Raw genomic sequence first — 55,317 nt, forward strand, 5'->3', positions numbered from 1 at the left:
CGTCATTCCGGGCGCCAAGCTCATCATCCTGCCCAACGCCAGTCATTTCGCCATGCTGCAGGCGCCGGACGAATATAGCCAGGCGGCGCTGGACTTCATCGACGCCAAATAGCGCCCCCAGCTAGAGCACCCCAGCGCAGCAACGGGTGCATTCCGATTGTTGAACAATGGGTTCCGTTTTGCGGCGAATAGGATTACCTTCCGGCAAGGCGCCTTCTGAACCGCCTTTTCGGAGAACTCGATGCGGTGTCTGACGATTGCCAGTGCCGGATTTCTGATCGCTCTGGCCGCGCCGGCATTCGCCGCCGACCCGATGGCGGTGCCGATGACCGAACCAGGCTTCGACTGGACCGGCTACTATGCCGGCCTGCAGGCCGGCTACGGCTGGGGCCAGTCCGACATATCAGTGACGGAAGGCGCGCCGTTTTCCATCTCGCCCGACATTGACGGCGGTTTCGTCGGCGGCCATGTCGCCGGCCTGTGGCAGTTCGATCAGGCGGTGCTCGGCGCCGAGGCGGAGCTCAATTATTCCGCCGTCGACGGTACGGCGGTATCAGGCCTTGGAAGCACATTCCGCACGGACATCAAGTGGTTCGGATCTGTAAACGCCAAAGCGGGCTTCGCCATGGACCGCGTGCTGGTCTACGGCGTCGGCGGCGTCGCCTTTGCCGGCATCGAAACTTCGCAAGTCGCGGGCGCGTCGTTCGCCGGCACACGCACGAATATCGGCTGGACCTTGGGCGCCGGCGTTGACTATGCGCTGACCGACAAATTCATCGTCGGCGCGCAATATCGCTATTACGATTTCGGCTCCGAGCACTATGACGTGGCGGAACCCTTCAACGATCGCGATCAGGATGTGAAGATGAACGCGGTCGGTATCAATCTCAGCTACAAATTCTGAGCCTTCTCGGCGACTGAGATTTTGGCAACAACCAACTGTTTTGCCATCACGAACCACCTTTCATGAGTCCGACACTCGGCAAAAGATGGCTTGACGGGTTTTCGCTGGCGTCTGAAAAGGGCTGGCCTGCGGACGTGGCGGAATTGGTAGACGCAAGGGACTTAAAAAGGGATTTGTCACGTCCCGAGCATTTTCAAAGGCTTAGCAGTACGCAGGAAACGCCGACATGCGTTCCGATTGTGTTCAAGAGTTTCAACCGTTTAAGTTGAATAAACTAAGTGACTGTTTCCCTTGTGGATTGCGCTGCCACATGTGCAATGATCCCATTGGAGTGACCGTTGCAATCGCGAGTGCATGATGTGGGGAATTTTGTGGGAAAAAAACTTAACCGGCAGCACTATCCGGGTCGACTTTGGCGGCAATTTTGGCATTCTTTTGTTGCGTTCTCTTGCCGTCCAAGAGCGCCTTTAGCTGCGAACTATGTTCTTTGCGACGATCCCGCTCGATATACCAGACTTTGAAAAGCTCCTCGATCAGACCAATCAAGAGCGCCGCCTCGTTTGGATCGACGTCGATGATGACATCAACGTTTTTGTCCATGTGAGCCCCTATGTCCCCGACCCCACGAACCGCTTGAATGTCGTCCCAGACCTGGCTGTTAATCTTGTCTTTTACGAAAGACAATTCTGCACCTAGGTCGCCTCGCCTGTTTTGCGGGATTTCGAAATAATCTCTCACAATGCCCTGCAAACAGCGTCGCGACAAAGCTGCGGACGCGGCTCCACTGACAGGAAGCACCAAGACTGCCTCTCGATACGTTTTTTGTATCGCTTCTGGAATTGAAACCGGGAGGGGCATGACCTTGCCTTCCGGCCAAAGCCGATGCTGGTGGACGATACTGCCCCATTGCATCTGTCTTTGTGCGGGATGGGAAAAATTTCGAATTACAAGATCAATCGACAACTCGCGACAGTTTGGGTTCGGACATGAAACAGAGAACACGCGCAGTTTGACTGCCCCGTGTTTTGATCGAAGATTTAACATCGCATGGTCGTCGGTGCTGTCGCCATCGTTGATTGTGGTGAAGGTTCCACAATACGAGCACTCCCAATTCATTGCAGCCATGCCGTTTCTTCCCATTACGCTCTGGTATGGTGCGGGCGGCGGGACTTGAACCCGCACGGCCTAGGGCCTCCGGATTTTAAGTCCGGTGTGTATACCAATTTCACCACGCCCGCAGTCCTCGCAGATTTAGTTGGACCCGCCCTGTTTGGAAAGCGAAAAAGGCGGTTCCCATATGTGGGAAATCAGTGGGAAATCCCCACAATTTTTGGCAATTTGTGGGAGACGTTGAATGCGCAAACCCTTGCCTTGCAACGAACGTTCAGAAGCCCAAGGGACTTAAAATCCCTCGATCTCTGATCGTACGGGTTCGATTCCCGTCGTCCGCACCATTTGAATGCTTAGGATTTGTTCTGTAAGAACTCACTGGCTACCATAGAAAAGGCTGACGCGGGTAGCAACTGAAGAGTTTTTAACACTCTTGCTGGAATACCTGCTGCAACACTCCTGTCCGTAGCAACCGACCGCGCGGCCAGGTCAAGGCACTCCCTTAGGAGCCGGCTGGGGCCGCAGCGGCCTCAACCCGGTGGGCATGCTCCGTCGCGATTTTAAGAAGAGTTGCAGCCGTTTCCTGTGGCGTCCAACCTTGCGCTTCTGACGCAGTCACCAAGGCCGCAAACGCGGCTTCTAATGCGACTTCACAGTTCACCCCACGGTCTGGGCTATCCTCTGGCAATATCGGGGGTTCGACGGATTGGGACATGGTGAGTTCTTTCAAAGGGGAAAAACCCGCCGCCCCAGCCTTTTGCCACTTGAAAATTTCAGCAAAGGATCATTCCAGCTATCAGCAGCGTGATTAGAACTGACAACGGCACGGCCAGAAGACCGACCAACTCAACATTTCTTGTGTTTTGTCGCTTGTCCATCTTCGTCGCCCGCATGTCGTTGGCTTTGGCATCTTGCCGTCAACGTGCAGCTGTTGGAACCAACCACAAGTGCCGCTGATCGGAGATTCAGTCGGTGCTGCATATTAGCAACACATTGTGGAACGATCGGGCGGCATCAGCCAATTGCTTTTGAATGCGCTTGCACTTGCTTCGTACGATTCCGTACAGTTTTCCCCATTGGGGGAGGCGGCCGATGGACCATGACGAGGAAGGCTACAGCATTGACGCCTTCGATTTCGATGTGGTGTGCGAGACCTTCAGGAGATCCGTTCGGGAGCTGAACCTGGCTGAAGAGCATTGGGTAGACCACGCGAAGGCGCTCCTACGGGAATTCACCGACAGCGCACCTGACGACGACATGATTAGCCGGATCGTCGGGCGCTAGTGGCCTATACAGCCCTAGTTGGTTAGAATCGTACCCCGGTCCTGCCACGGAAACCTTTTCCAAGGTTTGCCGCGTCATAGAGGCATCACAGAAGCTCTCGGAACAGATTGCCCAGCGCGGAGGCCTATTAACTAAAAAAGCTCGCCACCTTGAGGCAACGGGCATCGCCAATGCCCTCAGAGAGCCCTGCCTGGACGTGTGGCGTCCTGTCCGGCCCTCGCCATTGATTTCGTCGGCAAGCTTGTCTTTGGCCTCGTGATAAGTCTTGAAGTTGGCATCGGGATGGCAATCGCCGGCTGCCAAGGATGCCGGGCCGCTGGCCGACCTATCAGTCAGGCGTCCGTAGCCAGAGCGTTATAAAGCAGCAAACACGCCAGGATAGAAACGGCGCTGCCTAGCAGCTGGTCTGCCGTCAGGCCGGAAAAATAGACAAGATGAAACGTCACCATCGCTCTACCAATCACGGTTCGGAACACTGCCGAATTAACCGTTAGCCGACGCTAATGTTCCGCTCTGGACTCACTACCGCTTTGGAAGAATCCTGCCGCAGCGATCAGCGCCCCGCCGACCTTGATCTCAACGTCGGTGCCACAAGGCTTCCTTCGTTCGCATGGTTCGCAGAGATTAGCACGATCGCATACTCTCATCTCATCCGGCGTCGTCTCCCTCACAAAGCAGCGCCGGTAAGGCTCGGCGACCTTCTTGTTTGTCCCGTGTGCCAAAGGAGGTCGCCGGGCCTGCCGTTGCTCATCTTTGCTGGTGGCTGCTCCTGATGGCTGCGCTTGGCGCCGTCGCCCTACTGCTACCTGCGGGGTAAGGCCGGCGAGCCCTCTTGTCAGGCAGTCCGGCATGTAGGATTATAGTCCTCGTTGCGGCGACCCCTCAATGGAGAGCGCCAATGGCCAGAACCAAACCTTCGGAACAACTTTCCCGGGCTGAAATCGAGCGCTTCCTGGCGGCAGCCGAAGCGCTGCACAAGAGCATCGTCGGGCCGCTCCTGGCGTACCACGGCGAGCACTACCAAGCTCTACGTAAGGTCCATGGACCCCTGTTGAAGTCGATCGAGACCATCACCGGCCAGAGGGCGAAGTTCATCCAGTGGAACGGGACAGGACCGGCACAGCCCCGGGACAAGCCTCCGGGCTAAGTCTCCTCCCGGAAATCCAGCAGCTTGGCATGGCGAAGCTTCTCCTCGCCCTTCAGGAACCGCACGCGGCCGACCAGGCCCGGCTTTAGCCATTCGGCCTTGTCACTCTTGAGCCCTTTCGGCGCCGGCCCGCCCATCTTGCCTTGCACGCGGTCCCATAGGCGCTGGCGCTTGTCCGCCTTGAAGGTGACGAAGGCGCCGCCGGCATAGTGGCCTTTGTCGGCCATCAGCACCATGGCAGGCTTGCCGGCCTCGCACTGCACGCCGATGATGTCCATCTCCTTTTCGGCATAGCACTTGATCTTGCGCCAGTTCGTCGTCGGACCCGACCGATACTTACTGCCCTTCCGCTTTGAAACGATACCTTCAAGCCCAGCCTGGTCGACCAGATGAAAGACGGCGTCGCCAGTGCCCGGCATCGCTTCGCTGAACTGGATTCGGCCACCGTCCGGGATCAACGCCCGGAGGATCTCGCGACGGTCTTCCACCGGCGTGTTCCGCAAGTCATGCCCGTTCAGATGCAAGAGGTCGAATGCTGGCAGATACAGATCGCGCGACGGCTTGCGGCTGGTCGCGGCTGATTGATGCGCATGGAAGTCGGATAGGCCAGCCTCATTGATCGTAATGGTCTCGCCGTCGATGATGAAGTCTTTCGCCTCGATCGCTTCCGCCTCACCGGCAAGTTGGATGTAGCGGCCCGTCCAATCATAACCGTTCTTGGTGATCAGCCGAATCCCGTCATCATCCTTGATGACCTGGGTGCGGTAGCCATCGAATTTGATCTCATGAATCCAATCATCGCCCATCGGCGGCGTGTCGACCAGTTCGGGTTCCATGGGCTTGATGAATTTCAGACGCATGCACTGACTCGCAGAACCGCGACTTCAATTATCTATCACTAAATTAGTTCCGGAACATTTTAGACGAATTGGATGTTTGAAGGGCTATGAAGATCGAAGCCGACCAATGCCGGGCAGCGCTGACGCTCATCCGGCGCACAATGGAAGAGCACTGTCCTCCTGGCGTGCTGCCGAGCGAAGAGATGGTCAATGGGCTCTATGGTCCGGAACTGATCCATGAGGCGGAAGCCATTGCCGCCGGCATCGTCGCAACCATTGACCAGCTGCAATTGCCCGTGATGAAACCGCCGTCCCCTAGTATCAAATAGAGACCGACACAGGGAAGGTCGCTTGGCCGCCCGATCGTGGGCTCGCAACGACCGGCGAGGCGATGCCGGCCTCACCAAGGGTTACAGCCCCTCGACCAGCAGCGAAGGCGGCTCGCGGCAGTGCAACGCCCGAAGTGTTTCGAGACGACGATGGCCACCGAGCGTAGCCAGCGCGCGTTGTGCTGCACAAGGACTGAGGCAGCGGCACGACCGCCCGGGCTACTCCAAAGGCGGCTCTTCGCTCTGTGGAGCCAAAACGGTGATATCCATCCTGGCGATTGTCGATGCGGCGCGCCCCTGGGCGCCAGAATCCGTGTCGCCACTTTCTGCCGCCATTGCCTTGGCGCGATGTCCTACGCTGTCTGCGCTTTTGCCTGGCGCAAATCCTTCGCCCGGTTCTGTCTTTGCGGGTTTCGGTCGAGTTTCAGCTGCCTGCCGATGTTGGTTTCCAATCGCCGAGACCATTGATACCTCCCCTTGATGAGGCCGCGACTGTACCTGTCAAGGCTGTAGCGAGGCTGATCACTTAAGTGGTCGGGTTGCGCCCGCTCGTCGTGGCCCTCCGATCACTGGGCTCTCGATGCCTTGGCGCTCGCGGACGTCTGGCCGGGTGGGAAGTTCAAACTCAGCCGCCCTTTGCGGCACCGGCTTCGCCCGACAATCAGGAACGATTTCGCCCGCCATGTGTTACGCAAACATGAATCTCGCGGATCCCGGATCAACAATGGCAACCGATCTTTTCACGATGCAACTCGCTGATGCTCAGCAGCGCATCAAACAGACCGAGTTCGCGCTGGTACTCAGCGAGAAAATGGTGGCTGAGAACCTCGCTTTATCCAGCAGGATACGATCGGCGAGGCGGCGTGTCCTGAAGGCCGGAAGGCCTCTGGCGACAGCCGACTCAACAAGCTGAAAGAGTTCTTCAAATGATCTCGACCCAGTCGGGACGTGGGAGAGCTTGCCGGTAACCTTAGCGGTAATCGGCCGAGTCGCAGCAGGAAGCGCGCCGAAAACTTGCTCGATGAAGACTGCGGCGTCGCTATGACCGCTACGGCTCAGTTGAGGCAGCACTTCGAAATCACGGCTATTGACCTGCTGAGCTATCAGTTTCCCTCGATCTCTAATGGTATGGGTTCTCCGCACCACCCTTCGCTCTTCGAGCTTCGGGGTGGCAGGCCACCGAGTAGCCGTCAAACGTCGAGAGAGCCGGCGGCGACGAGCATTGCCTTGTATCGCCGGGCAAATCGGCTGGGCAAACGGCTGAGGTAAGCTGACGCGCCAATATCCCAATGCGCGCCCAGTTCGCGGTCGAAGGCAGCCGGGTCGAATTGCAGCAAGCCGCTGCGTGGGTAGACCGTGAATTCTCCGAAGATCGGCTCCCCCTCCTCCTCGTAGAAATCGACACGCACCATGTCGAACTCGCTGCCGAGCGCCTCGGCTGCCTCGATCATCCGCGCCAGGCTCTTGGGAGGGGGAATTTCCAGGCTCGAGTCGATCGCGCCCTGGGCAATGTTCAGCGGGCGCCAATCGCGATCCAGGTGGGCGGTATTCTTGACCGTGGAACGGAAGGCGACGACGACGATGTAGGCGACGCGGCCAGCCAGCACACAGAATTTGTAGTCGACCGGGTCATAGCCCTGGTCCTTGCCCACAAGTGCTTCGACGAAAACCCGCCGCTCTATGTGCGCATAGCTGCGCTCCAGCTTGCGGGCGCCATAGGTTTGGCCAAGGTATTCCGTCATCTCGGCAATGATCGCCTCCCGGTCGGCGTTGGCCGGATCGCGAACGATGACATTCATGGCGCAACCGTGGTTGCATTTGACGGCGTAGGGGATTTTCAGGTCATCGAAGGGGATCTGGCGCGGATCGTCGCCCTGCCACAGCACCTCAGGGATGGCGAGCCCGGGAAGCCGCTCCCTGACGATTTCCTTGGACTTGAGCTTGTCGAGAAGACCGGCAAAGCGAGGATCGTCATCGAAAATCTTGCGCCAGTGGATCTTTTCCGTGAACGTCACCGGGGCTGCAAAATTCGGCAGATGCCGCATCCGCTCCAGGAAACGCTGGGTCAACCGGCGGTAGCGGACAAGCAGCGCGGCGTTCAGCAACAGGAGAGATGCCCGCGCGCTGTTTCGCTTCAGCCATGCCTTTGCGCCACGCGCCATTCCGGTGTCCTTGCAACCTGCGCAACTTCATCCGCGAAGTGGACGTGCCACCCTGCCCGCAGCAGTGAGGCACGTCGAGCTTCGCCGAGCTAGCCCTTCATCGGGTACAGTTTCAAATGCTGGATCAGGATGATCGTCTTGGCGTCGATGATGCGGCCGTCTGAAATGCCGGCCAGCGCTTCATCAAGAGGCATTTCCAGAACCTCGATGTCCTCGCCCTCGTCGGCCGCGCCGCCGCCGGCCGAGATGCGGTCGGCGGGTGAATAGCGCGCCACGAAGAACCACAGCCGTTCGGTGACGCTGCCCGGGCTCATATAGGGGGAAAACAGCCGCTCGATGTTCTGTAGGCGATAGCCGAGCTCTTCCTCGGCCTCCTTGAGGATGGCGGTTTCGGGATCGTTTTTGTCGAGCAGGCCGGCGCAGGCCTCGATCAGCGGTTCGCGGTGGCCGGTGACGTAGGCGGGGTAGCGGAACTGCCGCACCAGAAGCACCGTCTGACGCTCGGGATCGAAAGGCAGGATCACCGCGCCGTCGCCACGATCGTAGGTCTGGCGAATCTGCGTCTCCCACTGCCCGTCGCGCCGACGGTAATCGAGAACGGTCTTCTTCAGGACCGCCCAGTCGTCGGACAGGACTTCCTCCGAGCGGATGCGGATACGATCTTCCATGATGAGCTCCAAGTGTCGGCGCCATGGCGTAACCGCGAACGGTTTTGCGCGCAACCGAAACGGCGAAGCTTTCACCGCCTCGTGTCTGGTGCCGGCAACTGCCATCGCCTAAATAGCTGCAGCCCTCTCCGGAGTTTTTTTGATGACCGCAGCGCTTTTCCAGCCGATCGCCCTCGATGGCCTGACCTTTCCGAATCGTATCGCGGTGGCGCCGATGTGCCAGTATTCCGCCGAAGATGGCTCGGCCAGCGACTGGCATCTCTATCACTGGATGAACCTGGCGATGTCGGGCGCCGGCATGGTCACCGTCGAGATGACCGACGTCGAACGGCGCGGCCGCATCACCCATGGCTGCCTCGGCCTCTATTCCGACGACAACGAGGCGGCCGCCCGGCGCACGCTGGATGCAGCAAGGCGCGTCGCCGCGCCGGAAACGAAATTCGGCATTCAGCTTGCCCATGCCGGCCGCAAGGCCTCCAACCGAAAGCCCTGGGAAGGCGGCGGCCCATTGCAGCCGGGCGAGGATCCCTGGCAGACCGTCTCGGCCTCGGCCATCGCCTATGACACCGGCTGGAATGTGCCGCATGCGCTGGAGGAGGATGAAATCCTGCAGCTTATCGAGCGCTTCACTCAAGCCGCGAGGCGGGCCGAGCGCGCCGGCTTCGACTTCCTCGAGTTGCACGCCGCGCACGGCTATCTGATCTTTCAGTTCCTGTCGCCGCTTTCCAACCAGCGCACCGACCGCTGGGGCGGCTCGCTGGAAAAACGCATGCGTTTCCTCATCGAGATCGCCAAATCGGTGAGGAAGGCAGTTCCAAACCTGATGCTTGGCGCCCGCCTGTCGGTAAAGGACTGGGTCGATGGCGGCTTCGAGGTCGACGAGGCGATCGAGGTGGCCAAAGCCTTGAAGGCGCTTGATGTTGCCTATCTCTGCTGTTCGAGCGGCGGCAATTCGCCGTTGCAGAAGCTGCCGACCGGCCCCGGCTATCAGGTGCATCTGGCCGAAGCGGTGCGCAAGGGCGCCGGCATCCCGACCCGGGCTGTCGGCCTGATCGACGATCCCGCGCAGGCAGAGGCGATCGTCGCCGACGGCCGCGCCGACATGGTGGCGCTGGCCCGCGCCTTCCTCGCCGATCCGCGCTGGGGCTGGCGCGCCGCCGCCACCTTCGGCGAGAAAATCCATCCCGCGCCACAGCTCGCCCGCTCGGTGACGACGATGCAGCATTGGACGAAGGGCTGAACAGGCAGCGCCGACGGATGCGCCAAACGCATCTGCTGGACAGATTGCCGCAGCTTCGCTTTAATCCGCCCGCTATAGTCCCTGGGGGCAGGCCGCCTTGGCGGCCGGATTGGGAGCAAAGTCCATGGCATCAAGGGCAATCTATCCGGCGGCAGCCGCTCTGGTGGTCGCACTGTCGTTCGCCGCGTCGTCTCCGGTCGGCGCGCAATATTGCGAAGGCACGGTGCACGGCCTGTCCAGGCACTACGATCTCGATACTGGCAGCGGGTTTCTCGCCGTGCGCGCACGGCCGAACTTGTCGTCGCGCATGATCGGGCAATTGTTCAATGGCGACCACACCGAGATTTTCGACCGCCGCGGCAACTGGTACCAGGTCGAAATCGGCGGACGGACCGGCTGGGCCAACGCCCGCTGGCTGCGCAACGACTGCGGTTACTGAGACCAACGATCGCTGTTGGTGAGACGTTTGGGCGCAGGCTGACGGCCATTTTTGCAACCATATTGGCTGCTTTGCGTTGCGGCCATCATGGATAACAAACCTTTTGAAACCCCGGTCGTGGTCGAACTCGGCCATGTCGGCAAATATCGCCAGATCCGCAGCACCCAGGAAGCGGCGGAGTGTCTGATGACGGTGTGGCCGCTCAACCGCGGCCCGCGCCATCGTGATGCTCTCGACACTTGCCTCAAAGTGCTGGAAGGTTATCGTTCGACGGCCGATGCACGCAGGGCTTTGATCGAAGCGGCCAAGGAATCGGAAGTGCTGGTTCCCGAAGACCGGCTGCCAGACGCCAAGTTGCATTGAAGCCCAAATTGCAATGAAAAACGGGCCGCATTGAGCGGACGGACGAACCGGAGGATTTCATGGCGAAGCTGACTTACAAGATCGTCGAGCATGACGGGGGCTGGGCCTACAAGGTCGGTTCGACATTCTCGGAGACATTCCCGACCCATCAGGATGCGCTGCGCGCCGCCGAGATCGCCTCGGCCGAACAGCAGATCGCCGGCGCCACGGACGGCATCCAGTATGAGGATGCCGAAGGCAAGTGGCACGACGAACTGGCCGACGGCCGCGACCGGCCGCAGACCGAAGTTTCCGACTGATCCTTGCCCCTCAGCTTTCGCTGCCGGCCGTGGATGCTCGCCTAAGCAATTCCCTTGGGAATTGCGTCAAAACAAACAGGCGGGACATCCTGCCGGTCAGTCGAAGCCGCGGCTTGATCACTTGCCGCAATATTGATCGTTCACGTTGGGCCTCACATTTCCGTAGGGTCCTGACGGGTCGGAGGCGCACGGCCCCGTAGCGCCGCCATAGCCTTTGCTGCCGTCGGCATTGATGCTGCCGGTGGTGCTCTGGTCGACGGTCGATGACTGCTCGTTCCCGAACGGCCACCAGCTGTGATGGTTGGAATACGTGCCGTCCGATGACTGCGCCATCGCCGATGTGGCAAGACCGATCGTCAGGACGGATGCTGCAAAAACTTTCCTGTACATTGAATTACTCCGTATCTGCCGCCTTGGGTGCGACACGGGGTAAACCGGATATCAGCCGAATGGTTCGGTGAAATTGTTGTGAGGCTGTGGTGAGGTCTTGGCCAGCGAATGCCCGCTCGGCAATGCGCTTGATGAAGGCGATGACGCGGTCCGGCTCGACGAATTGCGGCATGTGGCCGAGGCCTTCGACCGTCTCGAAATCCAGCCCTTCGATCCTGTCCTTCATCGGCTCCCCATGTATGCGCATGGCGATGACGCGATCGGCTGTCCCGAAGAAAATGCCGGCCGGCATGGCGATCTCTCCATAGCGCTCTTCGATGCGGCCAAGATCCTGTTCGACCGCTACGAAATCGGTGGAGGTTGCATGGAAATGGCTTGGCCTCAGCCCGAGCCATCCGCCGCCATCGATCATGTAGTCGGCGGGAACGGCCTGCGGCGAGAAGATGAACTCCAATGTCTGCCGCGCATATCTGAGGCTTGTCGGTATCGCGACGGTGTAGGCCATGATCCAGCGCCAAAGCCGCGAACGGATATAGAGCAGGCCCGCTTTCTCGCGGACGCCGGCTTCCAGATGCGTCAGCGGCGCCAGCAAAGCGATGCCGGAAATCGCGCCGGGATGTTCCACGGCCAGGGTCAGCGCGACGGCGCCGCCCAGGGAATGCCCGACCACAAGCGGCCTTTCCAGCGCGAGCGTTTCGATGAAGCGCCTTATGATCTCGGCCTGCTCAGGCAAGCGGCCGGTGGCTCCTTTGGCCCGCACCGAATAGCCCGATCCCGGCCGGTCGAGCGCGATCAGCCGGCAACCGGGGCCGAAGCGGTTGAACAGCGTGTGCTGGAACTGATGAAGCTGGGCGCCAAGTCCGTGCACGAACAGGATCGGCCGTCCCTCGCCCGTTTCGACATAATGGATGCGGCTGCCGTCGATCTCGACGAAGTTTCCGCTGGCCGGCACCAGCCTTTCGGCCTTGGCGGCAATCCAGAGCGTAGCGGCCACCAGACAGGCTACGATGACGAGAGCCAGCACGGACAGGCCGGCAACAAGCCACAGCAGAATCGATACCAGCATGTTTCACCCGGGAGCGGACCGGCGCGCACCATCACCCACTGACGAACGCTCGGCAAGGCAGATGGCGGCTTGTGTCGGCATTGCCGCCAGTTCGATGTCGCGCTATCTCAGGCGACCTTCTTTCTGCCTCAGGCGACCTTGTCTGCCAACGGGCCTGTTTGCCGGAGCCTTCCATGCCTGAAATCGTCACTGCCGCCATGCTTGTCATCGGCGACGAGATTCTGTCCGGCCGCACCAAGGATAAAAATATCGGCCACCTCGCCGACATCATGACGGCCATCGGCATCGACCTGAAGGAAGTGCGCATCGTTCCCGACGAGGAGGACGAGATTGTCGCTGCGGTGAATGCCGTACGCGCCCGCTACACCTATGTCTTTACCACCGGCGGCATCGGCCCGACGCATGACGACATCACCGCCGATTCCGTTTCCAAGGCTTTTGGGGTGCCGTGCGAATACGACGCCAAGGCCTATGCCATGCTGGGCGAGAGCTATGCCGCGCGCGGCATCGAATACACCGAGGCCCGCAAGCGCATGGCGCGCATGCCGCGCGGTGCCGACCATATCGACAATCCGGTCTCCGTCGCGCCCGGCTTTCGCATCGGCAACGTCCATGTCATGGCCGGCGTGCCGGCGATTTTCCAGGCCATGCTCGACAATGTCGTGCCGACGCTGAAGGCCGGCACCAAGATGCTGTCGGCTACCGTCCATTGCCCGTTCGGCGAAGGCCTGATCGGCGGTCCCCTGGGCGACATCCAGAAGGCGCATCCCGACACCATCATCGGCTCCTATCCGAAATATGGCGACGGCAAATTCTGGACGGAGCTGGTGGTCCGCGCCCGCAGCCAGGAGGCGCTGGATTCGGCACGCAAGGACGTCGAGGCGATGGTGGCCGGCTTCACCGCCGCCAATTGACCCTGGGTTCGCGGACCATCGCCGGGCCGGAACCAAGCACCGCACTCCCACGTTTTCCCTCGGGCGCAGCACGCGCTGGCAGATTTGAGGGATTTCGCATGCGCTTCAAGACCATGGTCGCCATATTGCAGAACGAACAGGACGCCGAACGCGTGCTCGACTGCGCCATCCCGCTTGCCGACCGGTTCGAGAGCCATCTCATCGGCATCCATGCCGAAGCGCTGCCCGTTCCCTACACCTCGGCAACCGGCTTCCCCGACACTGAGTTCCTGCAGGTCTCCGCCGACATGAACCGCGAGCGCGCCGAGAAATTGCAGACGCTTTTCGTTCGGCGGATCGAGAATTCCGGCCTTTCCTTCGAATGGCGCAGCCTCGAGAGCTTTTCCGGCGACAGCGCGCTGACGGGTATTTCCAGCGTGCGCGCCGCCGATCTGATTATCGCCGCGCAGCGCGAGACCGGGGGCGACACGAGCGCCGATGTCGACACGCTGGTTTACGATGCCGGCCGGCCAGTGCTGGTGGTGCCGCATGAGGGGCCGTTGGTCACCACATTCAAACATGTGCTGCTGGCCTGGAACGGCAGCAAGGAGGCGGCGCGTGCCGCCTTCGACGCGCTGCCCTTCATCATCGAGGCCGAAAAGACCGACATTCTGGTCATCGATCCGCCGGATACGCTGGATGACAACCCGGAAGCCGCCGGCGCCGAGATCGCCGCGGCAATCTCCAGGCATGGCGCAACGGTCAGCGTGTCGGTGCAGAAATCGGGTAATGCTTCGGTCGATGACGTCATCCAGACCCGGATCGCCGAGACCGGAGCCGACCTTCTGGTGCTCGGCGCCTACAGCCATTCCTGGCTGCGTCAGCTTTTGTTCGGCGGCGTCACGCGCACCGTGTTGCGCAGCGTGCCGGTTGCGGCCTTTTTGTCGCGGTAACTCCACAGACTGGCCCCGCCCTTGCCAATGCCCTGGCTTTCCAGTTAATTCCGCGCGCATTCCACAATGGTGCGCGCGGAGTGCAGAATGTCCCTTCCCGAAAAAGCCTTTCCGGTCTCCTGGGACCAGTTCCACCGCGATGCCCGGGCGCTCGCCTGGCGGCTTGCCGGCGCCAACAAGGGACAGTGGAAGGCCATCGTCTGCATCACCCGTGGCGGCCTGGTTCCCGCCGCCATCATCTCGCGCGAACTCGGCATACGCGTCATCGAGACGGTCTGCGTCGCCTCTTATCACGACTACACCAGCCAGGGGCAGTTGCAGGTGCTGAAGGAGATCACCCCGGCGCTGCTCGCCGATGATGGCGCGGGCGTGCTGATCATCGACGACCTCACAGACACCGGCAAGACGGCAGGCATCGTGCGCGCCATGATGCCCAAGGCGCATTTCGCCACCGTCTACGCCAAGCCGAAAGGCCGGCCGCTGGTCGACACCTTCATCACCGAAGTCAGCCAGGACACCTGGATCTACTTTCCCTGGGACATGGGTTTCACCTACCAGAAGCCGATCGCCGACGATCACGCCGGCTGATTCGCGCCAGCCCCATTTCTGCCCAGACGGCCAAACCCGCCCCGTCTGCTATGAAAACAGACACTGGAAGGGACAATGTTCTGTCGAATCGACAGGTGTTGGCGGATTTGACGGGTCGGTGTGATGTTTTTTACTTTTAAGACTTACACTTGTCGGTAAGATTCATACGGCGGCTAACGATTCTGAGGGCTGGGGTAGCTTTCACTGATGCTGACGACACCGGCGACACACGACCATCTGGCTGAAAGGGTCCGCAAGCTCTTCGGCACTTCGCCTTGTCGCCTGCAGGTTGCCGCTTTGCCATGGCGCAATAACGAAGACGGCGTCGAGATCATGCTGATCACCAGCCGAGACACCGGGCGTTGGGTGCTGCCGAAGGGCTGGCCCGAGGCCAGGGAGCCGCTCTGCGAGGCAGCGGCCCGCGAGGCGGGCGAGGAAGCCGGATTGCGTGGCAAGATTTCGCTTTTCGAGGCCGGTCGTTACTTCTACGCCAAGGCCCTAGCGTCCGGCGAGGAAGTGCCTTGCGAAGTGCTGGTGTTTCCGCTGCAGGTCGAGCACGTTGCCGACCGCTGGAAGGAAAAGCGCGCGCGCACCCGGAAATGGGTCAATGGGGCCGAGGCCGTACGCATGGTCAACGAACCGGACCTCTGCCAGATCATCGCCCATTTCTGCGCCGATCCCCACAAGTTCGTCGTTAGAGCCTAGCTCACAGCCACCGCTGCATAGTCCTGCGCGCCCGCACCGGTTCTTGCCCCGATTCCGGGCTCGGTGCTTCGCTCCGCGCGCCAGCAATCCGACACTATAAATCCCTCCCCTTCAGGCCAAGCTTAGCCACAGCTTGACATGCAGGCATTTACCTGCATATTGTGTCTTCAAGATGAGTGAGACCGATGGACGCCGACAAGGTTTTCAAAGCGCTGGGCGACCCGACCCGCAGAATGCTGCTCGATCTTCTGTGTGAGAAGAACGGCCAGACGCTCGGCGAGCTTTGCGAAAATCTCGACATGGCGAGGCAATCCGCCACGCAGCACATCGATCTGCTGGAAGCGGCCAATCTGATCAGCACGGTCAAGCGTGGCCGAGAGAAGCTGCATTTCATCAACCCCGTGCCGCTGCACGAAGTCTACGAGCGGTGGGTGCGAAAATTCGAACGGCAGCGGCTGAGCCTGCTGCACGACCTGAAACAAGAACTCGAAGGAGACGACCAATGACCCGGGAAACCACCAGTTTTGTCTACGTGACCTACATCAGATCGACGCCACAAAAGGTGTTCGAAGCCATCACCAGGCCCGATATCGCCAAGCGCTACTGGGGCCACGAGAACGTCTCCGACTGGAAGCCCGGCTCGAAATGGGAACATATTCGCGCCAATGAGGAGCGCTCTGTCGAACTCGTCGGCAAGGTGGTCGAAATCTCGCCGCCGACCCGCCTGGTCATGAGCTGGGCCAACGCCTCGCAGGCCGACGATCCCACCAAGCACAGCCGGGTGACGTTCGCCATCGAGGAATACGACACCATGGTCAAGCTGACCGTCAGCCATGACGAGCTCGAAGCCGGCAGCGGCATGGCCAAAGGCGTCAGCCAAGGCTGGCCGGCCGTGCTGTCCAGTATGAAATCCTTCCTCGAAACCGGCACGGGCATCGACCTGTTCGCCAAGCCGAAATCGGCCTGAAGCAATCTGACAGCGGGAGAACGACAATGACCAGGCACTATACCGGCGGCTGCGCCTGCGGCGCGATCCGCTATGAGGCCAGCGGCGAGCCGATCTTTCAGAACCACTGCCAATGCCTCGATTGCCAAAAGCGCAGCGGTACTGGCCATTGTTCCTATGTGACCTTCGGCCGGCGCGCTGACGTAAAGATCACCGGCGAGCCGAGCACATGGCGGATGATCGCCGACAGCGGCAATGAAAAAGCCCAGGCCTTTTGCCCGACCTGCGGCACGCCGGTCTACGTAACGTTCGTCGCCATGCCGGAGGTGACGGCGATCCAGGCCACGAGCCTCGACGATCCCGGCCAGTTCGATCCGCAGGCGGTCACCTACACCGTGCGCGGCCACGTCTGGGACACGATCGACCCAGCGCTTCAGCCATTCGAGCGAATGCCTGGATGAACCAGGCAGAGCCCTGTCCCTCGGATAGGGCTCTGCGTTCAGCTCAGATCACCAGGCCCTTGGTCAGTTCCAGCGCCTGCCGCTCGAACAGGCGGCGGTAGATGCCGCCCTTCAGCCGGATCAGCTCGTCATGCGAGCCTTCCTCGACGATCTTGCCACGGTCGAACACGAGCAGCCTGTCCAGCGCCCGCACCGTCGACAGACGGTGCGCGATGACCAGCGTCGTGCGGCCGACCATCAGCCGCTCCATCGCCTGCTGGATCAGCACTTCCGATTCCGAATCGAGGCTCGATGTCGCCTCGTCCAGGATCAGGATGCGCGCATCCGCCAGGAAGGCGCGTGCGACCGCCACCCGCTGGCGCTCGCCGCCCGACAGTTTCACGCCGCGTTCACCGACCAGCGTGCCGTAGCCCTTCGGCAGGCCGGTGATGAAGTCGTGCGCGCTGGCGAGCTTGGCGGCATGCTCGATCTCGGCCTGCGTGGCGTCCGGACGGGCATAGGCGATGTTTTCCGCCAGCGAGCGGTGGAACAGGATGGGCTCCTGCTGGACGATGGCAATCTGCGCGCGCAGCGACGCCTGTGCAACCTGGGAGATGTCTTGGCCATCGATCAGGATCCTGCCGCCGCTGACATCATAGAGACGCTGGATCAGCTTCACGAAGGTCGTCTTGCCCGAGCCGGAATGACCGACCAGTCCGACCCGCTCGCCCGCCGCTATCTCCACCGAAAAGCCGCGGTAGAGCGGCAGGCGATGGCTGCCATAGTGGAAGGTGACGTTATCGAAGGCGATGTGGCCATGAGTGATCCGGATCGGCTTGGCGCCGGGCCGGTCCTCGATGCCGAGCGGTTGCGACTGGAAATCGACCAGTTCCTCCATATCGTTGACCGAACGCTGCAAATTGCGGATATGCGTGCCGATGTCCCTGAGGTAGCCCTGCAGCACGAAGAACGAGGTCAGCACGAAGGCGACATCGCCCGCACTTGCCTGGCCCCAGGCCCACAGCATCAGCGACAGGCCGATCACTGCCGTCCGCAGCACCAGCAGCATGGCGCCTTGCGTCGTGCCGTTGATGGTGCCGCGCACCCAAGTGCGGCTGGTCCGCGCGCGCCATTTGGCGACGACCTTGGCAAGACGCGTTTCCTCGCGCGTCTCGGCGCCGAAACCCTTGACCACGGCATTGCAGCTCACCGCATCGGCAAGCGAGCCGCCAAGCCGCGTATCCCAGCTGTTGGCGAGCCGTGCCGCGGGCGCGACATAGCCGAGCGACAGCAGCGCCGTCACCGTGATGAACAGCACCGAGCCGACTGCCACGACCAGCCCCATCAGCGGCCAGAACCAGCCGAGCAGCAACGTCGAGCCGACCAGCATGGCGACCGATGGCAACAACGCAATCAGGATGGTGTCATTGAGCAGGTCGAGAGCCCACATGCCGCGCGTGACCTTGCGCACCGTCGATCCGGCAAAGCTGTTGGCGTGCCAGTCGGTTGAGAAGCGCTGCACGCGATAGAACGAGTCGGCGGCGATGTCGGCCATCATCTTCAGCGTCAGCTCGACAATGCCCATGAAAGCCAGGTTGCGCAGCACCACGCCGGTCAGCGCCAAAGCGATGAGCGCGAAGAACGCCGCCATTGCCGCATTCCACGCGACATCGTCAGCCAACGCACTGCTGGCGACGGCGTCGACCAGCCGGCCGGAATAGAGCGGCGTCAAGACGTCGGCCAGGGTCGACAGCAGGAAGCTGCCCATGATCAGCGAAAGCCGCCACGGCTGGCGCCGCCAGTGGCTGAGCGTGAAGCCAAGAACGCTGCGAAAGGCGATTGCACGCAGATCGATTCGAAAACGAGTCATGATGTCATCCGGGCGCAAATCTGCCCGGTCCCGGTAAGGTCTGAAAATTGAAAACCGCGCTGGGCAATTCGCCCGGCTGCGGAGGTTCGGCATAGGTGGCGGCGCGCCCCGGGTTGTCGGGTGGCGACCGGCATCGGCAGAAGCCTGTACTCGACCCGGCATCGGTGCGAAGGGCAAACCTTCGCCGGACGCCAGGTGAGACCTAGGCTTCGCGGCCTCGCATTACCATGTGAAATACTGCCATTCAGACCTCCCGCAAGACACTTGCGGAGAGGTCCTTATAGAGACGCCATGAAGGATCGCCAAGGCCGGGCACGTGGCAAAGCGTAACTGGTCCAACCAGTGAGGTTATTTTGCAACAACAGCCGGTCAACCCCCCTCGCTATGCCTCATTCCGGGTTGCGATCGAGGCGCATGTAGCGGCCGTCGGTTGATGCCTTGAAGCCCAGCTTCTCATAAAGGCCATGCGCGTCACTGGTCGACAGGCTCCAGTGCGAGACCGTGCTGAGTTCAGGGTGGTCGATGAGCGCCTGCACCAGTTGCAAGCCAATGCCTTGGCCGCGATGCTGCGGCCAGATGATGATGTCGGCGAGATAGGCAAACACCGTACGGTCGGTGATGGCCCGGCCAAAACCGACTTGGTTCCCGTCGATATAGGCCGCGGTGCAGAACGAGTTGGCAAAGGCGCGGCGATGAAACTCATCGCTGCGGCCGGCGCCCCAATAACTCGCCATCAACAGATCGGAGGTCGCCCGGAAATCGATCCGTGACATGTCGAAGCTGATTTCACAGTCGGGCATGGTGCCTCGCAAAGAATGGAGGGCGGCCGAATTTCGGTCCGGCCCGTGGTTTGGTTACCGACCTGACGCGCTTACGGCACCACGAAATGCCGCGCCCCTGCTCCCTGATCTTGCCGTTCTTGAAGCGCAGGATGTGATACTCAGCGTTCCCTTGAAATAGTTGATAAAGATGCGCCCCCCAAGCTTCATCAATTTAATCAGATGTTTAGCCGCGATCCCTGAAACGGTTGGTGATGGGATAGCGGCGGTCGCGGCCAAAATTCTTACGGGTGATCTTCACACCCGGCGCCGCTTGCCGGCGTTTGTACTCGGCAATGTAGAGCAAATGTTCGACGCGCGTCACCGTCGCCCGGTCGTGGCCGCGCGCGACGATGTCGTCGACGCCCATTTCGTTCTCGACCAGGCATTCCAGAATGTCGTCCAGCACCGGATAGGGCGGCAGCGAATCCTGGTCGGTTTGGTTCTCGCGCAATTCCGCCGACGGCGCCTTGTCGATGATATTCCTGGGGATCACCTCGCCTGAGGGACCGAGCGCGCCCGGCGGCACATGGCTGTTGCGCCAGCGCGACAGCGCATAGACCTGCATCTTGTAGAGGTCTTTTATCGGGTTGAAGCCGCCATTCATGTCGCCATAAAGCGTGGCGTAGCCCACCGACATCTCGCTCTTGTTGCCCGTGGTGACGACCATCGAGCCGAACTTGTTGGAAATCGCCATCAGGATCGTGCCGCGCGCGCGGCTCTGTAGATTCTCTTCGGTGATGCCTTCCTTGGTGCCTTCAAAAAGCTGCGCCAGCGTGTGTAGGAAACCCTCGACCGGTTCGAAGATCGGCACGATGTCATAGCGGCAGCCAAGCGCACGGGCGCAATCCTCGGCATCCTTCAGTGAATCCTCCGAGGTATAGCGGTAGGGCATCATCACCGCCCGCAGCCGCTCCTCGCCAAGTGCGTCGACGGCAAGGGCCGCGCAGATCGCCGAATCGATGCCGCCGGAGAGACCCAGCACCACGTTCTTGAAGCCGTTCTTGTTGACGTAGTCGCGCAGGCCGAGCATGCAGGCGCGGTAGTCCGCCTCTTCGCGCTCGGGGATTTTCGACATCGGCCCTTCCGAGCAGACCCAGCCGTCGAACTCTTCTGCGTTTTGCGCGCCTGCGGCGACGCGGTTGCGCTTCCAGGTGGTGACGTCGACAGTTTCCTCGAACTGGCTCATCTGGAAGGCAAGCGTCTTGTCGGCGCCTATGGCAAAAGAGGCGCCGTCGAAGATCAGCTCATCCTGGCCGCCGATCTGATTGGCATAGATCATCGGCAAACCGGTCTCGATGACCTGGCGGATAACGACCTGATGGCGCACGTCCATCTTGGCGCGGTAGTAGGGCGAGCCGTTCGGCACCAGCAGGATTTCCGCGCCGCTTTCGGCCAGGGTTTCACAGATGCCGACGTCGCCCCAGATGTCCTCGCAGATCGGAATTCCGATGCGCACACCGCGGAAATTGACGGGTCCCTGAGCCTCGGGGCCGGCCTGAAAGACGCGCTTCTCGTCGAACTCGCCATAGTTTGGCAAATCGAGCTTGTAGCGCTCGGCGAGGATCTTGCCGCCATCGGCGATGATGATCGAATTGTGGGTGCCGCTCTTGCGCTTCAGCGGCGTGCCGATGATGACGCCCGGCCCGCCATCGGCGGTATCTCCGGCGAAGTCTTGCGCGGCCTTCTCGCAAACCTTGAGGAAGGCCGGCTTCAGCACCAGGTCCTCCGGCGGGTAACCGGCAAGGAAAAGCTCGGTGTAGAGCACGATGTCGGCGCCCTGGCGGGCGGCATCGGCCCTCGCCTCGCGCGCCTTGGCAAGGTTGCCGGCGACATCGCCGACCGTCGGGTTGAGCTGGGCAACGGCGATGCGCAGAATATCGGGTGCGGTCTTCTGGGTCATGCCTGCGGTTTAGCGCGGCAAATTTGCCCGGGCAATGGCGTTCGTTTGGACCAATTCGGTGATCAGTCATCGCCCATATATTCCCGCAGCGATTGCGGCGAATGGTTCTCTCCGATCGACATCGCCAGAATGCGCGAGATGTGCCGGCGCGGCAGGCCGGTTTCCTGCGCCCATTTGTTGATCTGCGCCTGAATCCTGTCGAGATCCCTCTTCGACGTCGGACTTTCGGCGATGTCGAGGCCGGCGTCACGCAAAGCCGCGACCATATCGGCCGAGATGACGAAGGCGTCCCATTGCAGCCAACGCAGGAAATACTGGCCGGTGTTGCCGCCAAGCCGGCTGCCATGCTTGCCGAGATACGCCATCAGCCCGACCTGGTCGTCGTCAGGCCACTCCGCGAGGAATTTGCCGAAACCGCCATGTTCCTTCGACACACGCTCAACGAAGGCGGCGTTGTCGCGGACGGATTTGATCTTCTGCGGGTTGCGCACAATGCGTTGATCAGCCGTCAGGTCATGCCAGAAGTCATCAGGTTGAAACAACAGCCGTTTCGGCTCGAAATGGAGAAAGGCTTCCTCGAAGCCCGGCCATTTCTGTTCGATGACGCGCCAGACGAAGCCGGCGGCAAACACCCGCTCGGCCATCGTCGACAGGATGCGATCGTCCGTAATGTCGGCAACAGCAGCATTGTCAGGCGCCGGCCCGAGCAGCGAGGTCAGCACGGCGTCGCCGCCTTTGCGTTTTGCAGCACGGGCGCGAATCTTCGCGAAATCGGGCATCCTGCATCCTCGCGCCGCGCTTTTGACGAAACGCCATCTTCCTATATGCAAACGAGGCTGCCAAGCCGATGCTTTTCCTATGGAGACATCCATGCACAAGACCGTGCCAGAACTGGCCAACCGCTGGCTGAGGCGAACGCCGGAGGGCCTCAGCGAGCTCGAGCGGCGGGTGTTGCAGAGCACTGTCGACCGCAAGCCCATCTCGCAGGATATCAACGACAGCCTCACCGGCCTTCAGGGCGCCGGCGACCGGATCGCCGATGCCATTGCCCGCATCGGCGGCTCGTGGACGTTCATCCTGTCCTTCATTGCTTTCCTGGTGCTGTGGATCGGCGCCAATTGGTGGCTGCTCGGGCGAGACTCATTCGACCCCTACCCCTTCATCTTCCTCAATCTCGTGCTGTCGATGATCGCCGCCCTGCAGGCGCCGGTGATCATGATGTCGCAGAACCGCCAGGCCGCACGCGACCGCATCGACGCCGCGCATGACTATGAGGTCAACCTCAAGGCCGAGATCGAGATCATGGCTCTGCATGAAAAGCTGGACGAACTGCGCCACAGCCAGATCATCGGCGTGCGCGAGGACATCGCGCGCCTGGCCGAACAGGTGAACCGCATAGACGAAAAAGTGTCGGGCCGGCAAACCTCTCAATGACCGGGATCGTCCATCACCTCATCGAGCAATATGGGTTGATCGCGGTTTTCCTGGGCTGTGTCGCCGAAGGCGAAAGTGCGGCCATCCTCGGCGGCTTCTTCGCCCATCAGCATGTCTTCATCCTCTGGAAGGCTTTCCTCACGGCCGCCATTGGCGCCTTCGTCGGCGACACGTTTTTCTTCATTCTCGGCCGCAGCTTTGCCGACCATCCCAGGGTGCTGAAACTGAAGGCGAGGCCCGGCTTCAACCACGCCTACCGTCTCGTCTCGTCCCATCCCAACATATTCGTCCTATCCAACCGCTACATCTATGGCCTGCGCCTGGTCGGCGGCATCGCGGCCGGTTTCGCCAGCATTTCGGTAGCGCGCTTCGTTATCCTCAACGCGGTGTCGTCGCTGGTCTGGGCGGCTTTGTTCTGCGGCATCGGCTACGTCTCCGGCCTCGGCGCCGAGCAGATGATAGGCAAGGCACTGCTCCATCACGAACGGCTGCTGATCGCGCTTGCCATAGGTCTGGGCGTCGCCATCCTTGCCTGGCTCATCGCCCGCACCGTCGCCGGCAAGGAGCGCGCCAAGGACGCCCGCGACAGCGAAACCACATCGTAAGGTTCAGTCGTCGTCCTCGACCAGAGCCCGGTCGCCGCGATCGAGGATCAGCGGGATGATGAGATCTTCCTCGTCGGCCAGATGCCGCTTCAGCATGGCGATCAGCCGGCTGTTCTCGTCCGCATAGGCGTCGGCGGCGAAGCGCTGCCTGTCCTCGCTCTCCTCGAGCGTGCGGATGAAGGCGTTCGCCGTCTCGGCGTTGCGCTCCAGCCCCTCATGAATGGTGTGATGGTCGGCATCGAGGATTTCGAAGCCGCGCTTCAGGCGCGGCTCCGCCTTGGCGAAAGCCGGGAAATATTGGTAGTCCTCGACATTGTGGTGGCCGTCGAGATTGCCGAGAAAGTGGTTCAGCCGCGGCGCGAACCAGCGCGCGAAATCCGGCGCCGTCAGCCTGCCTTCGCGATAGTCGCCAATGCCGTTGGTGAGCATGCCGCCCAGCTCTCGGAACATGTCGTGCCGCTGCAGCCACATGTGTGCCATGCCGTGGATGTTGGCGTGACCCTGCCATGTCTCGCGCGGATATTTTTCCGCCAGCCAGCGCAGGTCTTCCGGCAGGCCGGCTCTTTCAAGCAGCAGAAAATTGGCTTCCACGACGTCAGTCTCCTTTGGTGACTAACATATGGGAGCGTTCAGATCAGATCGGTAGTCCCGTGATGCGCTCAATGAGGGCGACTCCCCAGACGCCGGCGACGATAACAACCGAAATCAGCACCGCCAGCGAGCCGCAGTCCTTGGCGAGCTGGATGTCGACGTTGAACTCGCGACTGAAGGCATCGCAGGCTGCCTCGATGCCGGTGTTCAGCACTTCGACCATGATGAGCAGCAGCACCGCGCCGATCAACAGCGCGTAGCCGCGCCACGAGACCGAGACGAACCAGCCGAGCGGCAGCGCCAGCACCAGCAGCATCAGTTCCTGCTGAAATGCCCTTTCGCTGGCGGCGAGCTTGCGAAAGGCTCGCACAGAATTGAAGTAAGCACCGATCAGCCGCTGCATGCCGCATCCCCTTCGAATCACCGGCAGGGGATATCGCAATGGCTGGATCAAGGGAATAAGGCAGCCGCCGCAAAATCACTCCTCCGCAACCTTGATCGTCGGCGTCGACTTCTCGAACTGCGGCAGTCCATCGTCGATCGTATAGTAGTCGCCCTTGTCGCCGACAAAGATGTGGCATTGGCCTTGGAGTCCGGTCGGGTTGTCGAACGATCCGGCCAGAACTGAGACATAGGCATCCTGACCCGGCTTCCAGAACAGCACCGAGCCGCAGATCTTGCAAAAGCCGCGCTTGGCGAAGGAAGACGATTCGTACCAGCTGATGTTGTCGGCGCCGGTTATCGTGATGTCGCCGTCGGCGACGTTGGTCGCGGCGTAAAAATGCCCGCTCTGCTTGCGGCACTGCGAACAGTGGCAATAAATGACGCCGCGCAACGGCCCTCGCGTCTGGAAACGCACGGCTCCACACAGGCAAGATCCGCTGTGGTTGTTGCTCATCCCTACCTCCACCAGCCATCGTCCAGGGCTTCGCCGCTGGCCGAGAGGATTTCAGTTTTGCCGCAGCCGGGCACCGGCAAATGCGACATGGGGTGGCCGCGTTCGGACCTGACCTCAGGATCTTTGCAAACCATTTCTGCAGCCTGCGGTAGAACGGACGCGTTACCTGGCGGCACATTAAGGAAACTTTAGCGCCGGCGCATCTATGGTCGTTGCCAAGCGAATGTCGCGATTGGGGACGTGTCTTTCGCAGGATGATCCGAAATACGGCTGGCACTCTCCGGTCGGCGGCATCTCGCACGGTCTGCGATGGTTCCCAGAGGCAGAGTGAACAGAACATGCAGCCGGCAGCCGTCCAGACCGACCGAAACAGCGACATTGCAACAGCCGTTGTGGCGACCATGCGTCAGCTCGGCGTGCTTGGCCTGCCGCGCAATTACGAAATCTTCTACGAAGCACTGAAAGGCGCCAATCGCGAACTCGGCCTGGCCGTCGTCGCGCTGGGCAACCAGCCGACGCAGGACGATCTCGACCGCATCGGCCGCGCTTTCTTTGCCCAGCATCACGGTCCCGGCATTGTCGAGCAGGCGCGCGACGTGCTGGCCAGGGAACTCGAGGACATCGCCTTGCTGCTGCGCAGCGAACGTAGCCATATCGAGAAATACGGCAAGATCCTCGATGAGACGTCGAGTGGCCTCGCCAACCGCAGCCTGCTTTCGCAGGATCTGCTGCAGAAGGTCGCCAGCGCCATGGCGGCAGCCACCAACTCGACCCTCGACCACGGCAAGCAGGTTGCAACCACGCTGAGCGACAAGACGGCGGAACTGGAGAGCGTCAAGTCGAAGCTTGAGGAGTACAAGCGGCTCGCCGACACCGACCCCTTGACCCATATCTGGAACCGCCGCGCCTTCGACAAGCAAATCACGGCGATTTACACCTCCAACAAGGGGATCCTGTTCAACGCCCTGATCCTTGCCGACATCGACCATTTCAAGGGTGTCAACGATCGCTACGGCCACCCGGTCGGCGACAAGATCATCCAGATCGTCGCTGAAATCTTCCAGACCAGCATCCGTGAAGACATGTTCGTTGCCCGCACCGGCGGGGAGGAATTCGCGCTGATCGTCGAGGGCGCCAGCGAGGATACCACTTACGAGATCGCCGAACGCATCCGCGTGCTGATCGAACAGACGCCGTTCACCAGCAGCCAGACCGGCGCCAATTACGGCACGGTGACCGTTTCCATGGGCATCTGCATGGCTTCCGAAGCGGAAAGCCCGGAGGATCTTTACACCAAGGCGGACCGGGCGCTCTACCGCTCCAAGGTTGGCGGGCGCAACCGCGTCACCCGGCACTCGACAATGGCCGGCCGCACCGGCAAGAACTGGCTGCTATACAAGAAAGACTGACGCTTCGGCGTGCAGCTAATTCCCGGGCGCAGGCAAATTTATCGGATCCCGCCTCTTTCCATATGAATTTCAGTGGACTATATTTTCCATGGAAAGAGAGAGGCCATGTCTGTTACACAACCCAATGCCGCCCCTGATCTCACCGCGACGGCGGCCGAAAACGCGGTTCTGACCAAGGCCACGCTGCGTGCCGCCGAACTCCTGGATATAACCGCCAGGGTGCTTGCGTCGATCATCGGCGTCTCGGAAGCCACGGTTTCACGCATGCGCAGGCAGGAATTCCTGCTGGAGCGCGGCACCAAGCCGTTCGAACTCGCGGTGCTGTTCGTGCGGCTGTTCCGTTCGCTCGATGCCATTGTCGGCGGTGACGAGACGATAGCCCGGGCATGGCTGAAGAACGCCAACACGGCTTTCGATGGCAGCCCGCTTGAAAAGATCCTCACCATTACCGGGCTTGTCGATGTCATTGCCTATCTGGACTCCCGACGCGCTCTCGTCTGAAGCCGTCCGGCTCGACGGCAAATACTGGCGCATGGTCGAGGCGCAGCACCGCGTCTCGACGCTGAAGATCGTCGACACGCTGGACGAACAGGCGCTGCTCGAGGATCTGATCGAGGAGACCAAGCCGCAGATCCCCATGGAATGCCGGCATCTCCACTATCTCTTGGCGACGCCCTTCCGCTACGGCTCGATCTATCCCTACGGCTCGCGCTTCCGCCGCGCCGGCCGCACCCTGGGCGTCTACTATGCGGCGGAGACGATCATGACGGCGGTCGCCGAAATGGCCTTCTACCGCCTGCTGTTCTTCGCCGATTCGCCCGACACGCCATGGCCGCGCGACGCCGCCGAATACACCGCCTTCGCCGCCGCGATCCATACCGACAATGCCATCGACCTGACGCGGCCGCCGCTCGACCGCGATCGGGCCCATTGGACGCATCCGACCGACTATGCCGCCAGCCAGGCGATTGCCGATGTCGCGCGTGAGGCTGGGCTGGAGGCGATCCGTTACCGTTCGGCGCGCGACCCGAAGGGCGTCAATGTGGCGCTGCTGACATGCCGCGGCTTTACCAAGGCCAAGCCGCTGGAGCCGCACACATGGCGCATCCGGCTAGGCTCCCTCGGCGTCCAGGGGATCTGCGAATTTCCGGAAAGGCGCATCGAGTTTTCCAGAACCGCCTTCGCCAATGATCCCCGGCTCAACGGATTGCGCTGGGAACGCGGGCGTTGATCAAACGAAAAAGCGCCGGATTTCTCTGGCGCTTATCATTTCAATTCTGAAAACGGGTTCAGCCGCTAGCCACCTGCTTGTGCTGCACCGGATGGCTCTTCTTCAAGAGATCCGACACCAGGAACGCCAGCTCGATCGCCTGGTCGGCGTTGAGGCGCGGGTCGCAATGGGTGTGGTAGCGATCCTGCAGTTCCTCTGCGGTGATGGCGCGGGCGCCGCCGGTGCATTCGGTGACGTTCTTGCCGGTCATTTCGACATGGATGCCGCCGGGATGCGTGCCTTCGGCGCGATGCACCTCGAAGAAGGTCTGGACTTCCTTGAGGATGCGGTCGAACGGCCGCGTCTTGTAGCCGGCTGCCTCGATCGTGTTGCCGTGCATCGGATCGGATGACCACACGACGCTGCGGCCTTCCTTCTGCACCGCGCGCACCAGCTTCGGCAGATGGTCGGCGACCTTGTCGGAGCCGAAGCGGGCGATCAGCGTCAGCCGGCCCGGCTCGTTCTCCGGATTGAGCAGGTCGATCAGCTCCAGCAAGCCGTCCGCCGTCAGCGACGGACCGCATTTGAGGCCGAGCGGGTTCTTGATGCCGCGGCAATATTCGACATGCGCATGGTCGGGCTGGCGGGTACGGTCGCCGATCCAGATCATGTGGCCCGACGTTGCGTACCAGTCGCCGGAGGTCGAATCGACGCGGGTCAGTGCTTCTTCATAGCCAAGCAGCAGCGCCTCGTGGCTGGTGTAGAAGTCGGTCTCGCGCAGCGCGTAATTGGTCTCGGAGGTGATGCCGACGGCCTTCATGAAGTCCATCGTCTCGGTGATGCGGTTGGCGAGCATGCCATACTTCTCGCCTTGCGGGCTGTCGGAGACGAAGCCCAGCATCCAGCGATGCACATTCTCCAGGCTGGCGTAGCCGCCTTGGGCGAAGGCACGCAGCAGGTTAAGCGTCGCCGCCGACTGGCGGTAGGCCATTTCCTGGCGGGCCGGGTCGGGAATGCGCGACTTCGGGTCGAACTCGATGCCGTTGATGATGTCGCCACGGTAGCTTGGCAGCGTCACCTCGCCCTTGGTCTCATTGTCAGACGAGCGCGGCTTGGCGAACTGGCCGGCGACACGGCCGACCTTCACCACCGGCTGCGCGCCGGCAAAGGTCAGCACCACCGACATCTGCAGGAAGACGCGGAAGAAGTCGCGGATGTTGTCGGCGCCATGTTCGGCGAAACTCTCGGCGCAATCACCGCCCTGCAGAAGGAATGCGTCGCCGGCAGCGACAGCCGCAAGCTGCTTCTTCAGCTTGCGCGCCTCACCGGCAAAAACCAGCGGCGGAAAGGTGGCGAGCTGGGCTTCCGTGTTCTTCAGCGCGGCGAGGTCCGGATAGGCAGGAACCTGCTTGATCGGCTTTGCTCTCCAAGAATTCGGCGACCATTTCGTCATCGCTGCACCCAAACGCTCTTTCCAGCAGGCTTTTGCCCGCCATTCCCGCCCCATATGGGGATGGCGGCTCCATACACGAAGCCGATTTCCTATTCTAGACCGGAATTCAAGCGCTGGCGAATGGTAGCCGGCGGGCTATGCGGCCTTCTCCACCAGCCGCGCCAGCTGGGTCATGACGACAGCCGAGCCCGCCAGACGCTTCTCGGCTGTCGGCCAGTCGCGGATGAAGACCACGCTGTGGTCGGCCCTGATCTTGGCCAGCGAGCCCTGTTCGCCGATGTACTTGACCAGCCCGACCGGGTTGGAAAACTCGCGCTTGCGGAAATGGATGACGACGCCCTTGGGGCCGGCATCGAGCTTTTCGACATTGGCCCTGCGGCAGAGTGCCTTGATGAAGACGATCTTGAGCAGATGCTTCACTTCCTCCGGCAGCGGGCCGAAGCGGTCGATCAGCTCGGCGCCGAAAGCATCGATCTCCTCGGTGTTTTCGAGATCGCCAAGGCGGCGGTAGAGCGCCAGCCTGAGCTGAAGGTCCGGCACGTAGCTTTCCGGGATCATGACAGCCGTGCCGACAGCGATCTGCGGCGACCAGCCGCCGTCCTGGACCTCGCCGGAATCCTTCACCTCGGCCACCGCCTCCTCCAGCATCTGCTGGTAGAGCTCGAATCCGACCTCCTTGATATGACCGGATTGCTCTTCGCCCAGAAGGTTGCCGGCGCCCCTGATGTCGAGGTCGTGGCTGGCGAGCTGGAACCCGGCGCCAAGCGTGTCCAGCGACTGCAGCACCTTCAGCCGGCGCTCGGCCGTGTCGGTGAGCTTGCGGTTGGCCGGCAGCGTGAACAACGCATATGCCCGCACCTTGGAACGGCCGACGCGGCCGCGCAGCTGGTAGAGCTGCGACAGGCCGAACATATCGGCGCGATGGATGATCAGCGTGTTGGCGGTCGGAATGTCGAGCCCGGACTCGACGATGGTGGTCGACAACAGCACGTCGTACTGGCCGTCATAGAAGGCGTTCATGATGTCGTCGAGTTCGCCCGGCGGCATCTGGCCATGGGCCACCGCCACCTTCAGCTCGGGGACGGATTCGCGCAGGAAGTCATGGATTTCGGCGAGATCGCTGATGCGCGGAACGACATAGAAGGAATGGCCGCCGCGATAGCGTTCGCGCAGCAGCGTCTCGCGGATGACCAGCGGGTCGAAAGGCGAGATGAAGGTGCGCACCGCCATGCGGTCGATCGGCGGCGTGGCGATCAGCGACAGTTCGCGCACGCCGGTCAAGGCAAGCTGCAGCGTGCGCGGGATCGGCGTCGCCGACAGCGTCAGCACGTGGACGTCGGTCTTGAGGTCCTTCAGCCGTTCCTTGTGCTTGACGCCAAAATGCTGCTCCTCGTCGATGATCAGCAGGCCGAGATTCTTGAACGAGATCGCCGACCCGAGCAGTGCATGGGTGCCGATGACGATGTCGACCTGCCCCTCGGCGATGCCTTTCTTGGTTTCCGCCAGTTCCTTGGCGCCGACCAGCCGCGAGGCCTGGCCGACGCGGATCGGCAGGCCGGAGAAGCGCTGCGAAAAGGTCTTGAAATGCTGGCGCGACAACAGCGTCGTCGGCACCACGACCGCGACCTGGAACCCTTCCATCGCCGCGATGAAGGCGGCGCGCAACGCCACTTCCGTCTTGCCGAAGCCGACATCGCCGCAGATCAGCCGGTCCATCGGCTTGCCGGCGCCGAGATCGTCCACGACGGCATCGATCGCGCCCTGCTGGTCGTCGGTCTCCTCGTAGGGAAAGCGCGCCGAGAATTCGCCGTAAAGCCCTTCCGCCGGCACCATGGGCGGCGCGGTACGCATCTGGCGCTCGGCGGCAATGCGGATCAGCTGTCCGGCCATGTCGAGCAGGCGCTTCTTCAGCCGCGCCTTGCGCGACTGCCAGGCGCCGCCGCCGAGCTTGTCCAGCGTCGCCTCGGCTGTGTCAGAGCCGTAGCGCGACAGAAGCTCGATGTTTTCCACCGGCAGGAACAGCCGGTCGTCGCCGGCATAGTGGATTTCCAGGCAGTCATGCGGCGCGCCGACCGCCTCGATGGTGCGCAGGCCGATGAAGCGGCCAATGCCGTGATCGGCGTGGACGACGATGTCGCCGGCCGACAGCGACGAGGCCTCGGCGATGAAATCCGACGCGCGCTTCTTGCGCTTCGAGCGGCGGATCAGCCGGTCGCCCAGAATGTCCTGCTCGGCGACGACAACCAGCTGTTCGGTCTCGAAGCCGGACTCCAGCGGCAGCACGGCGAGTGCCGCCTGCCCCGGCTCGAGCTTTTCCGCCTCGGCCAGCGTCGCCACCGGCACGAGATTGCCGAGATGGTGCTCGCCCAGGATCTGGCCAAGCCGGTCGAGCGAGCCTTCGGTCCAGCCGGCGACGATGACCCGGCGGCGCGCCGCGCGCTCGTCAGCGATGTGTTTTACGACGACATCGAAGACGTTGATGTTTGGGTCAGCCCGTTCCTCGGCAAAGCTGCGGCCATGGCGCGAGCCGCCATGGAAGACCTTCTTGGCCCCGACATCGGGCGCGTCGAAGGCGGTGAAGTCGATGGCTTCGCGCGGTCCGAGCGACGCCACGAGGTTTTCCGGCGAGAGATAGAGCAGGTCCGGCGCCACCGGCTTGTACGGCACGGCGTCTTTCAACGCGGCGTCGGCCTGTTTGCGGCGCGCTTCGTAATGGTCGAGGATCAGCGTGTGACGCTCAGCCAGCGCTTCGTGCGCCAGATGGTCGAAGATGACAGGCGCATCCGGCAGATAATCAAACACTGTCTCCAGCCGCTCGTAGAACAGCGGCAGCCAGTGCTCCATGCCGGCAAAGCGTCGCCCTTCGCTCACCGCCGCATAAAGGCCGTCGTCGCGCTGCGGCGCGCCAAAGGCTTCGATATAGGAGCGGCGGAAGCGGCTGATGGTTTCGGGGGTCAGCGCCACTTCACTCATCGCCTGCAGCGCCATCGACTTGCGCTGGCCGGTGGTGCGCTGCGTGGCGGCGTCGAAGACGCGGATCGATTCCAGCGTGTCGCCGAAGAAATCGAGCCGCAGTGCTTCCGTCCAGCCGGGTGCGTAGAGGTCGAGGATGCCGCCGCGCACGGCGAATTCGCCGATACCGCGCACCGTCGGCACCCGCTCGAAGCCGGAAATCTCCAGCCGGGACACCAGCGCGTTCATGTCGATCTGGTTGCCGGGCTTTGCGTGGAAAGTCTGCGCTTCGACCAGATCGGCCGGCGGAATGCGCTGCAGCAGCGCATTGGCAGTGGTCAGGATGACCGCGCGATGCGGCTTTTTTGCCAGCGCGATCATCGCCGTCAGGGCGTCGAGCCGCTTGGCAGCGGCATCGGAGCCTGGCGAAACGCGGTCATAGGGCAGGCAATCCCAGGCCGGCAACTCCAGCACCGGCAGGCCGGGGGCGGCAAAGGTCAGCGCCTCGATGATCGACGGCAGGCGCTGGCCGTCGCGCGCCACGAACAGCACCGGTTTGTCAGGCGCAATCTCATGGATCGCCTGCACCAGCGCAAAGGCTTCGTAGCCATCGGCAACGCCGTCGACGATGAACTGGCCGGCATGGCCTTTCGGCAGACCGATTTTGGGAATGAGGCTCATGGTTGCACGTTTAAAATGTCATGGTCCGGCGCGATGCCAGGATCTTTTGCAGGACGGCACAGTCGATATTCCTGGGAACCGGGCGTTCGCCGGTGACCATGGGCAGGAATTCGGTGTCGGGAATGTCGAGCAGCCTTTCATATTGGTCGATTTCATCGCCGGTCAAGGCGCCGATCTCGTTGTCGGCAAACGTACCGAGGATAAGGTCCATCTCGCGCATCCCGCGATGCCAGGAGCGGAACAACAGCTTGCGGCGCCTGATATCCAGCCCCTCGCTTGATCGTTTCGTCCCGGTCATCGTGCCGCATCCTTGCTTGGTGCGGCGCATATAGCGTGGATAGAGGGCGGTGTCAGCCTTGCAACGCACGGGTGGGCGGCTAAACATCCCGGGTGTGAAGAACACTCCTGACAACGCTGGTGCCGGACACCACCCGCACTTCACCCTCCCCCTTGTGGGGAGGGTCGGCGAGCACGCTTCGCAAAGCGAAGCGAGTGAGACGGGGTGGGGGTGCGGCGCTGACCTACCGACTTCCTCGAAAGTTAGACGCGCACCTACCCCCACCCCGCTCCGCTTCGCGGATCGACCCTCCCCACAGGGGGGAGGGTAAAGGCATGCGCCCCTCCCTCCTCGACCCTCTCTTCGTCCCCATCACTTCGCTTGCCGGCGTCGGCCCCAAGGTTGGCGCTCTGATCGAGAAGGTGGTGGCGGCCGATCTCGGCGAACGGCCGGCGCGCGCGGGCGACCTGTTGTTCGTGCTGCCGCACACCGTCATCGACCGTCGCAATCGTCCCGGCATCGCGCTTGCGCCGGCCGGCGCCATCGTCACGCTCGACGTGCGCATCGACCGCCACCAGCCGCCGCCGCGCGGCAACCGGTCGGTGCCTTACCGCGTCTATGCCCATGACGACACCGGCGAGATCGGCCTGATCTTCTTCCACGCCCATGCCGCCTATCTCGAAAAGGCGATGCCGGTGGGCGAGCATGTCGTCGTCTCCGGCCGCATGGAGTGGTTCAACGGCCGCCCGACCATGGTCCATCCCGACCATATCGCCCTGGTGAGCGAGGCGGAAACACTGCCGCTGGTCGAACCGGTCTATCCGCTGACCGCCGGCCTGTCGGGCAAGGTGCTGCGCCGCGCCATCGGCCAGGCGCTCGGCCGGCTGCCGGAATTGCCGGAATGGCAGGACGGCGCCTTCATGCGCAAGCAGACTTTCCCCGCCTTCGCCGACGCGCTCGCCCGCATCCACTATCCCGCGGACCCGATCGATGTCGCCATCGAGGGGGTGGCATGGCGCCGCCTTGCCTATGACGAGCTTCTCGCCGGCCAAGTCTCGCTGGCATTGGTGCGGGCAAAAGTGCGCCGGCTGTCGGGCCGGCCGCTCATCGGCGACGGTCGCATCGTCGAGAAACTGCGCGCAGCCCTGCCGTATTCATTGACCGGCAGCCAGGAATTCGCGCTTGCCGAAATCAATGCCGATCTGGCCGACCCCGATCGCATGCTGCGCCTGCTGCAAGGCGATGTCGGCTCCGGCAAGACGGTAGTGGCGCTGCTGGCCATGGGGCGCGCAGTCGAGGCCGGCGGCCAGGCGGCCTTGATGGCGCCGACCGAAATCCTGGCGCGCCAGCATCTGGCGACAATCACGCCGCTGGCCGAACAGGCCGGCCTGCGCGTCGCTATCCTGACCGGCCGCGAAAAGGGCCGCGAACGCACTGAAACGCTATCAGGTCTCGCCAGCGGCGAGATCGACATCGTCGTCGGCACCCATGCGCTGTTCCAGGAAACGGTGACCTATCACGACCTCGTCTTTGCCGTGGTCGACGAGCAACACCGCTTCGGCGTCCACCAGCGGCTTGCCATCACCGCCAAGGGCGACGCCCCCGACATGCTGGTGATGACGGCGACGCCGATCCCGCGCACTCTGGTGCTGACCGCCTTCGGCGACATGGACGTCTCCAAGCTGACGGAAAAGCCGGTTGGCCGCCAGCCGATCCGCACCGTCACGCTGCCGCTGGAACGGCTGGACGAGCTGGTCGGGCGCATGCTTGATGCCGTTGCCGACGGCCAGAAGATCTACTGGATCTGCCCGCTGGTCGAGGAATCCGAAGAGATCAAGCTGATGTCGGCCGAGGACCGTTTTGCCTCGCTGCAGCCCTTGTTCGGCGATCGCATCGGCCTCGTCCATGGCCGCATGAGGGGCGCCGAAAAGGACGAGGCGATGCGCGCCTTCAAGGCCGGCGAAACCCGCATCCTGATCGCCACCACCGTTATCGAGGTCGGCGTCGACGTGCCGGACGCCACGATCATGGTCATCGAGCATGCCGAGCGTTTTGGCCTGGCGCAACTGCACCAGCTGCGCGGCCGCGTCGGGCGCGGCGACAAGCCTTCTTCCTGCGTGCTGCTTTACAAGGACCCGCTCGGCGAGACGGCAAAGCGCCGGCTGTCGGTGATGCGCGAGACCGAGGACGGTTTCCTGATCGCCGAAGAGGATCTGAAGCTGCGCGGCGAAGGCGAATTGCTCGGCACCCGCCAGTCCGGCACGCCGGGCTTCCAGGTGGCGCGCATCGAGGTGCACGCCGACTTGCTCGAAGCAGCCCGCGACGATGCAAGGCTGATCCTGTCGCGCGACCCGGAACTACAGTCTGAGCGCGGCGAGGCGCTGCGCCTGCTGCTCTATTTGTTCGGCCGCGACGAGGCCGTACGGCTCTTGCGCGCCGGCTGAGCGCCCTCGGCGATCATCCCGCCAAGCGGCGGGTTGGCGAGATCTCCGTCGATCGGCTGGCCGTTCATAGTCACCATTTTCGGCTTGACTTCGGGCGCCACCAGCCCGGCCGAGACGATCAGCCTGGCGCCGTCCTCAATCGTCATGTCGAGCAGCACGATGTCGGATTTCGGCACGTACATCAGGAAACCGGTGGTAGGGTTCGGCGTGCACGGCATGAACACGGCGATCATCGGGTCGCCTGCATGGTCGAGCTTCTGGTTGATCTCGGTTTCCTTCTCGCTGGCGACGAACACCAGCGACCAGACGCCTTTTCGCGGATATTCGACCAGCCCGACCTGGCGGAACATATCACCCTTGTTCGAAAGCACCGTCTGGAATATCTGCTTCAGCGAACCGTAGATGCCGCGCACCAGCGGCATACGGCCAAGCAGCCGTTCGCCGAAATTGACGATCGCGCGGCCGACGATGTTGGCGGTCATGAAGCCGATCAGCGTGATCAGCACGAGCGCCACGATCAGGCCGAAGCCGGGCACCGGAAACGGCAAATAGGTGTCGGGGCTGTAGCGCGCCGGAATGTACGGCTTCACCCAGGAATCGACCCAGCCGACGAACGACCAGGCGATATAGGCGGTGATCGCCAGCGGCGCGCAGACGATAAAGCCTGTGAGGAAATAGTTCCTCAGCCGGGTCATGCCGGAAGTTCTGGGAGCATCGGACATGGTTCACCGGGGGCGCGGGTTGCAGCGCCACACTAGTGAAGCGGACGGCGCTTTGGAACTGCGAAGTTTTTAAGACCCCCGATGAGCGCCGACTACTCCACCGTCACCGATTTCGCTAGATTGCGCGGCTGGTCGACGTCGGTGCCCATGAACACGGCGGCGTAGTAGGCCAGCATCTGGATCGGCAGCGCGTAGATGATCGGCGAGATGATTTCCGGCACGTCGGGCAGGATGATCGTCTCCATCGTCTTGACGCTGACCTGCGCCGCGCCCTTGGCGTCGGTGATCAGGATGATCTTGCCGCCGCGCGCCGCCACTTCCTGCATGTTCGACACGGTCTTTTCGAAGATACGGTCATGCGGCGCGATGACGATGACCGGCATGTTCTCGTCGATCAGCGCGATAGGCCCATGCTTCAGCTCGCCCGCGGCGTAGCCCTCGGCGTGGATGTAGGAGATTTCCTTGAGTTTCAGTGCGCCTTCCATGGCCAGCGGGAAATTGGTGTCGCGGCCGAGATAGAGCACGTCCTTGTAGCGCGAGATTTCGCGCGCAATGCGCTCGATCTGCTCCTCGAGCTTGAGCACATGGTTGGCGTAGCGCGGCGCCTCCGAAAGAGCGCGCACCAGCGTCTTTTCCTCATCCTTCGAGATCGTGCCGCGGGCCACGCCGGCGCGCACCGCCAGCGAGGCCAGCACCGAGAGCTGGCAGGTGAAAGCCTTGGTCGAGGCGACGCCGATCTCTGGCCCGGCCAGCGTCGGCAGCACGACGTCGGATTCGCGCGCCATGGTCGATTCGCGCACATTGACGATGGCGCCGATCTTCATGCCCGCCTTGCGGCAATAGCGCAGCGAGGCCAGCGTGTCGGCGGTTTCGCCGGACTGCGAGATGAAGAAGGCGGCATCATCAGCGGATAATGGCATTTCGCGGTAGCGGAATTCCGAGGCGACATCGATGTCGACCGGCAGCCGCGCATAGCGCTCGAACCAGTATTTGCTGATCAGGCCGGCTAGATAGGCGGTGCCGCAGGCCGAGATCGCCAGCCGGCCGATCTTGGCGAAGTCGAACGGCAGTTCCAGCGGCTTCGACACGCCGGAGACGAAATCGACATAGTGCGCCAGCGTATGCGAAATCACTTCGGGCTGTTCATGGATTTCCTTTTCCATGAAATGGCGGCGGTTGCCCTTGTCGACCATGAAGCTGGTCGACAGTGATTGCTGGCGCTTGCGGGCAACCTCTTTGCCGTCGATGTCGAAGATGGTGACGCCATCGCGGCGCACCACCGCCCAGTCGCCGTCTTCAAGGTAGGTGATGGAATTGGTGAAGGGCGCCAGCGCGATGGCGTCGGAGCCCAGAAACATCTCGCCATCGCCATGGCCGACGGCCAGCGGCGGGCCATTGCGGGCGCCGACGATGAGGTCCTCGTCGCCGGTGAACATGATGGCCAGAGCAAAGGCGCCTTCCAGCCGCTTCAGCGCCTGATGCGCCGCCTCGATCGGCTTCAACCCCTTGGCGAGTTCGCGCGCCACCAGATGTGCTACGACCTCGGTGTCGGTCTGCGACGAGAAGGAATAGCCGTCGCGGATCAGCTCATCGCGCAACTCGGCGAAATTCTCGATGATGCCGTTGTGAACGATGGCGACGCCGTTGGAAAAATGCGGATGGGCGTTGGTCTCGTTGGGCACGCCATGGGTCGCCCATCGCGTGTGGCCGATGCCGATGGTGCCGTCGAGCGGTTCTTCCTTCAGCCGGCGTTCGAGGTTGATGAGCTTGCCTTCGGCGCGGCGGCGGCCGAGCGCACCTTTCTCGACGGTGGCGACTCCGGCGGAGTCATAGCCACGATATTCAAGCCGCTTCAAAGCATCGACAATGAGCGGCGCGACTTGGCTCTGGCCGACAATTCCGACGATACCGCACATGCGCCTGCCCCCGATTCACCTGGAAAACCAGTCCCGATGGAAAACCAGCGCTATCTAGGGATTGCCGGCCCGCCGCGAAAGTCACTTTGCGTTTCGTCTGCTGTAACGGAACGCTTCTCAACCCGATGCACCATGACACACCGCTCTTGCAATCCGGTTACCGCAATTCCTCGGTTGTTCAATTGCTTCGGCGGTTAATGGCCGGTGCCGGCCTTTTTCTTCGCCCCTGCGGCAGACGCGAAGCGCTCGCGCAATTCCTTGCCCTTGCCGGGAATGGTCTTCTGGCGGGCGCGGCCGAAGGCCAGCGCATCGTCCGGCACGCTTTCGGTTATGACGCTACCCGAGGCGATGTAGCCGCCCTTGCCGATCGTAACCGGCGCCACCAGCGACGAGTTCGAACCGATGAAGGCGCCCTCGCCGATGTCGGTGAAAAACTTCGAGTAGCCGTCATAGTTGCAGGTAATGGTGCCGGCGCCGATATTGGCCCCCGCGCCCACACGGGCATCGCCGATATAAGTCAGATGATTGACCTTGGCGCCCTCCTCGATGACCGCCTGCTTGACCTCGCAGAAATTGCCGACCTTGGCCTTGTTGCGAAGATCGGCACCCGGCCGCAGCCGCGCGAACGGCCCGACATCGCAGTTGGAGGCAATGGTTGCGCCTTCGATGTGGCTGAAAGCGTGGATCTTGGCGCCGGTTGCAATTTTCACGCCCGGTCCGAACCAGACATTGGGCTCGACGATCGTATCGGCGCCGATTTCGGTGTCGTGCGAGAAATACACGGTCTCCGGCGCGATCAGCGTTACGCCCGACAGCATCGCCTCGTGCCGGCGACGCGTCTGCCAGATGTTTTCCGCCTGCGCCAGTTCGGCTCGGTTGTTGATGCCGAGCGCACTCTCGAAGCTGGTTTCGGTGGCAACGACATCGAGCCCTTTCGCACTGGCGATCTCGACGATGTCGGTGAGATAGTACTCGCCCTTGGCGTTCTTGTTGCCAACCTGGTCGAGCAGGTCGAGCGCATGCTTGCCCGCCACCGCCATCATGCCGGCATTGCAGAAGCCGATCTTCTTTTCCTCGGCGGAGCAGTCCTTCTCCTCGCGGATGGCGGTGAGCTTGCCGCCCTTTTCGATCAGCCGGCCATAGCCGGTCGGGCTGGGCGGACGGAAACCGATCACTACGACGACCGCGCCATCGGCAAGCTTTTGCCGCGCGGCCACCAGGGCTTCAGCATCGATCAGCGGCGTGTCGCCGAACATCACGAGAATATCGTCATAACCCTTTGATATCGCATCGCGCGCAGCCAGCACGGCATGCGCAGTGCCGAGCCGCTTCTCCTGCACGAAGGTCTCGGCCTTGGGCGCGAATTTCGCCGCCGCCTTGCGCATATCATCGGCGCCATGGCCGATCACCAGCGCCTGGCTGCGGGCGCCGGCGGCCTCGGCCGCTTTCACCACATGGGCGACCATCGGCAGTCCGGCGATCTGGTGCAGCACCTTGGGCAGAGCGCTCTTCATGCGCGTGCCTTCACCGGCGGCGAGAATGACGGACAAGCAGGATCTCTGGCTCATGGAAGGACAACCGTATGAAATGGGATCAGGAATCGCAGAGTGGTAGCATCTGGCGTCATGCTGCACCAATGGGGTTAAATTCCGGTGAGGTGATGAGGCAGTTCACTCTCGATCAGCGGATCGCTACCCCAGCCGGCCCAGCACCGGAAAATTCTCGAGCAGCCAGTAGGACACCGTCTGCACGCCACCGGTGAGGAAGAACACGCCGGCGACGACCAGCAGCGCGCCGATCGCCTTTTCGACGCGGCCGAGATGGACGCGGAATTTGCCGAGGAAGCGCATGAAGGCGCCGGAGAACAGGGCAGCAATCAGGAACGGAATGCCGAGGCCAAGCGAATAGGCGGCAAGCAGAAGAGCGCCCTCGCCCACCGTCTCGCGGCCGCCGGCCAAGGTCAGGATCGGCCCCAGCACCGGGCCGATGCACGGCGTCCAGCCAAAGGCGAAGGCCAGCCCCATGACATAGGCGGCGACCATGCTGGCAGGCTTGCCCTGCGACTGAAAGCGCGCCTCGCGCGACAGAAGTGGTATGCGCAGGATGCCGAGGAAATTCAGCCCCATCAGGACGATCAGCACCCCGGCCGCAATCGCCAGCGGCTCCTGCCAGACGCGCAGCCAGTGGCCGATGGTCGAGGCGCCGGCGCCAAGCGCCACGAACACGGTGGAGAAACCGAGTACGAAGGCGAGCGAGGAATAGATGAGCGCGCCGCGGGCGCCGGCCTTGGCCGTGACGCCAGCATCGTCACCGCGAAAATCGTCGACCGATACGCCGGCCATGTAGCAGAGATAGGGAGGCACCAGCGGCAGCACGCAAGGCGACAGGAACGAGATCGCCCCCGCTCCGACCGCGCTGACATAGCCGATGTCCAATGGCATTCCAGAACTCCAGATTCCCTGGCGCCGATATAGCGACGCAAAATCGTGTTCGCCAATCACCATCGTGTGGAATTTGGCTACAGATACGATCCGGCCGGACGAATTGTTGTCGGCCAATCCCAAGTTGACCAAGCCGGGGAAGAAATATCCCTCGCGGAACGTTCACAGAGCGAAGCCGCGATTTCTGCGCGCTTCGTCGGATCACCAGGGAGATTTCCATGAAAACGATCACCGTCGGCCTGGCCGCCCTTCTGCTCAGCACCGCCGCATCCTTCGCCGCCGAAGCGTGGAAGGAAGCGGAAGTCGGTGGCACCAAGATCTACACCGATGCCAATGGCATGACGCTCTATACCTATGACAAGGACGAGAAGGGCAAGACCAACTGCTACGACAAATGCGCCACCAACTGGCCGCCGCTGAAGGCCGAGGACGGCGCCAAGGCGGACGACGAATGGACCATCGTCGACCGCACTGACGGCACCAAGATGTGGGCCTATGACGGCAAGCCGGTCTACACCTTCATCAAGGACAAGAAGGCCGGTGACATCACCGGCGACGGCGTCGGCGAAGTCTGGCACATCGTCAAGGCCGACTGATCGTCCGAACCTCTATCCCGCACCCCATCGGCGGGACTCGGCTGGCCGCCGGCTCCAAGCGACCCGGCGACCAGTTCGGCATTTACGGGCAGCACGAACTGGTCGCGGCGCCTTTCCCGGTGGCTCGAAACACGAACCGTCCCAGACAAAAATTTTGTGATCTTCTCCATACACTCTAAGAGTGTATTGCGGCACACGCCTCCGCATTTTGGCCGCTTGCCCTTGACCGATCGCAAAAGCGCGGCCATGTGAGCGACCAATTGAATGCGTCACGCAGCGGAATTCTTCTGCCGCCCCACAGCTGATATGAGACCTCATGGACGTCGTCGTCGTCGAATCGCCGGCCAAGGCAAAGACAATCAACAAGTATCTCGGCAAGAACTTCAAGGTTCTGGCCTCGTTCGGCCATGTCCGCGATCTGCCGGCCAAGGATGGTTCGGTGCGTCCCGACGAGGACTTCGCCATGTCCTGGGCGGTCGACACCGCTTCCGGAAAGCGTCTCACCGACATCGCCAACGCGGTCAAGGATGCCGATGGCCTGATCCTCGCCACCGATCCGGATCGCGAGGGCGAAGCCATTTCCTGGCACGTGCTGGAGGTGCTCAAGCAGAAGCGGGTATTGAAGGACAAGCCGGTCAGCCGCGTCGTCTTCAATGCCATCACCAAGTCGTCGGTGCTGGAAGCGATGGCCAATCCGCGCCAGATCGATGCGCCATTGGTCGATGCCTATCTGGCTCGCCGCGCACTCGATTATCTCGTCGGCTTCACGCTGTCGCCGGTGCTGTGGCGCAAATTGCCGGGCGCCCGTTCCGCCGGCCGCGTCCAGTCGGTGGCGCTGCGCCTGGTCTGCGACCGCGAATCCGAAATCGAACGTTTCGTCCGCGAGGAATACTGGCAGATCGCTGCCCTCCTCGGCACGCCACGTAACGACAGCTTCGAGGCGCGGCTGACCGCGTTCGAGCGCAAGAAGCTGCAGAAGCTCGACATCGCCAGCAAGGCGCAGGCCGACGATATCAAGGGCATGCTCGAAGGCGCGACCTTCAAGGCTCTGTCGGTGGAAGCCAAGCCGACGCGGCGCAATCCTGGCCCGCCCTTCACCACTTCGACGCTGCAGCAAGCGGCATCGTCGGGCCTCGGCTTTTCGGCGACGCGCACCATGCAGGTGGCGCAGCGCCTCTATGAAGGCATGGAGATCGGCGGCGAGACCACCGGCCTGATCACCTATATGCGAACCGACGGCGTGCAGATGGCGCCGGAGGCGATCGACGCCGCCCGCGACACCATCGCCAAGGAATTCGGCCCAAGATACCTCCCGGAAAAGCCGCGCCAGTACACAGCCAAGGCCAAGAATGCCCAGGAAGCGCACGAGGCGGTCCGCCCGACCGATTTCATGCGCACGCCGGCTTCGGTCAGGCAGTATCTCGATTCCGACCAGCTGCGGCTTTACGAATTGATCTGGAAGCGCGCCATCGCCAGCCAGATGCAGTCGGCCGAGATCGAGCGTACCACGGTCGAAATCGAGGCGGTCAATGGCGCTCGCACCGCGGAGCTTCGCGCCGTCGGTTCCGTCGTTCGCTTCGACGGCTTCATCGCCGCCTACACCGACCAGAAGGACGACGACGCCGAAGACGAGGAAAACCGTCGTCTGCCCGAGATCCGTGCCGGCGAGCAGCTGGCCCGTCAGGCGATCAATGCCACCCAGCACACCACCGAGCCGCCGCCGCGCTACTCCGAGGCGTCGCTGATCAAGAAGCTGGAAGAGCTCGGCATCGGCCGTCCGTCGACCTACACCGCGATCCTGAAGACGTTGGAAGACCGCGACTACGTCACCATCGACAAGCGCCGGCTGGTGCCGCAGGCCAAGGGCCGGCTGCTGTCGGCTTTCCTCGAAAGCTTCTTCGAGCGCTATGTCGAATACGACTTTACGGCCTCACTCGAGGAAAAGCTTGACGAGATTTCCGACGGCAAGCTCGCCTGGAAGGACGTGCTGCGCGACTTCTGGAAAGACTTTTCCGGCGCCGTCGCCGACATCAAGGAACTGCGCGTCACCGACGTGCTCGATGCGCTGAACGAGGAACTGGCGCCGCTGGTGTTCCCCGCGCGGGAGGATGGCTCGAATCCCCGCATCTGCCCAAAATGCGGCTCCGGCAATCTGTCGCTGAAACTCGGCAAGTTCGGCGCCTTCGTCGGCTGCTCCAATTATCCGGAATGTTCCTTTACCCGCCAACTCGGCGATGCCGCCAACCCGAATGGCGAGAATGGCGGCGGCGAGGACGCCACCAAGGTGCTCGGCAACGATCCCTACACAGCAGAGGAAATCACGCTGCGCTCAGGCCGCTTCGGTCCTTATATCCAGCGCGGCGACGGCAAGGAAGCCAAGCGCTCCAGCCTGCCCAAGGGCTGGACGCCCGACTCGATCGACCATGAAAAGGCCTTGGCGCTGCTGTCGCTGCCGCGCGATATCGGCAAGCATCCTGAATCCGGCAAGATGATCTCCGCCGGGCTTGGCCGCTATGGTCCGTTCGTTTTGCATGATGGCACCTATGCCAATGTCGACAGCATAGAGGATGTGTTCTCGATCGGCCTCAACCGCGCTGTCACCGTGATCGCCGAGAAGCAGCTGAAGGGCAAGGGCGGCCGCAATGGCGGCACTGCTGCCGCGCTGAAGGAACTCGGCGACCATCCCGATGGCGGCGGCAAGATCGTCGTGCGCGATGGCAAATACGGGCCCTATGTCAACTACGGCAAGGTCAACGCGACACTGCCCAAGGGCAAGGATCCGCAGTCGGTGACCGTCGAGGACGCGGTGGCGCTGATTGCCGAGAAGGAAGCCAAGGGCGGCGGCGGCAAGAAGCCGTTCCGCAAGGCGGCAGCCGCCAAGGCCCCCGCAGCCAAGACAACCACTGGCAAGACAACCACTGGCAAGAAAACCACAGCCAAGAAATCGGCGACCAAGAAGCCGGCGGCGAAGAAAAAGGGATAGCAGCGTGGCGCGCAGGATCACCGGTAGAAGCCACGGCGATCCGCGCACCGCCGATACCCGCGCCAAGGTCAAGGACGACTATCGCCCGTCGCGTGACGAAATCCTGCGCTACATCGCCGAGAACCCCGACCGCGCGGGAAAACGCGACATCGCCAAGGCGTTTGCCTTGCGCGGCGACGACCGCATTTGGCTGAAGGACATCCTGCGCGACCTGCAGGACGAAGGCATCCTGACCAAGGAGCGCAAACGGCTGGCCCGTGTCGGCGCCTTGTCGCATGTCGCCGTACTCGACATTTTTGGCCGCGATGGCGACGGCATCCTGCTGGCGCATCCTGCCGAGCCCGTAGGCACCGGCGAACCGCCCGTCGTCTCGATCCGCGTCTCGCGCGGCGGCAATGGCCCGCAGCCGGGCATCGGCGACCGTGTGCTGGCCAAGACCTTCCCGACCGACGATGCGACCGGGCCTGCCTATACCGGCCGCGTGATGAAGATTTTCGAGAAGCGCACCGATGCCGTGCTGGGCGTCTTCCGGATACTGAGGGACGGCACCTTCCGCATCGAGCCGGTCGAACGTCGCCAGCCCGAACTGATCGTCGACAAGGAATTCCAGAACGGCGCCAGGAACGGCGACCTTGTCGAGGTCGAGCCCGCGCGGGCCTCCCGGTATGGTTTGCCGCGCGCAAAAGTGCTGGCGGTGCTGGGCTCGCTGACCAGCGAAAAGGCGGTCTCGATGATCGCCATCCACGCGCACGACATTCCGCATATCTTCCCGGCCGACGTCATCGCCGAATCCGAGGCGGTAAAACCGGCGACGCTTGCTCACCGCGAGGACTGGCGCGACCTGCCGCTGGTGACCATCGACCCGGCCGACGCCAAGGACCATGACGACGCCGTCTTCGCCACGCCCGACCTCGACGAGAAGAACCCCGGCGGCGTGATCGCCACGGTGGCGATCGCCGATGTTGCAGCCTATGTCCGCTATGGCACCGCACTCGATCGCGAGGCGCTGAAACGCGGCAATTCTGTCTATTTCCCCGACCGCGTCGTGCCGATGCTGCCAGAGCGCATCTCCAACGACCTGTGCTCGCTGCGCGAAGGCCAGGACCGTCCCGCGCTTGCCGTGCGCATGATTTTTGCCGCCGATGGCCGCAAGCTGCGTCACACCTTCCACCGCGTCATGATGAAATCGGCGGCAAAGCTCGCCTATCCGCAGGCCCAGGCCGCGATAGACGGCCTTCCTGACGACAAGACCGGCCCGATCCTCGATACGGTGCTGAAGCCGCTGTGGGACGCCTACGCCATCCTCAAGCGCGGCCGCGATGGCCGCCAGCCACTCGAGCTTGATCTGCCCGAGCGCAAGATCCTGCTCAAGCCGGACGGCACCGTCGACCGCGTCGTCGTCCCGGAGCGGCTCGACGCCCACAAGCTGATCGAAGAATTCATGATCCAGGCCAATGTCGCCGCCGCCGAAACGCTGGAAGCGAAGAAGCAGGCGCTGGTCTACCGCGTCCACGATGCGCCGTCGCTGGCCAAGCAGGAATTGCTGCGCGAGTTCCTGCAGACGCTCGGCCTGTCGCTGGCGCGTGGCGCGCAGATGCGGCCCGCCCAGTTCAACGGCATTCTCGAGCGCGTGCGTGGCGCCGACAATGAGGGGCTGGTCAACGAAGTGGTGCTGCGCTCGCAGAGTCAGGCCGAATATTCGCCCAAGAACATCGGCCATTTCGGCCTCAACCTGAAGCGCTACGCGCATTTCACCTCGCCGATCCGCCGCTATGCCGATCTGATCGTGCATCGCGGGCTGATTGCCGCACTTGGGCTCGGCCCCGGCGGGCTGACGCAGGACGAAGAGACGCGGCTGGAAGACGTCGCGGTGCTGATCTCGGGCACCGAGCGCCGCGCCATGGCGGCCGAGCGCGACACCGTCGACCGGCTGATCGCCGCCTACCTCGCCGAGCGCATCGACGACCGCTTCGACGCCCGCATTTCGGGCGTCACCAAATCGGGACTATTTGTCCAATTGCCGCAGTTTGGCGCAGATGGCTTCATCCCGGTGTCAAGTCTGGATGGCGATTACTATATATATGACGAAACCGCGCGATCGCTGTTCGGAGAACGCACCGGCAAGGGCTATCAGCTTGCCGACCGCGTCGAGGTTCGCCTGATCGAGGTGGCGCCTATGGCCGGCGCGATGCGTTTCGAGATGCTGACCGACCCGAAGCCCCTGCCCGGCTCCAAACGGTCGTTTCACAAGGCAAAAGGCCGCGCCCGCGCGTCGCAATCGCGCCCGGGGTCGCGCGGCAGGAGACGATAATGGCAAGCGAAATGGGAATCCAGAAGCAGGTTTTCGGCGGCGAACATCATTCGGGCCGAGTCGCCCGCCCGCTGTGGACGGCGATGAAGCGCGGCGCCCTTGGCCGCTGCCCGCATTGCGGCGAAGGCAGGTTGTTCGCCGGCTTCACCAAAAGTGTCGACAAATGCGCCGTGTGCGGTGAGGAGTTCCACCACCACCGCGCCGACGACCTGCCCGCTTATCTCGTCATCGTCATTGTCGGCCACATCGTTCTCGGCGCCTTCATGGGCGTTGAGGCGACCTCGACGCTCTCCATGTGGCAGCACATCGCCATTTGGGTGCCGCTGACCATCGTGTTGTCGGTCGCTCTGCTGCAACCGGTCAAGGGCGCCGTCATCGGACTGCAATGGGCGCTCTATATGCACGGCTTCGGCGGCGAAAAAGACGGCACCGAGCCGCATCCCGGAACCTAGTTTGCGTCAGGGCAATGTCGCCTGGCGCAACATGCCGACCGTGAAAGGCCACTTTCGTTTGCCAGAAGTTTCCGCTAGGTCCTGCGCATGGAAGGTATGACCAAGGCGGAAGTCAGCAGGATGGACCGTGGCGCAGCCGCCCACAGCGGCCTGCCCATACGCCCGCGCGATGCCGCCACCCTGATCCTGCTCGACCGCGAGGGCGACGAGATTCTGGTGCTGATGGGCCGGCGCCATGCAGGCCACGCCTTCATGCCCGGCAAGTTCGTCTTTCCCGGCGGCCGCACCGATTCGGCCGACAGCCGCATTGCCGTTGCCACCCCATTGCTCCCGGAGGAAGAAGCCAGGCTGACTGCCGGCGTCGGCCGCATCAGCCCGTCGCGGGCCCGTGCCATCGCGCTCTCGGCCATCCGCGAGACTTATGAGGAAGCCGGCCTGCTCATCGGCAGCAAAGGCTCGTTCGCAACCGACAAACGCGACTGGCAGGGCTTTGTCGAGCACGGCGTCCAGCCTTCGCTGGCGCCGCTGCGCTTCATCGCCCGCGCCATCACCCCGCCCAATCGCGTGCGTCGTTTCGACACCCGCTTCTTCAGCGCCTGGCGCAGCGATGTCGCCGTGGAACTGCCGGGTGGCGGCCCGACCAATGAGCTGGAAGAACTGGTCTGGCTGCCGCTTGCCAAGGCCAGAGAGGCCGATATCCCCGACATCACCCGAACGATCTTGCAGGAGCTGGAGACGCGGCTTGCCGACGATCCGCGCCTGCGACCCGGTGGGTCCGTGCCGTTCTACCGGCTTTTCCGCAACCGCTTCGTTCGCGAAATTCTTTAGAGCAATTCCAGGAAAAGTGTGACGCGGTTTTCCGTCCGGAATTACGCAATATCAAACAAACAGAGTATTCAGGCATCACATGACGGTCGATACCCAGCAAGAGGGCGACGAGCGCGTACATTGGCTACCTATGATCGCCGCGATCTCGTCGATCAGCGTCGTGGGCATCGCCATAGGCCTCGGCATGCCGCTGCTCAGCGTTATTCTCGAGAGCCGCGGCCACTCGGCATCGATGATCGGCCTCAACACCGCGGTCGCCGGCCTCGCCTCGATCGCCGGCGCCCCGCTGGCCACGCCGCTGGCGATGCGCTTCGGCGTCGCCTGGACGATGATCGCCATGATCGCCGCCGGCGCGCTCGCCTTTGTCGGCTTCCACTTCGCGCCGGACTTCTGGATGTGGTTCCCACTACGCGTCGTGCTGCACATCGCGCTGACGGTGCTGTTCATCCTGTCGGAATTCTGGATCAGCACCTCGGCGCCGCCGCGCCGGCGCGGCCTGGTGCTCGGCATCTACGCCACAGTGCTGTCGCTCGGCTTCGCCGCCGGGCCATGGATCTTCGCCCATATCGGCAGCACCGGCTTCTTGCCGTTTGGCGTCATCATCGTCCTGGTCGCGCTGGCCGCAATCCCGGTGCTGGCCGCACGGAATGAAAGTCCCACAATCGTGGTTGACGGCGAAACCAGCAACTTCCTGCGCTACATCTGGCTGGTGCCGACAGCGACCGCCGCCGTGCTGGTGTTCGGCGCCGTCGAGACCGGCGGCTTTGCGCTGTTCCCCGTCTATGGCAACCGCATCGGCTATTCCGAGGCGGATGCAGCCCTCCTGCTCACCATGATCGGCCTCGGCAACGTGCTGTTGCAGATCCCTATCGGCATGATCAGCGACCGCGTCTCAGACCGCCGCTATCTGCTTTTGGCCTGTGCCACGGTCGGACTTGCCGGCACCATCTTCATGCCGTTCTTCGCCGGCAATTGGCACCTGATGGCGGCGCTTCTGTTCGTCTGGGGCGGCGTGGTGGCCGCCATGTACACGATCGGCCTTGCCCATCTGGGCTCGCAGCTCTCCGGCCATGAACTGGCCTCGGCCAATGCCGCCTTCGTGCTCTGCTACGGCGTCGGCATGGTGCTTGGCCCGCAGGCGATCGGCATCGGCATGGATGCCTTCGGGCCCTCCGGCTTCGGCTGGTCGCTCGGCCTGTTCTTTGCCGCCTATATCGCCTTGGTCAGCGCCAGGCTGGTCCGCAATATCTGGTAGCCTGTCCGTCGCCAGCCTGCGCAATCCTGACGGGATGTCGCCGCTGCTGACAGAACCGTGTCAGGAGACCTCAGCTAAAAGGGTGTCCCAAAAAACCCGAGTTTGAGGATACGGCGATGATCGACAGCGGCTTTGAAACCACATCTCTGCGCATGACGCTTCTGCTGCTTGTCAGCTTCCAGGCCCCGGCAGCCGATGTCGACCGCATCATGGACGCCGTGGTCGCGATCGCGCCGCTGGCAATGGGCAAATACGACCGCAACGCCTATCAAACCGCGCACGGCATCGAACGCTACCGACCGCTGGAAGGTGCAGCCGCCGGCGTCGAAACCGAACTGCGCCGCCGCCCCGGCACCGTCGAGGTCTCGTTCGAGTTGCCCGACGACCAGGCGCTCGCCGCCCGCGTCGTCGAGGCGATTTTCCAGGCGCATTCCTACCAGGAGCCGGTGATCCGCATCCAGCCAATCCTCGCCAGCCGCTCCAAGGGCCTGGACGACCGCGCCAATCCGAATCGCTGGTGGAACACCACCGGGGACTGGAAGAAAGCGCTTCCAGTTAAGGAAGAAGCCTAGAAATCCGGCCCCGCTGAGGGGAAGCACCGGCCTTACCTTCTCCCGTTGTGAGGTGAGAAGCGGTCCGTAGCGGACGAAAAGCCAATTGCTTGGTTTTTCGAGATTCGAACGCCCTGAGCCTGCGAAGAATTGGGCGGGGGTGACAATCCACCCTGCCCAACCCGCCGCTTCGCTGCGTCCCGGCATTCGCCGGCCCATAGCCATGCTGTCCGTCTCGTCCTCAGCCTCCATCGCGCCGATGATAAAACCGGACAACTCACGTGCTACCTAATCCGGACAACTCATGTGCTTACGACAGAGGCAAGGCGTCGGGCTTGACTTTCCGGGCACGTTCTTTATGTGTCGCGCCAAGTTTCCCGCGTCCGGGTGTTTTCCCCCGCTCCAGCGGCCAGAACCCCACGAACATAACGGACTGATACAATGGCCAAAGCCGCAAACATCAAGATCAAGCTTCTGTCGACCGCCGACACCGGTTTCTTCTACGTGACCAGCAAGAACAGCCGTACCAAGACCGACAAGCTGTCGTTCCGCAAATACGACCCGGTCGCCAAGAAGCATGTCGAGTTCAAGGAAACCAAGATCAAGTAATCTGGTTTTCATACGCTCTGTCAAAAGCGCCGCCCCTTCGGGCGGCGTTTTTGATTCAAGGCCCCGAAAGCCAGAACCCTCCGCTGTTTGGCGCGAAGTGCTCATCTCATTTTTTGGCAAAAAAGGGGGCCGGTCGGCGTATGGCAGCGGTACGAGGAGGCCACTATGTGCCAGCGCCGGCCGGCCGACCCCACGGACCCAGGAGATGCGGCGGACCTGAGCATCATGGGGTATTCGGCGAAGCGATGCGGCTGTCTACCCTCGTGCCCGCATCGCCCTTGTTCTTGCACCGCACATTTGCGCAACAATGTTTGAAAATCAATAGTTTCTTAACCAAGCCTGCCGAATCGCTTGGATTAAGGTAAATTCCTAACCCTGTCCGATTGACTGCATAATCGGTGATCTAGCCTACGCTGCCTTGGCGACGACCCGGTTGCGGCCGCCACTTTTGGCTTCGTAGAGCGCCACGTCGGCACGTTTCATCAACGCCGCGACCGTGTCCGCGCCCTTCAGAACCGATGACACGCCGACGCTGACCGTGACTTCGATCGCCTTGCCTTCAGGGCCGATGGCAAACGGCAGCTGGGCGATTTCGGCGCGAATGCGCTCGGCAACCTTCTCCGCCACCGCGCCGTCCGTGTCCGGCATCACAACGACGAATTCCTCGCCGCCGAAGCGGCAGGCAAGGTCGATGCCCCTGACGTTCTTGCGCAGCCGCCTTGCGAACTCGCGCAGCACATCGTCGCCGCCATCATGGCCATGCGAGTCATTTACGGTCTTGAAGCGGTCGAGATCGGTGATCATCACCGACAGAGGCCGCCGCCGCGCCACGGCGCGGTCGAACAGCGTCTGCAGATGACTGTCGAGGTAGCGGCGGTTGTGCAGCCCGGTCAATGCGTCGGTCACCGCCATCTCGATGGTCTGGGCGACGCTGGCGCGCAGCTGATCGTTATAGCGCTTGCGCCGCACCTGGGTACGCAGCCGCGCCGTCAGCTCCTGCTGGTCGATCGGCCGCATCAGATAGTCGTTGATGCCGAGTTCGAGGCCTCTGATGATGCGGCCCTCCTCGCCTTCGTCGGCAATCAGGATGATCGGCAGGAAGCGGGTGCGGTCGAGCGAACGCAATTGCGAACACAACCGCAGCGGATCGAAATCGGTAAAACCGGTCGAGATCAGCACGCACTCATAGGGCGCCTCGGCGGCCTGGAAGAAGCCGGCATGCGGATCGGTGGCAATGTCGAGCTCGGCGCTGCCGCGCAGCATTTTCTGGATGCGCTCAACCGACGATTTGCGCTCGTCGATCAACAGCACCTTCGGCGTGGCGTCCTCCGACGCGAAGCTGCGGCTCAACAGCGCCTCGATGCCGATGTTGCGGGTGGTCGATGCGCGCAGCCGCAGCTCGTCGGTCAGCGACTTCAGCCTGACCAGGCTCTTCACCCGCGTCATCAGTTGCAGATCGTTGACCGGCTTGGTGAGAAAGTCGTCGGCGCCTGCCTCGAGGCCGCGCACCCGGTCGGCAACATGGCCCAGCGCGGTCACCATGACCACCGGTATATGCGCGGTCGCCGGATCGCTTTTCAGCCGCTTGCAGACCTCGAACCCGTCCATGCCGGGCATCATCACGTCGAGCAGCACGACATCGACCTTGCCGTTTTCGCAGGCCTCGATCGCGTCCGGCCCGTTGGAGGCCGTCAACACCTCGAAATATTCGGCCAGCAGCCGAACCTCGAGAAGTTTGACATTGGCAGGGATGTCGTCGACGACGAGGATCCGCGCGGTCATGTCACAAGGCTCCGGCTGAAGGCATCAGGCATCACCGAGATAGGATTTGATGGTCTCGATGAAACGCGGCACCGAGATCGGCTTGGAGATGTAGGCCTCGCAACCGCCCTGGCGAATGCGTTCCTCGTCGCCCTTCATGGCGAAGGCGGTGACGGCGATGACCGGAATGGAATGGAGGTCGTCGTCCTCCTTCAGCCATTTCGTCACTTCCAGCCCCGACACTTCGGGCAGCTGGATGTCCATCAGGATCAGGTCGGGCCTGTGCTGGCGCGCCAGATCGAGCGCCTCGAGCCCGTTGCGCGTGCGCACCGTTTCATAACCGCTGGCTTCGATGAGGTCGCGAAAGAGCTTCATATTGAGCTCGTTGTCCTCGACGATCATGACCTTCTTAGGCATCGATTTCCCGTCCCGGCCAGGCTTCTGCCCGAAGCCCTGCCGCTATGCGCCTTTGTCGAAGCACACCAAACCCTCGCTCACTCTTAAGGCAATATGATTGACGAAATGCAAACCCGAAGCGGCAAAAGCCATTCGGATTCCACCTCGAAAACCACATTGGATCGGGGCTGTGGCTTGCCGCAGGCGACGCTTGCGATTACTGCGGAAAAGAGACTCATTTCCGCAACGAGAAAGTAGTGATGGCAAACGCAGCGTCAATGCGCGAGGAAGCGGAAACCATTGCCGTGAAGGCACTGGGCTTCGTCGCCGCCGACCCCGAACTCCTGCCGCGCTTCCTGGCCATCACCGGCATCGAGGCGTCCGCCATCCGCCGCGCCGCGGCCGAACCGGGATTCCTTGCCGGCGTGCTGCAGTTCATCCTCGCCCACGAGCCGACCTTGCTGCGCTTTGCTGAGGAAACCGACACTCCGCCGGCCTCAGTCGGCAAGGCGTTGCGCGCGCTGCCTCTTGGCGGCGACGACCATGAGCATTCGATATGAGCGACGATCCCGAGACGGCACGCCAGATCGCCGAACTTGCAGCCGACGACCGGCCTCTGCTGATCCTCGATGTCGACGATGTTGTGCTCGAATTCATCCGGCCGTTTCCGCATTTCCTGAAATCGCGCGGCTTCGGCCTGACGCTGGCCTCCTTCCGCCTCACCGGCAACATTGCCGAAACGGCGAGCGGCCGGCTGATCGAACAGCCGGAGGTGACGGCACTTCTCGGAGATTTCTTCGATACGCAGGCCGACTGGCAGAGCGTTACCGACGGTGCCGAACAAGCGCTTGCCAGCCTCAGCGACCGCGTCGAGATCGTCCTTTTGACCGCCATGCCGCACCGGCATCGCGCCGCCCGCCGCGCCCATCTCGATGCGCTCGGTCTGCCCTATCCGCTATTGACCACCGAAATGGCCAAGGGACCAGCGGTGGCCAAATTGCGTGGTAGCAGAGGCCGGCCGGTAGCCTTTGTCGACGACCAGCCCGCCAACCTCATCTCGGCACGCAACTCGGTTGCCGACGCCCATCTCTTCCACCTGATGGCCGACAATTCGCTGCGCGCCTTCCTGCCGCCGGTGCCGGACGACATCATCTCCGTCGAGGACTGGCACGAGGCCGCGCCAAAGATTGCTAGCGCGCTGGGACTCTGAGTTAGCCGCCCCCGAGGTCAGTGCTCAAGGCTTCGTTGCTGTCCCAGGGATCGCATCCGGATCGGCGTTGTCTTCCCCGACCGGATCAGGCCCCTTCAGCATCGCGCCGTTGACCGTCACCGACCCATCATGCCTGGCGTTGATCACCCATTCGATACGGCCGTCCGGCAGCGTCTTGGCGAATCCCTTAATCGCAAGCGCCCCTGTGAAAGCCTGCGAGGCCTCCGGGTCAGATTTAGCCGCCGCCTGCAAGGTTTCAACGATCTTGTCGTAGCCGGTTACGTTGACGGTCACGCTCGCATCCGGCTTCTTGCCGGGGAACGTCATTTCGCCCTCCATGGCGACCTCGATGTCGCCGTTCTTCACCGTGCTGTGCCCGAGAACGAATTTTGGTATCTTGGCCAGGAAATTGGCGGAAATCTCGTCGCCGAAATCTGGCGGCAGCGGTGGATCCTTGCTGAAATCGAGGGTGTCGATGGTTTTCCTGGCCATACTGTCGAGATCGATGTTGGCGCCGCCGAAATTCAGGTCGAGATCCGTCGGCAGCAACGCAACGGTCCAACTGGGCAGCATCTGCTGCGGTATTGTCAGGCCGGAAACCTTGAATGCGTAGCTGATCTTGCCGTCCTTGCTGATGCCGTCCATGCCGACAACGGTGTTCAGCTGCGCCGCGCCGAAATTGCCGGCATATGTTTCAATGGCAAGGTTTTTGAATGCGTAGGTCCCATCGATCCGTTCCCATAGCGGCAGCGCACCGAGCAGAAGCGTTTTGAACTCTGCTTGATCGGCCTTCAGCCGGGCCTCGTCCTCATGGGCGACGGCGAACGCCAAAAGATCCAGAAGCGGCTTGGTCTGAATGGCCTTAGCGGTCACGTTCACAGCGAGCTCCGGTGCCCGGAGCGCTGCGATTGACCGGTCATCGATTTTGACCGTTTCGACGAAGTCCGCCATCGCCTGTGTGAAATTAAGATCGACGCCGCCGTTGGCCGACTTCCTGGCGTCAATTTTGGAAGAGCCCAGCCCCACGCTCAAATCGGTCAATTGACTGACTTGGCGCGACGTCATCGTCATGCCCGCAATCGAACTGGTGCCGCTGGTAAATGCCGCCAGTTCCGGGTCATAGACGCCCGTGAACTTGCCATCCTTGACAACGATTTGCCCGGTGTTCAGGCCATTTGGGCCATTTACCTCGATGGACCCAGTCGTAGAGAAATCCGAGGCGACATCCCAGCCTCCGTCGCTGCGCGGTTTGACCCGCAGCGTGACGGGCGGGAAATCGAACCGCTTCAGATCCTGCTTCGGCATCTTCGCCACAAGCGCCTTCACATCGAAGGTGATCTTGTAGGCACCCTCCTCGGCTGAGATCTTCAAAATGCCTTCATTGAGCGCCTGTTTGCCGACATAGCGAGAGAGCTCATCGGAAAGTTGCTTGGCACCTTGGGCATCGACAGCCTGGCCAAAGGCAGGAGCGCTGAGGGCGAGAAGGAAAGCAAGCGGCAAGACACGGTTCACAAAATTCTCCATTTGACCAAAAAGGAACGCTTCGTTCGTCTGCTATGACACCAACCTACAGCTTCCACAGGACATCAACAAACGCCGACGGGTAATTGACTACAACACCAGCCGCATCAGCGGCCGTCCGGCCTTGCGTTCGACAAGCCGCTCGAAGCCGGCCTTTTCAAACACACGCGACGAGCCGACGAACAGCCCGATCGAACGCGAATCGCGCGACACGTCGATCGGACACGCCTCGACCAGCCGCGCCTTGTTCTGGCGGGCAAAAGCGATGCCGCCCTCGACCAGGCGGTGGCTGACGCCCCGGCCGCGCGCGCTGGCGCGGATGAAGAAGCAGGAGATGGCCCAGACGCCGGGATCTACGGCGTCGGTTGGATCGACCGGCGCCGAGCCCCGGCCCCGATTGTTCCATTCGGGCACGTCGGCGCGTGGACCGATCTGCATCCAGCCGACCGCCTGGC

General features: G+C 62.3%; 57 protein-coding genes and 1 tRNA gene (2 of these 58 only partly in view). 33 read left to right on the forward strand and 25 right to left on the reverse strand.

Annotated elements, in window-relative coordinates; genetic code table 11:
- Both NKI15_RS14850 and NKI15_RS14855 read left to right on the forward strand, forming a co-directional pair.
- A protein-coding gene (locus NKI15_RS14850) for an alpha/beta fold hydrolase (protein WP_023706605.1) crosses the window boundary here: on the forward strand, positions 1-112 show its final stretch. Its footprint begins 740 nt before the window's first position; 112 of the gene's 852 nt are visible here — the last part of the coding sequence; its start codon lies beyond the left edge, outside the window; the stop codon is at positions 110-112.
- 129 nt (positions 113-241) lie between these two features.
- The gene (locus NKI15_RS14855; protein WP_023706604.1) at positions 242-904 is read left to right on the forward strand and encodes an outer membrane protein; all 663 of its coding nucleotides are present in this window, start codon (positions 242-244) and stop codon (positions 902-904) included.
- Positions 905-1,288: 384 nt separating this feature from the next.
- Here the strand turns inward: NKI15_RS14855 and NKI15_RS14860 are convergent, their stop codons facing one another.
- Entirely contained in the window at positions 1,289-2,029 is a 741-nt protein-coding gene (locus NKI15_RS14860) for a DUF4145 domain-containing protein (protein ID WP_196813701.1), read from the reverse strand.
- 27 nt (positions 2,030-2,056) lie between these two features.
- A tRNA-Leu gene (locus tag NKI15_RS14865) sits at positions 2,057-2,142 on the reverse strand.
- Between the two features lie 964 nt (positions 2,143-3,106).
- On the opposite strand from NKI15_RS14865, the gene NKI15_RS14870 reads away from it, so the two are divergent.
- A complete protein-coding gene (locus tag NKI15_RS14870; RefSeq protein WP_023667524.1) occupies positions 3,107-3,298 on the forward strand; it encodes a hypothetical protein in 192 nt (63 codons plus the stop codon).
- A gap of 898 nt (positions 3,299-4,196) precedes the next feature.
- Positions 4,197-4,445 (forward strand): hypothetical protein, encoded by a 249-nt coding sequence (locus NKI15_RS14875; RefSeq protein WP_023695401.1) that lies wholly within the window; start codon positions 4,197-4,199, stop codon positions 4,443-4,445.
- On the opposite strand, the gene NKI15_RS14880 is transcribed toward NKI15_RS14875, so the two are convergent.
- On the reverse strand, positions 4,442-5,305 hold the full coding sequence (locus NKI15_RS14880; protein ID WP_352886263.1) for an ATP-dependent DNA ligase: 864 nt from the start codon (positions 5,303-5,305) through the stop codon (positions 4,442-4,444). The two genes, NKI15_RS14875 and NKI15_RS14880, sit on opposite strands and share 4 nt — an antisense overlap.
- An 86-nt stretch (positions 5,306-5,391) precedes the next feature.
- Between NKI15_RS14880 and NKI15_RS14885 the strand changes: the two genes are divergently transcribed.
- Together NKI15_RS14885 and NKI15_RS14890 are read left to right on the forward strand one after the other, a co-directional pair.
- Positions 5,392-5,613 (forward strand): hypothetical protein, encoded by a 222-nt coding sequence (locus NKI15_RS14885; protein ID WP_023681532.1) that lies wholly within the window; start codon positions 5,392-5,394, stop codon positions 5,611-5,613.
- A gap of 724 nt (positions 5,614-6,337) precedes the next feature.
- Positions 6,338-6,526: a hypothetical protein gene (locus NKI15_RS14890; protein ID WP_023704573.1), complete on the forward strand. Its 189-nt coding sequence runs from the start codon at positions 6,338-6,340 to the stop codon at positions 6,524-6,526.
- Positions 6,527-6,803: 277 nt separating this feature from the next.
- Here NKI15_RS14890 and NKI15_RS14895 read toward each other — a convergent pair whose 3' ends face one another.
- Positions 6,804-7,775: an ATP-grasp fold amidoligase family protein gene (locus tag NKI15_RS14895; protein WP_352514853.1), complete on the reverse strand. Its 972-nt coding sequence runs from the start codon at positions 7,773-7,775 to the stop codon at positions 6,804-6,806.
- An 89-nt stretch (positions 7,776-7,864) separates the two neighbouring features.
- Positions 7,865-8,443 (reverse strand): NUDIX domain-containing protein, encoded by a 579-nt coding sequence (locus tag NKI15_RS14900; protein WP_023667531.1) that lies wholly within the window; start codon positions 8,441-8,443, stop codon positions 7,865-7,867.
- 142 nt (positions 8,444-8,585) lie between these two features.
- Between NKI15_RS14900 and NKI15_RS14905 the strand changes: the two genes are divergently transcribed.
- The 4 genes from NKI15_RS14905 (at position 8,586) to NKI15_RS14920 (ending at position 10,784) form a co-directional block, all read left to right on the forward strand.
- Positions 8,586-9,683, forward strand: a complete 1,098-nt coding sequence (locus NKI15_RS14905) for an NADH:flavin oxidoreductase/NADH oxidase (protein ID WP_023704571.1) — start codon at positions 8,586-8,588, stop codon at positions 9,681-9,683.
- A 124-nt stretch (positions 9,684-9,807) separates the two neighbouring features.
- Positions 9,808-10,122, forward strand: a complete 315-nt coding sequence (locus tag NKI15_RS14910; protein ID WP_023704570.1) for an SH3 domain-containing protein — start codon at positions 9,808-9,810, stop codon at positions 10,120-10,122.
- Between the two features lie 84 nt (positions 10,123-10,206).
- Positions 10,207-10,485, forward strand: coding sequence for a DUF982 domain-containing protein (locus NKI15_RS14915; RefSeq protein WP_032891817.1), 279 nt, complete (start codon positions 10,207-10,209; stop codon positions 10,483-10,485).
- 59 nt (positions 10,486-10,544) lie between these two features.
- Positions 10,545-10,784: a DUF2188 domain-containing protein gene (locus tag NKI15_RS14920; protein WP_023667535.1), complete on the forward strand. Its 240-nt coding sequence runs from the start codon at positions 10,545-10,547 to the stop codon at positions 10,782-10,784.
- Between the two features lie 117 nt (positions 10,785-10,901).
- Here NKI15_RS14920 and NKI15_RS14925 read toward each other — a convergent pair whose 3' ends face one another.
- Positions 10,902-11,174: a hypothetical protein gene (locus NKI15_RS14925; RefSeq protein ID WP_023704568.1), complete on the reverse strand. Its 273-nt coding sequence runs from the start codon at positions 11,172-11,174 to the stop codon at positions 10,902-10,904.
- A gap of 4 nt (positions 11,175-11,178) precedes the next feature.
- A complete protein-coding gene (locus NKI15_RS14930; protein ID WP_023704567.1) occupies positions 11,179-12,240 on the reverse strand; it encodes an alpha/beta fold hydrolase in 1,062 nt (353 codons plus the stop codon).
- Positions 12,241-12,413: 173 nt separating this feature from the next.
- Between NKI15_RS14930 and NKI15_RS14935 the strand changes: the two genes are divergently transcribed.
- From NKI15_RS14935 to NKI15_RS14965, 7 genes are all read left to right on the forward strand, one after another.
- Positions 12,414-13,154, forward strand: a complete 741-nt coding sequence (locus NKI15_RS14935) for a competence/damage-inducible protein A (protein WP_023681539.1) — start codon at positions 12,414-12,416, stop codon at positions 13,152-13,154.
- Positions 13,155-13,252: 98 nt separating this feature from the next.
- Positions 13,253-14,086 (forward strand): universal stress protein, encoded by an 834-nt coding sequence (locus NKI15_RS14940; RefSeq protein ID WP_023704566.1) that lies wholly within the window; start codon positions 13,253-13,255, stop codon positions 14,084-14,086.
- A gap of 87 nt (positions 14,087-14,173) precedes the next feature.
- Positions 14,174-14,674 carry a xanthine phosphoribosyltransferase gene (gene gpt, locus NKI15_RS14945; RefSeq protein ID WP_023667540.1) on the forward strand — a complete coding sequence of 167 codons (501 nt, stop codon included), beginning with the start codon at positions 14,174-14,176 and terminating at the stop codon, positions 14,672-14,674.
- A gap of 207 nt (positions 14,675-14,881) precedes the next feature.
- Positions 14,882-15,379, forward strand: coding sequence for an NUDIX hydrolase (locus NKI15_RS14950; protein WP_023704565.1), 498 nt, complete (start codon positions 14,882-14,884; stop codon positions 15,377-15,379).
- A gap of 185 nt (positions 15,380-15,564) precedes the next feature.
- Entirely contained in the window at positions 15,565-15,885 is a 321-nt protein-coding gene (locus tag NKI15_RS14955) for an ArsR/SmtB family transcription factor (protein ID WP_023681541.1), read from the forward strand.
- Complete coding sequence (locus NKI15_RS14960) at positions 15,882-16,346, forward strand: SRPBCC family protein (protein WP_023704564.1); 465 nt, start codon at positions 15,882-15,884, stop codon at positions 16,344-16,346. Before NKI15_RS14955 ends, NKI15_RS14960 begins: the two co-directional genes overlap by 4 nt.
- Before the next feature lie 26 nt (positions 16,347-16,372).
- Positions 16,373-16,786, forward strand: coding sequence for a GFA family protein (locus NKI15_RS14965; RefSeq protein ID WP_023681543.1), 414 nt, complete (start codon positions 16,373-16,375; stop codon positions 16,784-16,786).
- A gap of 43 nt (positions 16,787-16,829) precedes the next feature.
- On the opposite strand, the gene NKI15_RS14970 is transcribed toward NKI15_RS14965, so the two are convergent.
- The 4 genes from NKI15_RS14970 to NKI15_RS14985 all read right to left on the reverse strand — a co-directional run bounded on the left by NKI15_RS14970 (position 16,830) and on the right by NKI15_RS14985 (position 22,135).
- Positions 16,830-18,635, reverse strand: a complete 1,806-nt coding sequence (locus NKI15_RS14970; protein WP_352886266.1) for an ABC transporter ATP-binding protein — start codon at positions 18,633-18,635, stop codon at positions 16,830-16,832.
- Positions 18,636-19,024: 389 nt separating this feature from the next.
- Positions 19,025-19,435 (reverse strand): GNAT family N-acetyltransferase, encoded by a 411-nt coding sequence (locus tag NKI15_RS14975; protein ID WP_023695412.1) that lies wholly within the window; start codon positions 19,433-19,435, stop codon positions 19,025-19,027.
- Positions 19,436-19,640: 205 nt separating this feature from the next.
- A complete protein-coding gene (locus NKI15_RS14980) occupies positions 19,641-21,356 on the reverse strand; it encodes an NAD+ synthase (protein ID WP_352514852.1) in 1,716 nt (571 codons plus the stop codon).
- 62 nt (positions 21,357-21,418) lie between these two features.
- Positions 21,419-22,135 carry a DNA-3-methyladenine glycosylase I gene (locus NKI15_RS14985; RefSeq protein ID WP_023695415.1) on the reverse strand — a complete coding sequence of 239 codons (717 nt, stop codon included), beginning with the start codon at positions 22,133-22,135 and terminating at the stop codon, positions 21,419-21,421.
- A gap of 91 nt (positions 22,136-22,226) precedes the next feature.
- Here NKI15_RS14985 and NKI15_RS14990 point away from each other — a divergent pair, with 91 nt between their 5' ends.
- Positions 22,227-22,790: a DUF1003 domain-containing protein gene (locus NKI15_RS14990; RefSeq protein WP_023688332.1), complete on the forward strand. Its 564-nt coding sequence runs from the start codon at positions 22,227-22,229 to the stop codon at positions 22,788-22,790.
- The gene (locus tag NKI15_RS14995; RefSeq protein ID WP_352514851.1) at positions 22,787-23,395 is read left to right on the forward strand and encodes a DedA family protein; all 609 of its coding nucleotides are present in this window, start codon (positions 22,787-22,789) and stop codon (positions 23,393-23,395) included. The genes NKI15_RS14990 and NKI15_RS14995 overlap by 4 nt, the downstream gene beginning before the upstream one ends.
- A 3-nt stretch (positions 23,396-23,398) precedes the next feature.
- Here NKI15_RS14995 and NKI15_RS15000 read toward each other — a convergent pair whose 3' ends face one another.
- From NKI15_RS15000 to NKI15_RS15010, 3 genes are all read right to left on the reverse strand, one after another.
- Complete coding sequence (locus NKI15_RS15000; RefSeq protein ID WP_023688330.1) at positions 23,399-23,986, reverse strand: hemerythrin domain-containing protein; 588 nt, start codon at positions 23,984-23,986, stop codon at positions 23,399-23,401.
- A 43-nt stretch (positions 23,987-24,029) separates the two neighbouring features.
- A complete protein-coding gene (locus NKI15_RS15005; RefSeq protein ID WP_352514850.1) occupies positions 24,030-24,389 on the reverse strand; it encodes a diacylglycerol kinase in 360 nt (119 codons plus the stop codon).
- A gap of 75 nt (positions 24,390-24,464) precedes the next feature.
- A complete protein-coding gene (locus tag NKI15_RS15010) occupies positions 24,465-24,884 on the reverse strand; it encodes a GFA family protein (RefSeq protein WP_023688328.1) in 420 nt (139 codons plus the stop codon).
- Positions 24,885-25,222: 338 nt separating this feature from the next.
- Here NKI15_RS15010 and NKI15_RS15015 point away from each other — a divergent pair, with 338 nt between their 5' ends.
- From NKI15_RS15015 to NKI15_RS15025, 3 genes are all read left to right on the forward strand, one after another.
- Complete coding sequence (locus NKI15_RS15015; protein WP_023821397.1) at positions 25,223-26,293, forward strand: GGDEF domain-containing protein; 1,071 nt, start codon at positions 25,223-25,225, stop codon at positions 26,291-26,293.
- A gap of 105 nt (positions 26,294-26,398) precedes the next feature.
- Positions 26,399-26,794, forward strand: coding sequence for an MbcA/ParS/Xre antitoxin family protein (locus NKI15_RS15020; RefSeq protein WP_023667557.1), 396 nt, complete (start codon positions 26,399-26,401; stop codon positions 26,792-26,794).
- Entirely contained in the window at positions 26,754-27,524 is a 771-nt protein-coding gene (locus NKI15_RS15025; RefSeq protein WP_023744821.1) for an RES family NAD+ phosphorylase, read from the forward strand. Before NKI15_RS15020 ends, NKI15_RS15025 begins: the two co-directional genes overlap by 41 nt.
- Positions 27,525-27,582: 58 nt before the next feature.
- Here the strand turns inward: NKI15_RS15025 and NKI15_RS15030 are convergent, their stop codons facing one another.
- From NKI15_RS15030 to NKI15_RS15040, 3 genes are all read right to left on the reverse strand, one after another.
- Positions 27,583-28,956, reverse strand: coding sequence for a class II 3-deoxy-7-phosphoheptulonate synthase (locus NKI15_RS15030; protein ID WP_352514849.1), 1,374 nt, complete (start codon positions 28,954-28,956; stop codon positions 27,583-27,585).
- Positions 28,957-29,091: 135 nt separating this feature from the next.
- Complete coding sequence (gene mfd / locus NKI15_RS15035) at positions 29,092-32,589, reverse strand: transcription-repair coupling factor (protein ID WP_352514848.1); 3,498 nt, start codon at positions 32,587-32,589, stop codon at positions 29,092-29,094.
- A gap of 10 nt (positions 32,590-32,599) precedes the next feature.
- Positions 32,600-32,887, reverse strand: coding sequence for an FAD assembly factor SdhE (locus NKI15_RS15040; protein WP_023681561.1), 288 nt, complete (start codon positions 32,885-32,887; stop codon positions 32,600-32,602).
- Positions 32,888-33,201: 314 nt separating this feature from the next.
- Between NKI15_RS15040 and recG the strand changes: the two genes are divergently transcribed.
- Entirely contained in the window at positions 33,202-35,310 is a 2,109-nt protein-coding gene (gene recG, locus NKI15_RS15045; protein ID WP_352514847.1) for an ATP-dependent DNA helicase RecG, read from the forward strand.
- On the opposite strand, the gene NKI15_RS15050 is transcribed toward recG, so the two are convergent.
- The 4 genes from NKI15_RS15050 to NKI15_RS15065 all read right to left on the reverse strand — a co-directional run bounded on the left by NKI15_RS15050 (position 35,262) and on the right by NKI15_RS15065 (position 40,389).
- Positions 35,262-36,032 carry a DUF502 domain-containing protein gene (locus NKI15_RS15050; protein ID WP_031199028.1) on the reverse strand — a complete coding sequence of 257 codons (771 nt, stop codon included), beginning with the start codon at positions 36,030-36,032 and terminating at the stop codon, positions 35,262-35,264. The genes recG and NKI15_RS15050 overlap by 49 nt on opposite strands.
- Before the next feature lie 92 nt (positions 36,033-36,124).
- Positions 36,125-37,948 carry a glutamine--fructose-6-phosphate transaminase (isomerizing) gene (glmS, locus tag NKI15_RS15055; RefSeq protein ID WP_023822965.1) on the reverse strand — a complete coding sequence of 608 codons (1,824 nt, stop codon included), beginning with the start codon at positions 37,946-37,948 and terminating at the stop codon, positions 36,125-36,127.
- A 194-nt stretch (positions 37,949-38,142) separates the two neighbouring features.
- A complete protein-coding gene (gene glmU, locus NKI15_RS15060; RefSeq protein ID WP_352514845.1) occupies positions 38,143-39,516 on the reverse strand; it encodes a bifunctional UDP-N-acetylglucosamine diphosphorylase/glucosamine-1-phosphate N-acetyltransferase GlmU in 1,374 nt (457 codons plus the stop codon).
- Positions 39,517-39,639: 123 nt separating this feature from the next.
- On the reverse strand, positions 39,640-40,389 hold the full coding sequence (locus tag NKI15_RS15065) for a cytochrome c biogenesis CcdA family protein (RefSeq protein WP_023822967.1): 750 nt from the start codon (positions 40,387-40,389) through the stop codon (positions 39,640-39,642).
- Between the two features lie 218 nt (positions 40,390-40,607).
- Here NKI15_RS15065 and NKI15_RS15070 point away from each other — a divergent pair, with 218 nt between their 5' ends.
- From NKI15_RS15070 to rpmG, 8 genes are all read left to right on the forward strand, one after another.
- Positions 40,608-40,985: a COG4315 family predicted lipoprotein gene (locus NKI15_RS15070; protein ID WP_023725729.1), complete on the forward strand. Its 378-nt coding sequence runs from the start codon at positions 40,608-40,610 to the stop codon at positions 40,983-40,985.
- A gap of 316 nt (positions 40,986-41,301) precedes the next feature.
- A complete protein-coding gene (topA, locus tag NKI15_RS15075) occupies positions 41,302-43,968 on the forward strand; it encodes a type I DNA topoisomerase (RefSeq protein ID WP_352514844.1) in 2,667 nt (888 codons plus the stop codon).
- A gap of 4 nt (positions 43,969-43,972) precedes the next feature.
- Entirely contained in the window at positions 43,973-46,279 is a 2,307-nt protein-coding gene (rnr, locus tag NKI15_RS15080; RefSeq protein WP_352514843.1) for a ribonuclease R, read from the forward strand.
- Positions 46,279-46,731 carry a DUF983 domain-containing protein gene (locus NKI15_RS15085; protein WP_031194788.1) on the forward strand — a complete coding sequence of 151 codons (453 nt, stop codon included), beginning with the start codon at positions 46,279-46,281 and terminating at the stop codon, positions 46,729-46,731. Before rnr ends, NKI15_RS15085 begins: the two co-directional genes overlap by 1 nt.
- A gap of 87 nt (positions 46,732-46,818) precedes the next feature.
- Positions 46,819-47,559, forward strand: a complete 741-nt coding sequence (locus NKI15_RS15090) for an NUDIX hydrolase (protein WP_023741455.1) — start codon at positions 46,819-46,821, stop codon at positions 47,557-47,559.
- A 79-nt stretch (positions 47,560-47,638) separates the two neighbouring features.
- Positions 47,639-48,814 carry an MFS transporter gene (locus NKI15_RS15095; RefSeq protein WP_352886276.1) on the forward strand — a complete coding sequence of 392 codons (1,176 nt, stop codon included), beginning with the start codon at positions 47,639-47,641 and terminating at the stop codon, positions 48,812-48,814.
- A gap of 116 nt (positions 48,815-48,930) precedes the next feature.
- Positions 48,931-49,386, forward strand: a complete 456-nt coding sequence (locus tag NKI15_RS15100; RefSeq protein ID WP_352511631.1) for a YqfO family protein — start codon at positions 48,931-48,933, stop codon at positions 49,384-49,386.
- 420 nt (positions 49,387-49,806) lie between these two features.
- Positions 49,807-49,974 (forward strand): 50S ribosomal protein L33, encoded by a 168-nt coding sequence (gene rpmG, locus NKI15_RS15105; protein WP_006201775.1) that lies wholly within the window; start codon positions 49,807-49,809, stop codon positions 49,972-49,974.
- Between the two features lie 408 nt (positions 49,975-50,382).
- On the opposite strand, the gene NKI15_RS15110 is transcribed toward rpmG, so the two are convergent.
- On the reverse strand, positions 50,383-51,756 hold the full coding sequence (locus NKI15_RS15110; RefSeq protein ID WP_352514842.1) for a PleD family two-component system response regulator: 1,374 nt from the start codon (positions 51,754-51,756) through the stop codon (positions 50,383-50,385).
- A 24-nt stretch (positions 51,757-51,780) separates the two neighbouring features.
- On the reverse strand, positions 51,781-52,152 hold the full coding sequence (locus NKI15_RS15115) for a response regulator (RefSeq protein WP_023667574.1): 372 nt from the start codon (positions 52,150-52,152) through the stop codon (positions 51,781-51,783).
- 239 nt (positions 52,153-52,391) lie between these two features.
- Here NKI15_RS15115 and NKI15_RS15120 point away from each other — a divergent pair, with 239 nt between their 5' ends.
- Together NKI15_RS15120 and NKI15_RS15125 are read left to right on the forward strand one after the other, a co-directional pair.
- Positions 52,392-52,691 carry a DUF3572 domain-containing protein gene (locus NKI15_RS15120; RefSeq protein ID WP_023688310.1) on the forward strand — a complete coding sequence of 100 codons (300 nt, stop codon included), beginning with the start codon at positions 52,392-52,394 and terminating at the stop codon, positions 52,689-52,691.
- Positions 52,688-53,341, forward strand: coding sequence for a hypothetical protein (locus NKI15_RS15125; RefSeq protein WP_023681574.1), 654 nt, complete (start codon positions 52,688-52,690; stop codon positions 53,339-53,341). The genes NKI15_RS15120 and NKI15_RS15125 overlap by 4 nt, the downstream gene beginning before the upstream one ends.
- Positions 53,342-53,365: 24 nt before the next feature.
- On the opposite strand, the gene NKI15_RS15130 is transcribed toward NKI15_RS15125, so the two are convergent.
- Both NKI15_RS15130 and NKI15_RS15135 read right to left on the reverse strand, forming a co-directional pair.
- On the reverse strand, positions 53,366-54,853 hold the full coding sequence (locus NKI15_RS15130) for a hypothetical protein (protein ID WP_023681575.1): 1,488 nt from the start codon (positions 54,851-54,853) through the stop codon (positions 53,366-53,368).
- 99 nt (positions 54,854-54,952) lie between these two features.
- Positions 54,953-55,317, reverse strand: partial view of a GNAT family N-acetyltransferase gene (locus NKI15_RS15135; RefSeq protein ID WP_023681576.1) — the 3' portion only. It continues 211 nt past the right edge of the window; only the last 365 of its 576 coding nucleotides appear in the window; its start codon lies beyond the right edge, outside the window; the stop codon is at positions 54,953-54,955.

The organism is Mesorhizobium sp. M0862, from assembly GCF_040319795.1.
Lineage (GTDB): Bacteria > Pseudomonadota > Alphaproteobacteria > Rhizobiales > Rhizobiaceae > Mesorhizobium.

Bases quoted from the DNA above. Each gene is read 5' to 3' on its own strand.
- NKI15_RS15010 (WP_023688328.1), bottom strand. From the start codon at position 24,884: ATGAGCAACAACCACAGCGGATCTTGCCTGTGTGGAGCCGTGCGTTTC.
- NKI15_RS14875 (WP_023695401.1), top strand. From the start codon at position 4,197: ATGGCCAGAACCAAACCTTCGGAACAACTTTCCCGGGCTGAAATCGAG.
- NKI15_RS15025 (WP_023744821.1), top strand. From the start codon at position 26,754: ATGTCATTGCCTATCTGGACTCCCGACGCGCTCTCGTCTGAAGCCGTC.
- NKI15_RS15095 (WP_352886276.1), top strand. From the start codon at position 47,639: ATGACGGTCGATACCCAGCAAGAGGGCGACGAGCGCGTACATTGGCTA.
- topA (WP_352514844.1), top strand. From the start codon at position 41,302: ATGGACGTCGTCGTCGTCGAATCGCCGGCCAAGGCAAAGACAATCAAC.
- NKI15_RS14885 (WP_023681532.1), top strand. From the start codon at position 5,392: ATGAAGATCGAAGCCGACCAATGCCGGGCAGCGCTGACGCTCATCCGG.
- NKI15_RS14910 (WP_023704570.1), top strand. From the start codon at position 9,808: ATGGCATCAAGGGCAATCTATCCGGCGGCAGCCGCTCTGGTGGTCGCA.
- NKI15_RS14965 (WP_023681543.1), top strand. From the start codon at position 16,373: ATGACCAGGCACTATACCGGCGGCTGCGCCTGCGGCGCGATCCGCTAT.
- NKI15_RS15085 (WP_031194788.1), top strand. From the start codon at position 46,279: ATGGCAAGCGAAATGGGAATCCAGAAGCAGGTTTTCGGCGGCGAACAT.
- NKI15_RS15110 (WP_352514842.1), bottom strand. From the start codon at position 51,756: ATGACCGCGCGGATCCTCGTCGTCGACGACATCCCTGCCAATGTCAAA.
- NKI15_RS14985 (WP_023695415.1), bottom strand. From the start codon at position 22,135: ATGCCCGATTTCGCGAAGATTCGCGCCCGTGCTGCAAAACGCAAAGGC.
- NKI15_RS14880 (WP_352886263.1), bottom strand. From the start codon at position 5,305: ATGCGTCTGAAATTCATCAAGCCCATGGAACCCGAACTGGTCGACACG.
- NKI15_RS15040 (WP_023681561.1), bottom strand. From the start codon at position 32,887: ATGACCGGGACGAAACGATCAAGCGAGGGGCTGGATATCAGGCGCCGC.
- NKI15_RS14970 (WP_352886266.1), bottom strand. From the start codon at position 18,635: ATGACTCGTTTTCGAATCGATCTGCGTGCAATCGCCTTTCGCAGCGTT.
- gpt (WP_023667540.1), top strand. From the start codon at position 14,174: ATGTCCCTTCCCGAAAAAGCCTTTCCGGTCTCCTGGGACCAGTTCCAC.
- NKI15_RS14920 (WP_023667535.1), top strand. From the start codon at position 10,545: ATGGCGAAGCTGACTTACAAGATCGTCGAGCATGACGGGGGCTGGGCC.
- NKI15_RS15020 (WP_023667557.1), top strand. From the start codon at position 26,399: ATGTCTGTTACACAACCCAATGCCGCCCCTGATCTCACCGCGACGGCG.
- NKI15_RS14975 (WP_023695412.1), bottom strand. From the start codon at position 19,435: ATGCCCGACTGTGAAATCAGCTTCGACATGTCACGGATCGATTTCCGG.
- NKI15_RS14940 (WP_023704566.1), top strand. From the start codon at position 13,253: ATGCGCTTCAAGACCATGGTCGCCATATTGCAGAACGAACAGGACGCC.
- NKI15_RS14995 (WP_352514851.1), top strand. From the start codon at position 22,787: ATGACCGGGATCGTCCATCACCTCATCGAGCAATATGGGTTGATCGCG.
- NKI15_RS14935 (WP_023681539.1), top strand. From the start codon at position 12,414: ATGCCTGAAATCGTCACTGCCGCCATGCTTGTCATCGGCGACGAGATT.
- NKI15_RS14960 (WP_023704564.1), top strand. From the start codon at position 15,882: ATGACCCGGGAAACCACCAGTTTTGTCTACGTGACCTACATCAGATCG.
- NKI15_RS14950 (WP_023704565.1), top strand. From the start codon at position 14,882: ATGCTGACGACACCGGCGACACACGACCATCTGGCTGAAAGGGTCCGC.
- NKI15_RS15050 (WP_031199028.1), bottom strand. From the start codon at position 36,032: ATGTCCGATGCTCCCAGAACTTCCGGCATGACCCGGCTGAGGAACTAT.
- NKI15_RS15090 (WP_023741455.1), top strand. From the start codon at position 46,819: ATGGAAGGTATGACCAAGGCGGAAGTCAGCAGGATGGACCGTGGCGCA.
- NKI15_RS14955 (WP_023681541.1), top strand. From the start codon at position 15,565: ATGGACGCCGACAAGGTTTTCAAAGCGCTGGGCGACCCGACCCGCAGA.
- NKI15_RS14925 (WP_023704568.1), bottom strand. From the start codon at position 11,174: ATGTACAGGAAAGTTTTTGCAGCATCCGTCCTGACGATCGGTCTTGCC.
- NKI15_RS14900 (WP_023667531.1), bottom strand. From the start codon at position 8,443: ATGGAAGATCGTATCCGCATCCGCTCGGAGGAAGTCCTGTCCGACGAC.
- glmS (WP_023822965.1), bottom strand. From the start codon at position 37,948: ATGTGCGGTATCGTCGGAATTGTCGGCCAGAGCCAAGTCGCGCCGCTC.
- NKI15_RS14860 (WP_196813701.1), bottom strand. From the start codon at position 2,029: ATGGCTGCAATGAATTGGGAGTGCTCGTATTGTGGAACCTTCACCACA.
- NKI15_RS15030 (WP_352514849.1), bottom strand. From the start codon at position 28,956: ATGACGAAATGGTCGCCGAATTCTTGGAGAGCAAAGCCGATCAAGCAG.
- NKI15_RS14890 (WP_023704573.1), top strand. From the start codon at position 6,338: ATGGCAACCGATCTTTTCACGATGCAACTCGCTGATGCTCAGCAGCGC.
- NKI15_RS14980 (WP_352514852.1), bottom strand. From the start codon at position 21,356: ATGACCCAGAAGACCGCACCCGATATTCTGCGCATCGCCGTTGCCCAG.
- mfd (WP_352514848.1), bottom strand. From the start codon at position 32,589: ATGAGCCTCATTCCCAAAATCGGTCTGCCGAAAGGCCATGCCGGCCAG.
- NKI15_RS15070 (WP_023725729.1), top strand. From the start codon at position 40,608: ATGAAAACGATCACCGTCGGCCTGGCCGCCCTTCTGCTCAGCACCGCC.
- NKI15_RS14855 (WP_023706604.1), top strand. From the start codon at position 242: ATGCGGTGTCTGACGATTGCCAGTGCCGGATTTCTGATCGCTCTGGCC.
- rpmG (WP_006201775.1), top strand. From the start codon at position 49,807: ATGGCCAAAGCCGCAAACATCAAGATCAAGCTTCTGTCGACCGCCGAC.
- NKI15_RS14870 (WP_023667524.1), top strand. From the start codon at position 3,107: ATGGACCATGACGAGGAAGGCTACAGCATTGACGCCTTCGATTTCGAT.
- NKI15_RS14895 (WP_352514853.1), bottom strand. From the start codon at position 7,775: ATGGCGCGTGGCGCAAAGGCATGGCTGAAGCGAAACAGCGCGCGGGCA.
- NKI15_RS14930 (WP_023704567.1), bottom strand. From the start codon at position 12,240: ATGCTGGTATCGATTCTGCTGTGGCTTGTTGCCGGCCTGTCCGTGCTG.
- NKI15_RS15120 (WP_023688310.1), top strand. From the start codon at position 52,392: ATGGCAAACGCAGCGTCAATGCGCGAGGAAGCGGAAACCATTGCCGTG.
- recG (WP_352514847.1), top strand. From the start codon at position 33,202: ATGCGCCCCTCCCTCCTCGACCCTCTCTTCGTCCCCATCACTTCGCTT.
- NKI15_RS15065 (WP_023822967.1), bottom strand. From the start codon at position 40,389: ATGCCATTGGACATCGGCTATGTCAGCGCGGTCGGAGCGGGGGCGATC.
- glmU (WP_352514845.1), bottom strand. From the start codon at position 39,516: ATGAGCCAGAGATCCTGCTTGTCCGTCATTCTCGCCGCCGGTGAAGGC.
- NKI15_RS15100 (WP_352511631.1), top strand. From the start codon at position 48,931: ATGATCGACAGCGGCTTTGAAACCACATCTCTGCGCATGACGCTTCTG.
- NKI15_RS15115 (WP_023667574.1), bottom strand. From the start codon at position 52,152: ATGCCTAAGAAGGTCATGATCGTCGAGGACAACGAGCTCAATATGAAG.
- NKI15_RS15125 (WP_023681574.1), top strand. From the start codon at position 52,688: ATGAGCGACGATCCCGAGACGGCACGCCAGATCGCCGAACTTGCAGCC.
- NKI15_RS15005 (WP_352514850.1), bottom strand. From the start codon at position 24,389: ATGCAGCGGCTGATCGGTGCTTACTTCAATTCTGTGCGAGCCTTTCGC.
- NKI15_RS14905 (WP_023704571.1), top strand. From the start codon at position 8,586: ATGACCGCAGCGCTTTTCCAGCCGATCGCCCTCGATGGCCTGACCTTT.
- NKI15_RS15015 (WP_023821397.1), top strand. From the start codon at position 25,223: ATGCAGCCGGCAGCCGTCCAGACCGACCGAAACAGCGACATTGCAACA.
- NKI15_RS14990 (WP_023688332.1), top strand. From the start codon at position 22,227: ATGCACAAGACCGTGCCAGAACTGGCCAACCGCTGGCTGAGGCGAACG.